This window comes from Marinitenerispora sediminis (genome assembly GCF_003336425.1).
Lineage (GTDB): Bacteria > Actinomycetota > Actinomycetes > Streptosporangiales > Streptosporangiaceae > Marinitenerispora > Marinitenerispora sediminis.
In genome coordinates this window covers 1-48,300 of the sequence record NZ_QEIO01000030.1, presented here as the reverse complement: position 1 = coordinate 48,300, position 48,300 = coordinate 1, and the positions used below count along the sequence as shown (strand labels likewise).

General features: G+C 74.0%; 44 protein-coding genes. 28 read left to right on the top strand and 16 right to left on the bottom strand.

The window, feature by feature from the left end:
- From DEF28_RS08430 to DEF28_RS08420, 3 genes are all read left to right on the top strand, one after another.
- The coding region (locus DEF28_RS08430; RefSeq protein WP_114396574.1) for an aldehyde dehydrogenase family protein at window positions 1-727 on the top strand (727 nt) is incomplete at its 5' end.
- 70 nt (window positions 728-797) lie between these two features.
- Window positions 798-1,724 (top strand): proline dehydrogenase family protein, encoded by a 927-nt coding sequence (locus DEF28_RS08425; protein ID WP_114396573.1) that lies wholly within the window; start codon window positions 798-800, stop codon window positions 1,722-1,724.
- Between the two features lie 183 nt (window positions 1,725-1,907).
- A complete protein-coding gene (locus DEF28_RS08420; protein ID WP_114396572.1) occupies window positions 1,908-2,813 on the top strand; it encodes a Bax inhibitor-1/YccA family protein in 906 nt (301 codons plus the stop codon).
- A 186-nt stretch (window positions 2,814-2,999) separates the two neighbouring features.
- Here the strand turns inward: DEF28_RS08420 and DEF28_RS08415 are convergent, their stop codons facing one another.
- The 3 genes from DEF28_RS08415 to DEF28_RS08405 form a co-directional block, all read right to left on the bottom strand.
- Entirely contained in the window at window positions 3,000-3,245 is a 246-nt protein-coding gene (locus DEF28_RS08415) for a DUF4287 domain-containing protein (protein WP_114396571.1), read from the bottom strand.
- A gap of 338 nt (window positions 3,246-3,583) precedes the next feature.
- Window positions 3,584-4,807: an acetyl-CoA C-acetyltransferase gene (locus DEF28_RS08410; RefSeq protein WP_114396570.1), complete on the bottom strand. Its 1,224-nt coding sequence runs from the start codon at window positions 4,805-4,807 to the stop codon at window positions 3,584-3,586.
- Window positions 4,808-4,880: 73 nt separating this feature from the next.
- The gene (locus DEF28_RS08405) at window positions 4,881-5,945 is read right to left on the bottom strand and encodes an SGNH/GDSL hydrolase family protein (RefSeq protein WP_181874217.1); all 1,065 of its coding nucleotides are present in this window, start codon (window positions 5,943-5,945) and stop codon (window positions 4,881-4,883) included.
- Window positions 5,946-6,195: 250 nt separating this feature from the next.
- Between DEF28_RS08405 and DEF28_RS08400 the strand changes: the two genes are divergently transcribed.
- The 3 genes from DEF28_RS08400 to DEF28_RS08390 all read left to right on the top strand — a co-directional run bounded on the left by DEF28_RS08400 (window position 6,196) and on the right by DEF28_RS08390 (window position 9,588).
- The gene (locus DEF28_RS08400; protein ID WP_114396568.1) at window positions 6,196-7,563 is read left to right on the top strand and encodes a cystathionine beta-synthase; all 1,368 of its coding nucleotides are present in this window, start codon (window positions 6,196-6,198) and stop codon (window positions 7,561-7,563) included.
- Between the two features lie 144 nt (window positions 7,564-7,707).
- Complete coding sequence (locus DEF28_RS08395) at window positions 7,708-8,385, top strand: acyltransferase (RefSeq protein ID WP_114396567.1); 678 nt, start codon at window positions 7,708-7,710, stop codon at window positions 8,383-8,385.
- Between the two features lie 57 nt (window positions 8,386-8,442).
- Complete coding sequence (locus DEF28_RS08390) at window positions 8,443-9,588, top strand: cystathionine gamma-synthase (protein WP_114396566.1); 1,146 nt, start codon at window positions 8,443-8,445, stop codon at window positions 9,586-9,588.
- A gap of 247 nt (window positions 9,589-9,835) precedes the next feature.
- On the opposite strand, the gene DEF28_RS08385 is transcribed toward DEF28_RS08390, so the two are convergent.
- The 3 genes from DEF28_RS08385 to DEF28_RS08375 form a co-directional block, all read right to left on the bottom strand.
- Window positions 9,836-10,168 carry a glyoxalase superfamily protein gene (locus DEF28_RS08385; RefSeq protein WP_114396565.1) on the bottom strand — a complete coding sequence of 111 codons (333 nt, stop codon included), beginning with the start codon at window positions 10,166-10,168 and terminating at the stop codon, window positions 9,836-9,838.
- A 65-nt stretch (window positions 10,169-10,233) separates the two neighbouring features.
- Complete coding sequence (locus DEF28_RS08380) at window positions 10,234-12,180, bottom strand: vWA domain-containing protein (protein ID WP_114396564.1); 1,947 nt, start codon at window positions 12,178-12,180, stop codon at window positions 10,234-10,236.
- A 54-nt stretch (window positions 12,181-12,234) separates the two neighbouring features.
- The gene (locus tag DEF28_RS08375; RefSeq protein WP_233515172.1) at window positions 12,235-13,665 is read right to left on the bottom strand and encodes an ATP-binding protein; all 1,431 of its coding nucleotides are present in this window, start codon (window positions 13,663-13,665) and stop codon (window positions 12,235-12,237) included.
- Window positions 13,666-13,886: 221 nt separating this feature from the next.
- Between DEF28_RS08375 and DEF28_RS08370 the strand changes: the two genes are divergently transcribed.
- Window positions 13,887-15,047 carry an FIST signal transduction protein gene (locus DEF28_RS08370; RefSeq protein WP_114396563.1) on the top strand — a complete coding sequence of 387 codons (1,161 nt, stop codon included), beginning with the start codon at window positions 13,887-13,889 and terminating at the stop codon, window positions 15,045-15,047.
- A 591-nt stretch (window positions 15,048-15,638) separates the two neighbouring features.
- A complete protein-coding gene (locus tag DEF28_RS08365; protein WP_181874675.1) occupies window positions 15,639-17,000 on the top strand; it encodes a hypothetical protein in 1,362 nt (453 codons plus the stop codon).
- Here DEF28_RS08365 and DEF28_RS08360 read toward each other — a convergent pair.
- From DEF28_RS08360 to DEF28_RS08350, 3 genes are all read right to left on the bottom strand, one after another.
- The gene (locus tag DEF28_RS08360; RefSeq protein ID WP_114396562.1) at window positions 16,987-17,553 is read right to left on the bottom strand and encodes an RDD family protein; all 567 of its coding nucleotides are present in this window, start codon (window positions 17,551-17,553) and stop codon (window positions 16,987-16,989) included. The two genes, DEF28_RS08365 and DEF28_RS08360, sit on opposite strands and share 14 nt — an antisense overlap.
- A gap of 173 nt (window positions 17,554-17,726) precedes the next feature.
- Window positions 17,727-18,227 (bottom strand): transcription elongation factor GreA, encoded by a 501-nt coding sequence (gene greA / locus DEF28_RS08355; RefSeq protein WP_114396561.1) that lies wholly within the window; start codon window positions 18,225-18,227, stop codon window positions 17,727-17,729.
- Window positions 18,228-18,448: 221 nt separating this feature from the next.
- On the bottom strand, window positions 18,449-18,877 hold the full coding sequence (locus tag DEF28_RS08350; protein WP_114396560.1) for a DUF4307 domain-containing protein: 429 nt from the start codon (window positions 18,875-18,877) through the stop codon (window positions 18,449-18,451).
- A gap of 160 nt (window positions 18,878-19,037) precedes the next feature.
- Between DEF28_RS08350 and mca the strand changes: the two genes are divergently transcribed.
- The 8 genes from mca (at window position 19,038) to DEF28_RS08310 (ending at window position 28,225) form a co-directional block, all read left to right on the top strand.
- Entirely contained in the window at window positions 19,038-19,916 is an 879-nt protein-coding gene (gene mca, locus DEF28_RS08345; RefSeq protein ID WP_181874215.1) for a mycothiol conjugate amidase Mca, read from the top strand.
- Between the two features lie 4 nt (window positions 19,917-19,920).
- Window positions 19,921-20,199, top strand: coding sequence for a hypothetical protein (locus tag DEF28_RS08340; protein WP_114396559.1), 279 nt, complete (start codon window positions 19,921-19,923; stop codon window positions 20,197-20,199).
- Window positions 20,200-20,264: 65 nt separating this feature from the next.
- Entirely contained in the window at window positions 20,265-22,301 is a 2,037-nt protein-coding gene (locus DEF28_RS08335) for a thioredoxin domain-containing protein (protein WP_114396558.1), read from the top strand.
- Window positions 22,302-22,460: 159 nt separating this feature from the next.
- Window positions 22,461-23,009, top strand: a complete 549-nt coding sequence (locus tag DEF28_RS08330; RefSeq protein ID WP_114396580.1) for an RNA polymerase sigma factor — start codon at window positions 22,461-22,463, stop codon at window positions 23,007-23,009.
- 53 nt (window positions 23,010-23,062) lie between these two features.
- Entirely contained in the window at window positions 23,063-23,824 is a 762-nt protein-coding gene (locus DEF28_RS08325; protein ID WP_114396557.1) for an isoprenyl transferase, read from the top strand.
- Between the two features lie 360 nt (window positions 23,825-24,184).
- Entirely contained in the window at window positions 24,185-25,450 is a 1,266-nt protein-coding gene (locus tag DEF28_RS08320; protein ID WP_114396579.1) for a PhoH family protein, read from the top strand.
- Window positions 25,451-25,627: 177 nt separating this feature from the next.
- Window positions 25,628-27,181, top strand: coding sequence for an alkaline phosphatase D family protein (locus DEF28_RS08315; RefSeq protein WP_114396556.1), 1,554 nt, complete (start codon window positions 25,628-25,630; stop codon window positions 27,179-27,181).
- Window positions 27,182-27,562: 381 nt separating this feature from the next.
- The gene (locus DEF28_RS08310) at window positions 27,563-28,225 is read left to right on the top strand and encodes an aggregation-promoting factor C-terminal-like domain-containing protein (protein WP_114396555.1); all 663 of its coding nucleotides are present in this window, start codon (window positions 27,563-27,565) and stop codon (window positions 28,223-28,225) included.
- A 94-nt stretch (window positions 28,226-28,319) separates the two neighbouring features.
- Here the strand turns inward: DEF28_RS08310 and DEF28_RS08305 are convergent, their stop codons facing one another.
- Both DEF28_RS08305 and DEF28_RS08300 read right to left on the bottom strand, forming a co-directional pair.
- The gene (locus tag DEF28_RS08305) at window positions 28,320-29,714 is read right to left on the bottom strand and encodes a class II fumarate hydratase (protein WP_114396554.1); all 1,395 of its coding nucleotides are present in this window, start codon (window positions 29,712-29,714) and stop codon (window positions 28,320-28,322) included.
- A 93-nt stretch (window positions 29,715-29,807) separates the two neighbouring features.
- Window positions 29,808-30,410 carry a DUF1707 SHOCT-like domain-containing protein gene (locus DEF28_RS08300; protein ID WP_233515171.1) on the bottom strand — a complete coding sequence of 201 codons (603 nt, stop codon included), beginning with the start codon at window positions 30,408-30,410 and terminating at the stop codon, window positions 29,808-29,810.
- 131 nt (window positions 30,411-30,541) lie between these two features.
- Between DEF28_RS08300 and DEF28_RS08295 the strand changes: the two genes are divergently transcribed.
- Both DEF28_RS08295 and DEF28_RS08290 read left to right on the top strand, forming a co-directional pair.
- Window positions 30,542-31,462 carry an ABC transporter ATP-binding protein gene (locus tag DEF28_RS08295; RefSeq protein ID WP_233515170.1) on the top strand — a complete coding sequence of 307 codons (921 nt, stop codon included), beginning with the start codon at window positions 30,542-30,544 and terminating at the stop codon, window positions 31,460-31,462.
- Window positions 31,459-32,274, top strand: a complete 816-nt coding sequence (locus DEF28_RS08290) for an ABC transporter permease (RefSeq protein WP_114396552.1) — start codon at window positions 31,459-31,461, stop codon at window positions 32,272-32,274. The genes DEF28_RS08295 and DEF28_RS08290 overlap by 4 nt, the downstream gene beginning before the upstream one ends.
- Before the next feature lie 72 nt (window positions 32,275-32,346).
- Here the strand turns inward: DEF28_RS08290 and glpX are convergent, their stop codons facing one another.
- Window positions 32,347-33,372 carry a class II fructose-bisphosphatase gene (gene glpX / locus DEF28_RS08285; protein WP_114396577.1) on the bottom strand — a complete coding sequence of 342 codons (1,026 nt, stop codon included), beginning with the start codon at window positions 33,370-33,372 and terminating at the stop codon, window positions 32,347-32,349.
- A gap of 185 nt (window positions 33,373-33,557) precedes the next feature.
- Here glpX and DEF28_RS08280 point away from each other — a divergent pair, with 185 nt between their 5' ends.
- From DEF28_RS08280 to DEF28_RS08270, 3 genes are all read left to right on the top strand, one after another.
- Window positions 33,558-34,223 (top strand): TetR/AcrR family transcriptional regulator, encoded by a 666-nt coding sequence (locus DEF28_RS08280; protein WP_114396551.1) that lies wholly within the window; start codon window positions 33,558-33,560, stop codon window positions 34,221-34,223.
- A gap of 36 nt (window positions 34,224-34,259) precedes the next feature.
- The gene (locus DEF28_RS08275) at window positions 34,260-34,817 is read left to right on the top strand and encodes a DUF4245 domain-containing protein (RefSeq protein WP_114396550.1); all 558 of its coding nucleotides are present in this window, start codon (window positions 34,260-34,262) and stop codon (window positions 34,815-34,817) included.
- A 140-nt stretch (window positions 34,818-34,957) separates the two neighbouring features.
- Entirely contained in the window at window positions 34,958-35,332 is a 375-nt protein-coding gene (locus DEF28_RS08270) for a hypothetical protein (protein WP_233515169.1), read from the top strand.
- Between the two features lie 96 nt (window positions 35,333-35,428).
- Here DEF28_RS08270 and DEF28_RS08265 read toward each other — a convergent pair whose 3' ends face one another.
- Window positions 35,429-36,400 (bottom strand): 4-hydroxy-3-methylbut-2-enyl diphosphate reductase, encoded by a 972-nt coding sequence (locus DEF28_RS08265; protein ID WP_114396549.1) that lies wholly within the window; start codon window positions 36,398-36,400, stop codon window positions 35,429-35,431.
- 372 nt (window positions 36,401-36,772) lie between these two features.
- On the opposite strand from DEF28_RS08265, the gene DEF28_RS08260 reads away from it, so the two are divergent.
- From DEF28_RS08260 to DEF28_RS08250, 3 genes are all read left to right on the top strand, one after another.
- Window positions 36,773-37,513 (top strand): hypothetical protein, encoded by a 741-nt coding sequence (locus DEF28_RS08260; RefSeq protein ID WP_114396548.1) that lies wholly within the window; start codon window positions 36,773-36,775, stop codon window positions 37,511-37,513.
- An 81-nt stretch (window positions 37,514-37,594) separates the two neighbouring features.
- Window positions 37,595-38,914, top strand: a complete 1,320-nt coding sequence (gene xseA, locus DEF28_RS08255; RefSeq protein ID WP_114396547.1) for an exodeoxyribonuclease VII large subunit — start codon at window positions 37,595-37,597, stop codon at window positions 38,912-38,914.
- Window positions 38,911-39,180 carry an exodeoxyribonuclease VII small subunit gene (locus tag DEF28_RS08250; protein ID WP_114396546.1) on the top strand — a complete coding sequence of 90 codons (270 nt, stop codon included), beginning with the start codon at window positions 38,911-38,913 and terminating at the stop codon, window positions 39,178-39,180. The genes xseA and DEF28_RS08250 overlap by 4 nt, the downstream gene beginning before the upstream one ends.
- A 601-nt stretch (window positions 39,181-39,781) precedes the next feature.
- Here DEF28_RS08250 and DEF28_RS08245 read toward each other — a convergent pair.
- The 3 genes from DEF28_RS08245 to DEF28_RS08235 form a co-directional block, all read right to left on the bottom strand.
- Window positions 39,782-40,369, bottom strand: coding sequence for a DUF6542 domain-containing protein (locus tag DEF28_RS08245; protein ID WP_233515168.1), 588 nt, complete (start codon window positions 40,367-40,369; stop codon window positions 39,782-39,784).
- Window positions 40,366-41,754 (bottom strand): DNA recombination protein RmuC, encoded by a 1,389-nt coding sequence (locus DEF28_RS08240; protein ID WP_114396545.1) that lies wholly within the window; start codon window positions 41,752-41,754, stop codon window positions 40,366-40,368. The genes DEF28_RS08245 and DEF28_RS08240 overlap by 4 nt, the downstream gene beginning before the upstream one ends.
- Before the next feature lie 161 nt (window positions 41,755-41,915).
- Window positions 41,916-42,875 carry an FkbM family methyltransferase gene (locus DEF28_RS08235; RefSeq protein ID WP_114396544.1) on the bottom strand — a complete coding sequence of 320 codons (960 nt, stop codon included), beginning with the start codon at window positions 42,873-42,875 and terminating at the stop codon, window positions 41,916-41,918.
- 515 nt (window positions 42,876-43,390) lie between these two features.
- Between DEF28_RS08235 and ychF the strand changes: the two genes are divergently transcribed.
- The 4 genes from ychF to DEF28_RS08215 form a co-directional block, all read left to right on the top strand.
- Entirely contained in the window at window positions 43,391-44,485 is a 1,095-nt protein-coding gene (ychF, locus tag DEF28_RS08230; RefSeq protein ID WP_114396543.1) for a redox-regulated ATPase YchF, read from the top strand.
- A gap of 350 nt (window positions 44,486-44,835) precedes the next feature.
- A complete protein-coding gene (locus tag DEF28_RS08225) occupies window positions 44,836-45,816 on the top strand; it encodes a conjugal transfer protein (RefSeq protein WP_114396542.1) in 981 nt (326 codons plus the stop codon).
- Between the two features lie 111 nt (window positions 45,817-45,927).
- On the top strand, window positions 45,928-46,233 hold the full coding sequence (locus DEF28_RS08220) for a hypothetical protein (protein WP_114396541.1): 306 nt from the start codon (window positions 45,928-45,930) through the stop codon (window positions 46,231-46,233).
- Between the two features lie 13 nt (window positions 46,234-46,246).
- Window positions 46,247-48,300: TcpE family conjugal transfer membrane protein (locus tag DEF28_RS08215; protein WP_267900207.1), on the top strand; the 2,054-nt coding region annotated here is incomplete at its 3' end.

Sequence of the window (48,300 nt, the reverse complement as noted above, 5' to 3'; positions counted from 1 at the left end):
GGTGGCGCACGCGTCGGCTGATCCGGATGTGCTGCGGACGGCGTTGGTGCGGGGGGCGTTCGAGTACCAGGGGCAGAAGTGCTCCGCGGCGTCCCGCGCGTTCGTCGCCCGCTCGGTGTGGGAGCGGATGCGCGACGACTTCGTCGGCGAGGTCGAGGCGCTCACCGTCGGCGACGTGACGGACTTCGGCAACTTCATGGGGGCGCTGATCGACCGCCGGTCCTTCGACCGGGTCTCCGGCGTGCTGGAGCGCGCCCGCGCGGACTCCGGTCTGCGCGTCCTGGCCGGCGGCACCGCCGACGACACCGAGGGCTACTTCGTCCGCCCCACCGTGCTGGAGGGCGACGACCCGGGCCACGACGTGTTCCGCACCGAGTACTTCGGCCCGGTCCTCGCCGTGCACGTCTACGACGACGCCGACTACGAACGCGTCCTCGGCGCCGTGGACGCCGGATCGGCCTACGCCCTCACGGGTGCGGTGATCGCCCGGGACCGCGCCGCCATCGCGGCGGCCACCCGGGCGCTGCGCTTCGCCGCTGGGAACTTCTACGTCAACGACAAGCCCACGGGATCCGTCGTCGGGCAGCAGCCCTTCGGCGGCGCCCGCGCCTCCGGCACCAACGACAAGGCCGGCTCCGCGCAGAACCTGGCGCGGTGGGCCAGCCCGCGCGTCATCAAGGAGACCTTCGTGCCACCGACCGCCTCCGGCCACCCGCACCAGGGCTGAGCCCTCCGTCCCGTGGCCGCGGGCCCGCCGGCCCGCGGCCGTCCGCCCGGCCGAACCCGCGAGGTCCACCATGCTCCGTACCCCACTCCTCATCGCGGCCCGTTCCCCCCGCTGCCGCGCCCTCGTCGAGCACTCCCCGCTCACCCGGGGACTGGTCACCCGGTTCGTCGCCGGGGAGACCCTGGAAGAGGCGCTGCCCGTCGTCGCGGAGCTGACCCGCGACCGCCTGGTCACGCTCGACCACCTCGGCGAGGACGTCACCGACACCGCCCAGGCCGAGGCGACGGTGGCCGCCTACACCCGGCTGCTCGCCGAACTGGACCGGGCCGGCCTCGCCGGCCGGGCCGAGGTGTCGGTGAAGCTTTCCGCGGTCGGGCAGGCGCTGCCCGCGGACGGCGAGAAGATCGCGCTGCACAACGCCCGGCGGATCTGCGAGGCGGCGGCGCGGGCCGGCACCACCGTCACCCTGGACATGGAGGACCACACGACGACCGACTCCACGCTCGGTATCCTGCGCGACCTGCGGGTCGACTTCCCGTGGGTGGGCGCGGTGCTGCAGTCCTACCTGCACCGCACCGAGGCCGACTGCCGCGACCTGGCCGGGCCCGGCTCACGGGTCCGGCTCTGCAAGGGCGCCTACGACGAGCCCGCCTCGGTCGCCTACCGCGACAGGGCCGAGGTGGACCGCAGCTACGTCCGGTGCATGCGCATCCTGATGGCGGGCGAGGGGTACCCCATGATCGCGTCGCACGACCCGCGCATGGTCGCCATCGCCGGCGGCCTCGCCGTGCGCCACGGCCGCTCCGCCGCCGAGTACGAGCACCAGATGCTGTTCGGGATCCGCGAGGCCGAGCAGCGCCGGATCGCCGCGGCCGGCGGGCGCATGCGGGTGTACGTGCCCTTCGGCACCGAGTGGTACGGCTACTTCATGCGCCGGCTGGCCGAGCGGCCGGCCAACCTGGCGTTCTTCCTGCGCTCGCTCGCCGGGCGCCGCTGAGCGCCCGACCGGCCCGGGAGCGGGGCGCGGGGGCGCGCCCGGCCCGCTAGCCCACCGGCCCCGTCCCGCGGGCGGGAACGCCCGGGAAGATTCCGTCCTGTGACAAACCAACGGGAACCGCGGCCGGGGTCCGTACGTTACGTTGAGCGCAGGACATCCACGCCCTGAAAGGCTTGCACAACCATGCGGATACGAGGTTCCAACCCCGTTCTGAAGCGGGTCATGTCATCCGGGCAGGGGGGAGCGGGCGCCCCGCCGTACCAGCAGCCCTATGGCCAGGGCCCGTACCAGCAGCCGTACGGCCAGCCGGGCTACGCGCAGGGCTACCCCGGCTACCCGCAGCAGGGGTACCAGCAGTACCCGCAGCAGCCGTACGGGTACGGCCAGCCGGTCCCGCCGACCTCGGCGGACGCGCGGCCCATGACCATCGACGACGTCGTCATCCGCACCGGGCTGGTGCTCGCCGTCGTGGCCGCGGCAGCGGTGGTGTCGTTCTTCATCCCCAACCCGGTCCTGATCTTCGGCGGCATGATCGTCGCCCTGGTCCTGGGCCTCGTCATCTCGTTCAAGCAGTCCACCAACCCCGCGCTGATCTTCAGCTACGCGGTGGCGGAGGGGCTGTTCCTCGGCGGCATCAGCCGGATCTTCGAGATGTCGGCCGGTGTCGCCACCGGCGGTCTGGTGACGCAGGCGATCTTCGGCACGATCTTCGCCTTCGGCGCCATGCTCGCGCTGTACGCGTTCCGCATCGTGCGGGTCACCAACACCTTCGTCAAGGTGGTCTCCGCGGCGCTGATCGCGGCCGTCGTCCTGCTGCTGGCCAACCTCGTCATCGGCCTGTTCAACGGCGGTGTCGGCCTGGGCCTGCGTGAGGCCGGTCCGCTCGGCATCATCGTCTCGCTGGTGCTCATCCTCGTCGCCTGCGCCACGCTGGCCATCGAGTTCCGGGGCATCGAGGACGGCATCCAGGCCGGTCTGCCGCACCGGTTCGCCTGGCAGTGCGCGTTCGGCCTCACGGTCTCGCTGGTCTGGCTGTACATCGAGATCCTGCGCCTGCTGTGGATGATCCAGTCCATCTTCAGTGACTAGCGCGTCGCCGCTCGCGGCGGCGCGCCCACGACGAACGCCTCGTCCGGTCGGACGAGGCGTTCGTGTTTCGTCGGCGGCCCGGGCCGGTCGGAGCGGGCCGTGCGCCGCGCGCAAGCGCCCGCGGCGGGTGGTCGGGGCGGTTCCGCTGGTCGGGATCGTCGACGTGCGCCGCCGGAGCGGCGGGGTTCAGGAGCGCTGCGACGGGACGCCCGAGCGGTTGCGGCGCCGCCGATCGAACTCGTGCACGATGGCGCTGGCGTAACCGTGGCTCAGACCGTGCTCGTCCGCCAGCCAGTTCGACCGCTCGGAGCAGCGGGTCAGTGCGGGGCCCTTCTCCAGCGTGTCGAACCAGTCCTGGAGTTCGCGGCCGGTGACGGCGGGGATGCGGGCGAGGAGCAGTGCGTGTGTCTCCGGCGAGTGGGTAACCGACATGGGCACCTCCGAGAGTGACTTCACCTATCTGCGACACTGCAACACGATCTCGGTCAGGACAACCCCTCGGATTCACCTTTTACGTGGCTTTCGGTATATCGAATCTTTTCGGTCCCGTAACACGGCGTTCAGGATCGGGTGTCAGGCGTCAGGACGGTGGATCACCGGAGAAAGCTGGCATATCCCCAGGAACCTCGCCCTTCGGGTGCGGATGCCGGCACGGCCGGACCGCGCCGGCACCCCGGCACCCCGGTACCCCGGCAGCGCGACGGCCCGGGCACCCCGGCCGTTCCGGGGTGCCCGGGCCGCCATGGTCGTGCGACCGGTGCGGCCGGCGCTCAGCTCAGCCGCTCGAAGACCGCGGCCATGCCCTGCCCGCCGCCCACGCACATGGTCTCCAGGCCGAACGTGCCGTCGTGGAAGCTCAGCCCGTTCAGCAGCGTGGTGGTGATGCGCGCCCCGGTCATGCCGAACGGGTGGCCCACCGCGATGGCGCCCCCGTTGACGTTCAGCTGCCGGTCGATGTCGACGCCGATCTCGTCGGCCGACGGCAGGACCTGCGCCGCGAAGGCCTCGTTGATCTCCACCAGATCGATGTCGCGGATCGTCATGTTGGCCCGCTCCAGCGCCTGCCGGGACGCCTCCACCGGGCCGAGTCCCATGATCTCCGGCGAGAGCGCGCTCACCCCGGTGGAGACGATCCGCGCCAGCGGGGTGATGCCCAGGTCCGCGGCCCGGGTGTCGCTCATGACCACCACGGCGGCGGCGCCGTCGTTCAGCGGGCAGCAGTTGCCGGCCGTCACCGTGCCGTCCGGGCGGAACACCGGCTGGAGGGCGGCCACCTTCTCGTAGGAGGTGCCGCGGCGAGGGCCGTCGTCGGTGCTGACCACCGTGCCGTCCGGCAGCGTGACCGGGGTGATCTCGCGCTCCCAGAAGCCGTTGTCGAGGGCCTTCTCGGCGAGGTTCTGGGAGCGCACGCCGAACTCGTCCTGGCGCTGCCGGGACACGCCGCGGAGCTGCGCGACGTTCTCGGCGGTCTGGCCCATCGCGAGGTAGACGTCGGGGAGCTCGCCGTCCTCGCGCGGGTCGCGCCAGGGTGCCGCACCGCCCGAGGCCCGCCGCTCGGTGCGGGCCTGGGCCGCGGCGAACAGCGGGTTCTGCGTGTCGGGCAGCGAGTCGCTGTTGCCCTTGACGTAGCGGCTGACGGTCTCGACGCCGGCCGACACGAAGACGTCCCCCTCACCGGCCCGGATCGCGTGGAACGCCATCCGGGTGGTCTGCAGTGACGACGAGCAGTACCGGGTGACGGTGGCGCCCGGCACGGTGTCCAGGCCGAGCTGCACCGCGACCACCCGGGCGAGGTTGTACCCCTGCTCCCCGCCGGGCAGGCCGCAGCCCAGCAGCAGGTCGTCGATGTCGCGGGGGTCGAGCTGCGGAACCTTCGCGAGCGCGGCCGTGATGATCTGCGCGGCGAGGTCGTCGGGGCGGATGTCCTTGAGCGACCCCTTGAAGGCCCGCCCGATCGGTGAACGCGCGGTCGCGACGATGACGGCTTCAGGCATGCTCGCGGCCCTTCTCCTCGGTTCGACTGCTCTGTCGTGGTGCGGACCGGATGGTCGGTCTGCTACTCGCAAGTTAACCTGACGCGGCCCGCCGCTCCGCGACCGGGGCCGCGCCGCCGCCGTCCGGAGCGGTCTCCTGGGCGCCGGGCGGGCGCTCCTCCGCGGGTGGGCGCGGCCGGCCGCGCATCAGGGCCGCCCAGCGTCCGCGCGGACCGCGCTCGCGGCCGCCGACCCGGACGCCGCTGACCTCGGTCCCCGGCTGCTCCGCAGCCGCGACCGCGGCGCGGGCCACCGGCAGGACCCCCTCCCCGCGGTGTGCCCGCGGGTGGACGGGGCGGTCCGGCGGCAGGCCGAGCGCCGCGCACGCCGACGGCAGGACCGCGGCCGCCGCTTGCGCGTAGCCGTGCGCGGACGGATGGAACCGGTCCGGGCCGAACATCTCGTCGGGGTGGGTCTGGAACTCGTCCGCCAGCAGGTCGCTCAGCGAGACGGAGCGGCCTCCCTCCTCGACGACCGCGATGGTCTGCGCCGCCGCCAGCTGGCGTGAGGCGCGGCGGGCCACGTAGCGCAGGGGCGCCGCGATCGGGCGCACCGTCCCGAGGTCCGGGCAGGTGCCCACCACCACGGCGGTCCCCATACCGACCAGCTCGCGCACCGCGTACTGCAGGTGCCGGACGGACTCGGCCGGCCGCGCCCGCCGGATCACGTCGTTGGCACCGACGAAGACCACCGCGAGGTCCGGCGGTGCGTCGCGGAGCTGGTCGACCTGGCCGCCGAGGTCGCGGGAGGTGGCGCCGACCACCGCGACCGAGCGCACCCGCACCGGCCGCTGCGCCGCGGCCGCGATCCCGGTCGCCAGCAGCGCGGCCGGGGTCTGCGCGGCGTCGGCCACCGCGAACCCGGCGGCCGTGGAGTCGCCCAGCATCGCGAACGCGACGGGGTCGGTACTGTCCTTCCCGGCGTGGCCGTACAGCCCGTCCACCGGGGGAGCGGCCCACGGGGTCACGCCGACGGCGCGGTGCGCGAGGCGGGCCTGGAGGTAGAGCAGGCCCACCGTGCTGGCCCCCAGTACCGTCAACCCGCCGCCGCCGAACGCCGTCGCGGTGGCGATCCGCCGAGCCTGAGCGGCGCGCAGCACCATGGTTCCGCCTCCCCACGCCGGGGTGCCGATCCCGCAGTCGGGCTACCAACCAGTAATTTTACGGCACCGGGCTGGGAACCGCTGGTGGCAACCGGATCGCGGTCAGCCGCGGCCGGCGGCGTGATCAGGCTAGAGTTCGGGGAAACGGCCTGATCGGCCGGTGCGGACGGGCGCGTCCCGACCGCGTGGCGGAAGGGGGCGGCCGGGGGATCCACGGCCGCCGACGGAATCTAAGGGGGCACCGCTGATGCGGGTGTACGACTCGCTGATCGATCTGGTCGGGAATACCCCGCTGGTGCGGATGAGGCGGCTCACGGCCGGCCTGGCGCCGACCGTGCTGGCCAAGGTGGAGTACTTCAACCCGGGCGGCTCGGTCAAGGACCGCATCGCCCTGCGCATGGTCGAGGACGCGGAGAAGAGCGGAGCCCTCCGGCCGGGCGGCACCATCGTCGAGCCGACCTCGGGCAACACCGGCGTGGGCCTCGCCATCGTGGCGGCCGAGAAGGGGTACCGCTGCGTGTTCGTCTGCCCGGACAAGGTCGGCCCGGACAAACTCGCCGTGCTGCGCGCGTACGGGGCCGAGGTGGTGGTGTGCCCGACCACCGTCGCGCCCGACCACCCCGACTCCTACTACTCGGTGTCGGACCGGCTGGCGCGTACCCTGCCGGGCGCGTGGAAGCCCGACCAGTACAGCAACGCGAACAACCCGGAGTCGCACTACCACAGCACCGGGCCGGAGATCTGGGAGCAGACCGAGGGCCGGATCACGCACTTCGTCGCCGGCATCGGTACCGGCGGCACCATCACCGGGACCGGGCGCTACCTCAAGGAGGTGTCCGGCGGCGCGGTGCGGATCATCGGCGCCGACCCGGAGGGGTCGGTGTACTCCGGCGGCACCGGGCGCCCCTACCTGGTCGAGGGCGTGGGCGAGGACATCTGGCCGCAGACCTACGACCCCGCCATCTGCGACGAGGTCATCGCCGTCAGCGACAAGGACTCCTTCCTCATGACCCGGCGGCTGGCCAAGGAGGAGTCGCTGCTGGTCGGCGGCTCCTGCGGGCTGGCGACGGTCGCCGCGCTGCGGGTCGCCGAGACCGCCGACCCCGACGCCGTCATCGTCGTGCTGCTGCCCGACGGCGGGCGCGGGTACCTCACGAAGATCTTCAACGACGAGTGGATGGCCGACTACGGCTTCCTGTCCGCCGAGACGGAGGAGGCCACCGCGGGCGACGTCCTCGCCGGCAAGGGCGAGTCGCTGCCGGAGTTCGTGCACACGCACCCGCACGAGACCGTCGGCACGGCCGTCGCCATCATGCGGGAGTACGGGGTGTCCCAGCTGCCGGTGATGAAGGAGGAGCCGCCGGTCATGGCCGCCGAGCTCGTCGGGTCGATCGCCGAGCGGGACCTGCTGGACGCGCTGTTCAACGGCCGCGCCCAGCTCGGTGACGCCGTCGACGCGCACATGGGCCGGCCGCTGCCGATGGTGGGCTACCGCGAGCCCGTGAGCCGCTGCGTGGACCTGCTGGAGCACAGCGGCGCGGTCGTGGTGCTGCTGGACGGGAAGCCGGCCGGGGTGCTGACCCGGCAGGACGTGCTGGCCTACCTGGCGCGCTGACCCGCGGGCGGGCCGCCGGCCGGGCGCCGGTCCGCGGCCCGCACCCGCCTGCCCCGCGGTGTACCCACACCCGCCTGCCCTGCCCCTCCACCGTGCTCGTAGGGTGGGTCCTCGACGTTACCTGTCGGTAGGTGTGGAGGGCGCGTGGCACGGCTGCTGTCCTGGGTGGTGCGCGCGGCCTGGGCCTGGAGCCGCCAGCACGCCGACATCCGCGCGGGCACCCGGGCGGCCCGCAGGTTCGCCGCGTTCGGGCCCGGCACCTCCATCGCCTTCCCTCCGGCCACCATATTCGGTGAGCCGTGGATCGAACTGGGCGCGCACACGCTGCTCGGCGCGGACATCACCCTGAGCGCCGGCTTCGTGCCCGGGCTCGACCTGGGGCCGCGGCCGCTGCTGCGCATCGGGGACGGCTGCGCCATCGGCCGCGGGTCGCACGTCGTCGCGCACGCCTCCATCGAGGTGGGCGACTTCGTCTACACCGGCCCGCACGTCTACATCACCGACCAGAACCACTCCTACCGCGACACCGAGACCCCGGTCGGCCTGCAGTGGCCGGCCGACGACCCGGTGCGGATCGGACCGGGTACCTGGATCGGCGCGAACGCGGTGATCCTGCCCGGGGTCCGGCTCGGCCGCAACTGCGTGGTGGCCGCCGGCTCCGTGGTCAGACCCGGGGAGTACCCCGACCACAGCGTCATCGCCGGAGTGCCCGGCCGGGTGGTGCGCCGCTACGATCCGGAGGCCGGCTGGATGCCGCCGCTGCGCGGTCCGGGGCCGGCCGGCCGGCCGGCCGACGACGCCGCCGACCCGGCCGGCGCGTGACCGCCCCGGGGCGCGGCTGCGACGACCCGCCGGGGCGCCGCCACTAGTCTGGGGCGCATGACGTTCGAGGGTTTTGAGACCCTGGCCATCCACGCCGGCCAGGAAGCCGACGCCGAGACCGGCGCGGTCGTGGTTCCGATCTACCAGACGAGCACCTACCGCCAGGACGGGGTCGGCGGCCTGCGCGGCGGCTACGAGTACAGCCGGTCCGCCAACCCCACCCGCAGCGCCCTGGAGGAGTGCGTCGCGGCGCTGGAGTCGGGTGCGCGCGGCCTGGCCTTCGCCTCCGGCATGGCCGCCGAGGACACCCTGCTGCGCACGATCGCCAAGCCCGGCGACCACGTGATCATCCCCGGCGACGCCTACGGCGGCACCTACCGGCTGTTCGCCAAGGTGCTGGAGCGCTGGGGGGTCAGCTGGGACGCCGTCGGACTGTCCGACACCGCGGCGGTGCGCGCCGCCGTGCGGCCCGAGACGGTCGCGATCTGGGTGGAGACGCCTACCAACCCGCTGCTCAACATCGCCGACATCGCCGCGCTCGCCGACGTCGCCCACGACGCGGGCGCCCTGCTCGTCGTGGACAACACCTTCGCCTCGCCCTACCTCCAGCAGCCGATCGCCCTCGGCGCCGATGTGGTCGTGCACTCCACCACCAAGTACCTGGGCGGGCACTCCGACGTGGTCGGCGGCGCGCTCGTCGCGGCCGACCCGGAACTCGCCGAGCGGCTGGTGTTCCACCAGAACGCCATGGGAGCGGTGGCCGGACCGTTCGACGCCTGGCTCACGCTGCGCGGCATCAAGACCCTGGCGGTGCGGATGGACCGGCACTGCGCCAACGCCGAGCGCGTGGTGGACGAGCTGACCCGGCACCCCGCCGTCACCCAGGTGTACTACCCCGGCCTGCCGGACCACCCGGGCTACAAGGTCGCCGTGGAGCAGATGCGCGCCTTCGGCGGCATGGTGTCCTTCCGGGTGCGCGGCGGCGAGGAGCAGGCGCTGCGGGTGTGCGACCGCGCCCGGGTGTTCACGCTCGGCGAGTCCCTCGGCGGCGTCGAGTCGCTGATCGAGCACCCGGCCCGGATGACGCACGCCTCGACCGCCGGCTCGCCGCTGGAGGTGCCGAGCGACCTCATCCGGCTGTCGGTGGGCATCGAGTCCGCCGAGGACCTCGTGGCCGACCTGCTGCAGGCCCTCGATGACTGACGCGGCGGGGGCCGGGCCCGTCCCGCCACGGCGGGGACCGCCCGGGTCGGCCTCGCGCGCCGTCCGCGGTAGCCGGGAGAGCCACCGGAGGCGCGGTCCCCGCCGCGGGCTCCGGCGTGGGAGCCCGCAGGCAGCGGCCAACCCGAAGGCCCGGGTACCCCGCACGGCCGCCGCGCGACCCCGGGGCACACCGGTGCGACCGGCCGGCGCCGCTCCGGGGCGCCCACCTCGGCGCTCCGCTGCCGGGTCAGTCCGCCGGCGTGCCGACCCGCAGCCGGTTGCCGTCGGGGTCGCGGAGCTCCACCTCCCGGGCCCACGGGGCGTCGGCGACCGGCACCCCGAACGCGGCGGCGACCGCGTCGACGTCGCGCACCCGCAGGTACACGAGGGTGTCGGGGCGGGCGTCGCCGGTGTGCTCGGACAGGAACAGCCGCACTGGGCCGCGCGCGACCGACACGAAAGCGGGGAGCCCCGGCTCGAACCGGTGCTCCCACTCCGGGACGAATCCGAGGCGGGCGTACCAGCGGACGGCCGCCGCGGCGTCGCCCACCCGCAGGATGGGGATGGCTTCCTCTCGCATGGCCCCCATCCTGCCGACCGCCGCCGACACCCGGCCGCCGCGGCGGCGCCGGCGCGGCGGCCCGGTCAGCCGACCCGCCGCCGGCGGAACAGGAAGTCCTGGACGACGTAGGAGCCCAGCCGCTGGGCGTTCGGCCGGACCACCCGGCCGCCGTTGCGGCGGGCGACCTCCTCGACGAACGCCTCCAGGCGCGGGTCGTCGGCGAGCAGGAAGACGTTGAGCGACGCGCCGCGGCTGGTCATCCGGTCGACCTCGGCGAGGGTCAGCGCGGTGGTCTCCGCGGTCGGCGGCCAGGCGAACTGGGCCGATCCGTCGCGGGTCAGGTGCGCGGTGGGCTCACCGTCGGTGACGATCAGCACGATGGGTTCGAAATCGGAGTGCCGGTCCAGGTGCCGGCCGGCCAGGACCAGGGCGTGCTGGAGGTTGGTGCCCTGGACCGGCTCCCACTCCAGTTCGGCCAGCCCGGCGGCCGGCAGCTCCCGCGCGTAGTCGCTGAACCCGATGACCTGCACCGCGTCCTGGGGAAAGCGGGTGCTCACCAGTGCGTGCAGCGCCATGGCGGTCTGCTTGGCGGTGCCCCAGAGGTCGCGCAGCGCCATGGAGTAGGAGAGGTCGACCAGCAGGCACACGGCGGCGGCGTCGCGGCGTTCGGTCTCGGCGACCTCGAAGTCGTCGGGGCGCAGCCGCAGGCGGCCGTCGGAGGAACGCCCCCGTGCCGCGGCGTTGCTCAGGGTCCGGACGACGTCGATGGGCTGCTCGTCGCCGAACCGCCACGGCCGGGTGGCGCCGGTGGGCTCGCCGGCCTGGCCGACCCCCTCGGCCGCGTGCTGGCCGAGCCGGCCGCCGGCGGAGTCGGCGAACACCTCCCGCAGCGCGGTCTCACCCAGCCGGCGGACCGCCTTGGGGGTGAGCTCCAGCCGGTTGCGGGTCCCGGTCAGGTAGCCCTGCTCCCGCAGCTCGCGCTCCAGGGCGCGCAGCCGTGCCAGGTCGTCGACGGCGGAGCGGCCGAGCGCGCGGCGGACCGCCTCCTCGTCGATGTCCTCCAGCCCGGCGCCCGCGTAGCGCTGACTCAGCGCGGAGTCGAGGTCGGCGAGGTCGGCGAGCTCCTCCAGGGCGGTGGTGGCGTCACCCACGCCGAGCCCCTCGGAGCCCTCCAGCCGGTCGGCGTCGGACCAGGCGAGGTCCGCCCGGCGGGAGCGCAGCGCGCCGGAGAGCCGCTCCATGGCCTCGCTGAGCCCGGACTCGGCGGCGGCCTGGGCCATGAGGTCGCCGAGCTCTGCCCGCTGCTCGGGGGTGAGGGAGTTCAGCAGCCGCTGGGCGGCGGCCGAGCGGCGGGCCAGGATGTCGACCAGTTCGGCCAGGTCGCGCGGGTTCTCCGGGAAGAACTCGCCGTACTCGGCCATGAACCGGTCGAAATCCGCCTGGGTGTGCTCGCCCCGGTCGTCGGCAGCGAGCATCTCGTTCAGCGCCTCGACCATGGCGCGCACCCGGGCCATGGCCGCCGGATCCGCGTCGCGCAGCGCCTGCTTCATCCCGCGGAACTGGGCGTCCAGCACCTCACCGCGCAGCAGGTCGCGCAGCTCCTGGAAGGTCTGGCGCGCGGCGTCCGAGCGCCACTGGTAGTCGGCGAGCCGGCGAACCGCCGCCGCGGTGTCGGCGGGCAGGGCGTCGAGCTCGGACTCCCGCAGCCGGGCGTCGTCGGAGGGGTCGGGGAAGAGCGCGGCGCGCTCCTGCCCGACCGCGCGGTCCAGCAGCGCCCGCGCCTCCTGGAGGGTGCCGTCGAGGCGCCCCCGGCCACGCAGCCGGTCCCGGCGCTCGCGGACCTGCCGCAGCAGGTCGTCGAGACCGGAGACGCCCTGCGTTCCGCGCCGCAGCAGGTCGCGCAGCGCCCGCAGCGGCTTGGCGCCGGCCAGCACCGAGCGGCCCAGCTCGTCGAGGGCGGCACGGACGTCGTAGGGCGGCGCCAGCGGGTCGGGGCCCTCCTGGTACTCGCCGTAGCGGAAGCCGCTCATCGCGGATGCCTCCTTGCGTTCGGACACCGCCGTGGCCGTCCCGTCCCGGCGGGTTCAGGTGCGGTAGACGGTGCGGTCGTCGACGGTGTCCTTGGAGAGCCGCCGGTTGAGGTACAGCCCTTCGAGCGCGAACTCCAGCGCCGAGGCGGCGTAGCCGGCGGTCTCGCCGGGGTCGTCGTCCTCCGGGGCGACGCGGGCGACGAGTTCGGCGAGGCCGGGCACCGGACCCACCCGGCGGAGCAGGTCGGCGCCGCTGACCAGCTCGCCGGACTCCACCGTGGCGCCCTCGGCGAACCGGTCGATGAGCGGGCCGAGGTCGACGCCGCCCAGGGTGTGCCGGAAGGTCTCGGCCGTGGCACGGCGCAGCAGGTGGCCGAGGATCTCGACCTCGCGGCCCTCCTCGCCCACCTCGAACTCGACCTTGCCGCGCAGCGTCTCGACGATCGGTGCGAGGTCGCACACCCGCGCCACCGGGCGCTCCTCGGCCACCAGCGCGGCCCGGCGCGCCGCGGAGGCGGCGGCGGTCTCGATGGCGGCGAGCGCGAAGCGGGCCGAGACCCCCGAGCGGTCGTCGACCGAGGAGGAGGCGCGGACCAGGCGGGTGAACCGCGCGACGACCTCGACCAGGTAGCGGGGGACGGCGGGGCCGCCGTCCAGCCGCGCCTCCTGGGCGATCAGCGCGATCTCGGCGTCGAGCTCCAGGGGGTAGTGGGTGCGGATCTCGGCCCCGAAGCGGTCCTTGAGCGGAGTGATGATGCGGCCGCGGTTGGTGTAGTCCTCGGGGTTGGCGCTGGCGACCAGCAGTACGTCGAGCGGGAGCCGCAGCGCGTACCCCCGGATCTGGACGTCGCGCTCCTCCAGGACGTTGAGCAGCGCCACCTGGATGCGGGCGGCGAGGTCCGGGAGCTCATTGAGGCAGAAGACGCCGCGGTTGGCCCGCGGGACCAGCCCGTAGTGGACGGTCTCCGGGTCGCCCAGGCTGCGCCCCTCGGCCAGCCGGACGGGGTCGACGTCGCCGATGAGGTCGCCGACGCTGGTGTCGGGGGTGGCGAGCTTCTCGCCGTAGCGCTCGTCGCGGTGCCGCCAGGCGACCGGGAGGTCGGGGCCCGCCTCGGCGGCGAGGCGGCGGCAGCGCGCGCACACCGGCGCGTAGGGGTGGTCGTTGATCGGGCAGCCCTCGATGACCGGGCTCCACTCGTCGAGCAGCCCGACGACGGTGCGGATCAGCCGGGTCTTGCCCTGCCCGCGCTCGCCCAGCAGCACGACGTCGTGGCCGGCCAGCAGGGCGCGTTCGAGATGGGGCAGCACCGTGGAATCGAAGCCGACGATGCCGGGGAACCGCTGCTCCCCGGTGCGCATGCGGGCCAGCAGGTTCGCGCGGACCTCGGCCTTGGTCGAGCGGTGGACGTGGCCGGAGGCCCGCAGCGCCGAGAGGCTCGCGGGACGGCCGCCGGAATCGGTCGGGTGTGCGGAGTCGGCAGACACGGGAACGAGTCTATGCACCGGGTGCCCGCCCGCCAGTGGCCCGGATCACGCCTGTGGACGAAAGGGCCGGCCGGCCGGGGGCCTGCTCGGCTGGCGCACGGACGGCCGCGCGGCGGGGAACGGAGGAGGGACACCCCGGGATCAGGCAGGTTTAGTTCGGGTGGTGGGGAGTATGGTCCGGGTAGACGGGAGCGGATCGGCTGGTGTGGAGGAGGCGGCGAGTGGCCAGGTTCGGCGACGCTCTGGCGACGGGCGCTGACCTCGTGAGCGCGGCCGAGCGGGCGACGCTGCGCGCGCTGGAGCCGCTCGGCGGCCCGGCCGACCTGGTGTGCGTCTTCGTCTCGGGCAGCGATCCCGAGGAGGTCGCCCTGGCGGGGGAGCGCGCCATGGCGCTGGCCGGCGACGCCGTCACGATCGGGTGCAGCTGCACCGGCGTCATCGGCGGTGGGCGCGGCGTCGAGGGCCGGGGCGCCGTCAGCGTGTGGGCGGCCGTGCTGCCCGATGTCCGGATCACGCCCTTCGAGCTGGACGCCGTCCCCGAGGACGACCACCTCGCCGTCATCGGCATGACCGAACCGGAGCCGGACGACCGGGTCGCGCTGCTGTTCGCCAACCCCTACGACTTCCCGGCGCACTCGTTCGTCCGGCGCTCCGCCGCCGCGCTCGGCGGGCTGCCCATCGTCGGCGGGCTCGCCGACGGCGCGCGGGGGCAGGAGTCGGTGCGGCTGTTCGCCGATGGGCGGACGGCGTCCGGCGGCGCGGTCGGGCTGCTGCTCGCCGGCCCGGGCGTGGCGGGCACGGTGGTGAGCCAGGGCTGCCGGCCCATCGGCCCGTCCATGACCGTCACCAAGGTCGAGGGGCAGGAGCTGCTCGAACTCGCCGGGACTCCGGCCTACCAGAAGCTGGAGCAGATCCTGCACGCGCTCACCCCCACCGAGCAGGAGCTGCTCGCCGAGGGGCTGCACATCGGGGTCGCCATGGACGAGTACGCCGACCGCTACGAGCGCGGCGACTTCCTGATCCGCGGTCTCGCCAGCGCCGATCCGGACCGCGGCTCGCTGACGATCGGCGACGTGGTGGAGGTCGGGCAGACGGTGCGGTTCCAGGTCCGCGACACCGAGACCGCCGACGCCGACCTGCTGGAGCGGCTGCGCGCGTTCGGCGAGGAGACCGGTGGCGGCACCGCCGGCGCACTGCTGTTCTCGTGCAACGGCCGGGGCGCCGCGATGTTCCCAACGGCCGACCACGACGTCCGGTCGGTGCGGGAGGCGCTCGGGATCGAGGCCGTCACCGGGTTCTTCGCCGCCGGCGAGATCGGTCCGGTGGCCGGCCGCAACCACGTGCACGGCTTCACGGCCTGCCTGCTCGCCTTCGCGGGCTGACCGGCCCCCGGCCGCCCCGATCCGGCCGCCGGTCCCGGCGGCGGCGTGTCCGCCGCGGCGCTCGCGGAAGGGGAGGGGACAGCAGCGCCGGCGGCCCGTCCGGAGTGGGCGGTGTGCCGGACGCCCGGGACGGTGGCCGCGGTCGGCGGGCCGCGTGATGCGGTCGATCAGCCCGGCATCCGGAGCGGCGGCCAGGCCGCGGCCGTGCGGGACCGCCGGCCGGAGGACGCCCCCAGGCGGCCACCGCGGTTCCCCTGGCGCTCCGGGTGACCACCGCGGTTCCCCTGGCGCCCCTCCCGTACCGCCGGCGACCCGCCCGCGCGGCCGCTCCTGTCGGACGCCGCGCCGCCGAGCAGGGCGATCCGCCGTGTACCGGCGAATCGCGCCGCCTGCTGAGGCGCCCCCGGGGCCGGGAGCCGCGCCCTCGGCCCCGCACCGTGACGCGCGGGTGCGCGGGAATGACCAGGACGATGCGGCCCAACCCGGCATAGCCCTCATTCGGGGCGTGTCCGGCGCGTCGGCTTTGTTACTCCATGTCACTACGTGCTTACTATCTGTGCTGAATGTGTGCCATAGGGGGTTTCCACAGTGTTGCAGTCACCATCACACGTCTGGATGCGGCTCGGCGCCGCCGCCGCGCTCGGGGCGCTCGTACTGGCGACCATGCCGTCCGGCCGGGAGGCCGCTGCGGCCGGTGGGCCGGCACGCGGTGCGGGGTGGATCCACGAGGACCTCGCGGCGGCCCAGCGCAGCAACGTGCTGCTCGACGGAGGCGGACTCCGGGCCGCCGCCGCGGCGCGGCAGCCGATGGCGGCCTCGGCGCGCGGCGCCCGCGGCTCGACCCCCGGCGGGATCGCGCTCTTCCCCGCGCACGGGCTGGGACGGTCCGCCGGAGCCGTCCAGGTGGCGGTGGACGGCACGGCCCGCCGCGCCGACGTGGTCGTGGAGGCGCGCGGGCAGCGCGCCGACGGCGTGTGGACCGAGTGGCGCGAGGCCGCGGACGCCACCGCCGCCGGCGGCGACCTGATCGAGCTGCCCGACACGGTGTCCCGGATCCAGCTGCGGGTCGGCTTCACCCCGCAGGCCGCCGACGGCCGGGCGGGGATCAGCGGTGTGCGCTTCCGGCCGGTGGACGGCGCGGCCGAGCGGCGCGCCCGGCCCCGCGAGCCCTATTCGGCCCGCCTGTACGCGACCCGCATCGGCCTGGTCGGCAACCGGACCGCCAACGGGCACGTCATCCGCTCCGCCGACCACTTCGTGGCGCTGCCGTCCCGGCGCGGGCTGGCCGCCAAGGGCGGCGGCGACTACACCGTGCGGGTGTGCGCGGAGCGGCGCTGCGCGTACGTGCCCGTCTGGGACGTCGGGCCGTGGAATATCAAGGACGACCACTGGAACCCCGGCCGCGAGATGTGGACGGACCTCCCGCACGGCAAGCCCCAGGCGCAGGCCGCCCACGAGGACGGCTACAACCGCGGCGTCGACGGATTCGGGCGTCGGGTACGCAACCCGGCCGGGATCGACCTGGCCGACGGCACGTTCCGCGAGGCACTGCGGCTGCCCGGCAACGCCTGGGTGGACGTCGACTACCTGTGGACGGCCGGCTACACGCACCCGGCGGAGGTGGGCACTCGCAGCAAGCGCCACCCGCTGATCGTCCGCTCGGGGCCGGCCACCACGTTCGAGCACGTCGGGCTGGCCGCGCACGCCGCCATGGTGGACGTCGCCTGCCGGGCCGCCGGCCAGCTGGTGGACGGCCCGTTCGGGCGGACCGACCAGTGGCTGCGCATCGGCCCCCGCAACTTCGTCCCCGCCGCCTACGCCAGCGGCGGCGACACGGCACCGCGGTGCTCGAAGCGGCGGGCGCAGGCGCATCCGGAGGCGCCGGTGGGCCTGGGGGCAGCACCGGCGGACGCGGCGCTGGTGGAGGCGGTGCCGGGCCTCAGCCCCGAATGACGAGGGTGCCGCTCGCGCGGTCGTGCAGCGCCTGGCCGCGATCGGGGTCGAACGCGAGCCACATCATGCAGGCGAGCGCGAACAGGTGTCCCAGGCACGTGAGCGACTGCGGCAGGCCGAACAGGGCCGCCCGGCCGATCGCCTGGCCCTGGGTGAGGCGCCCGCCGTCGGCCCGGCGCACGACCTTGATCGACACCAACCGCTTGCCCGGCGTGCGGCCGGTGCCCACGTGGAACAGCCAGTCGTAGAAGAACAGCACGCCTCCCCAGCCGAACAGGAAGAGGAAGGCCCACAGGTCGTAGAAGCCGTCGGTGAAGTTGCGCTCGGCCGCCTCCGGGTTCGCCATGCTGAGGAAGATGATCACCACGACGAAGAACAGGAAGGCGAGGAAGGCCACCAGCACGTAGTCGATGGCCCGCGCCGCCAGCCGTCGGCCGAAGCCGGCGAACCGCGGCCCCGGCGCCGGTACGGGATGGCCGGCCTGCTGCCAGGCGGGCGGCGAGTGCTGGGGCGGGCCGTACGGCGGCTGGTGGGGCCAGGGAGGGGTACTCACCCCAGCATTATGACGGGATGGCGGGACGAGGCCGACTGTTCCGGCGAAGCGGACGTGAACCGCCGCCGTCCGGCTGCCGTCGGCCCGCACGAGCGCGACACCCGCCGGACGCCGGCCGCGCAACGCGGAAGGGGTGGCTCGTGGCCACCCCTTCCGCGTCGACGCTTCGGGGGCTACGCCGCCCCGTAGGGGACGGCGTCGATGATCTCGACCGTGAGGCTCCGGCCGTTCGGCAGGGTGTAGGTCGCCGTGTCGCCGGCCTTCTTGCCGTTGATGGCGCTGCCCAGCGGGGACTTGGGCGAGTAGACGTCGATCGGGGCGCCGCTCTCCTCGCGGGAGGCCAGGAGGAAGGTCACCTCGTCGTCGTCGCCCTCGAACTTGACCGTCACCGTCATCCCGGGGCCGACGACGCCCTCGCTGCGCGGGGCCTCGCCCACCCGGGCGTTGTTCAGGATCTGCTGGAGCTGGACGATGCGGGCCTCGATCTTGCCCTGCTCCTCCTTGGCGGCGTGGTAGCCGCCGTTCTCCTTCAGGTCGCCCTCTTCCCGAGCGGCTTCGATCCGGTCGGCGATCTCGATGCGACCAGGCCCCGACAGGTGCTCCAGCTCCGCTGTGAGCCGGTTGTACGCCTCCTGGGTGAGCCAGGTGACGTTGTCATCGCGGGTCTCGGTCACGGGAACTCCCTTGGTGCGTCGAGGAGCTGCGTCACCTTCTGGACGCAGCTGAACTTACGAGATTAGCACCGAGCCGTTCCGGCAGGTCGGGCCGCGAGACCGGGCCCGCGGGGGTCCGCACGCGCCCGCCGTGGCGGCGGAGACTGCGGGGGCGGAACCGGATCGCGGCGGCCGTGCCGGGGTGCCGCGGCCGGTGCGTCAGGTGGAGGAGGGACGGGGGTCTACTGCGCGGGATCGTTCTGTGACCCTTGTTCCCTGCAGGAGGTCACTTCTACCGTCGATGCCTCACGAACCGTCTCGATCCGCGCGTGGACGTCCTGGACCCCGGCCTCGACCGGCACCTCCGTCTGCCCCACCTGGACATGGCGCGCGTCACTCGCGCTGACCAGGCACAGCGCCGGGTCCCGGGTGTTCACCTGGAAGCTGATCGTCGCCTCGGAGTCGGAGAGCACCCGCCAGGCCACCACCTGGTAGCTGGTCGAGCCGAGGCCGCCGTTGTAGCTCACGAGCGCGATGCCCCAGCCGACGGTGAACACGGCGGCCACCACGATGCCCATGAGGAAGAACACGGGGCGGTTCCCGAGGCGTCGCCGGCGGCCGGCGGCCGCCGGGGCGGCGTCGGACGGCACGTCACTGGGCTTCGAGGGCATACGGGAATCTCCGAACGTGAAAGCGCTGTTGTCTAAGATAGCTCTGTCCTGAGAGGCTCCCGCTCCACCCCCACGCCCTGTCCCGTCCGGGGTGTGTCACGGCCATCGGCGCCAGAGCGGTCGTCGTCTGCTTTTCGCCACTACGAAGAGGACTTGCCAGTTGTCCGAGCGCCTGCGCCTGATGGCCGTTCACGCCCACCCTGACGACGAGTCCAGCAAGGGCGCCGCCACGATGGTGCGCTACGTCCACGAGGACGCCGAAGTGCTGGTCGTCACACTGACCGGCGGTGAGCGCGGCTCCATCCTCAACCCCGCGATGGACCGGCCCGAAATCCGCGAGAACATCGGCGAGGTACGCCGCAAGGAGATGGCCGCCGCCCGCGAGATCCTCGGCGTCCACCAGGAGTTCGCCGGATTCGTCGACTCCGGACTGCCCGAGGGCGACCCGCTGCCCCCGCTGCCCGAGGGCTGCTTCGCGCTGCAGCCCCTGGAGGTGGCCAGCGAGCCCCTCGTCCGCTCGATGCGCTCCTTCCGCCCGCACGTCGTCATCACCTACGACGAGCAGGGCGGCTACCCCCACCCCGACCACATCATGTGCCACAAGGTCTCGGTCGAGGCGTTCGACGCGGCCGGCGACCCCGACCGCTACCCCGGCACCGGCGACCCGTGGCAGCCGCTCAAGCTCTACTACCACGTCTCCTTCTCCATGGAGCGCTTCGAGCGCATCACCGCCCTGCTCGACGAGCGCGGGCTCGCCAACCCCTACGCCGAGTGGATGGAGCGCATGAAGGAGCGCGACTACCCGCAGTGGGAGATCACCACGCGGGTCGTCTGCGACGAGTACTTCGAGACGCGCGACCGCGCGCTGATCGCGCACGCCACCCAGATCGACCCCAACGGCGTGTGGTTCGCGGTCCCCATGGACATCCAGCGCGAGGCGTGGCCCACCGAGGACTACCACCTCGCGCGGTCCCTGGTCGACACCGAACTCCCCGAGGACGACCTCTTCGCGGGTGTCCGCGAGTCAGTGAGAACATGACACTATGACCGCCGCAGTCGCCCTACTCGCCGCTGACGCCCAGATCGCCCGCGACACCGTCACACCCGGGGTGCTGGGCTTCCTCGCCTGCGCCTTCGTCGGCTTCTCGCTGTACTTCCTCATGAAGAACATGCGCAAGCAGATGGCGCGGATCGACTTCGACGAGGGCCCGGCCGAGGCCCGCGCCGAGCGGCCCGCAGCGGAGGCGTCCGCAGCGGGCTCCGCCGCCCCGGAGGCCGAGTCCCGGCCCTCCTCCGACGGGGGTGACCGGGGAGCGGCCTGACTCCGCCCACCGCCCCGGACCTGCGTACCGTGTGATAACGAGCGGGTCTGGGGCAGAGTGGTGGCATGCCGAACGGTCTGGCCGACGCCACCAGCCCCTACCTGCTCCAGCACGCGGACAACCCCGTCGACTGGCGGCCATGGGGGGACGACGCCTTCGCCGAGGCCCGCCGCCGCGACGTCCCGGTGCTGCTCTCCGTCGGCTACGCCGCCTGCCACTGGTGCCACGTCATGGCGCACGAGTCGTTCGAGGACCCGCACACGGCGGAGCTGATGAACGACGGGTTCGTCAACGTCAAGGTGGACCGCGAGGAGCGCCCCGACGTCGACGCCGTCTACATGGAGGCGACCCAGGCCATGACCGGCCAGGGCGGCTGGCCCATGACGGTGTTCCTCACCCCCGACGGCGCGCCCTTCTACTGCGGCACCTACTTCCCCCGCGAGCACTTCCAGCGGCTGCTCGCCGGTATCGGGCAGGCGTGGCGCGAGGACCGCGCCGCCGTCCTCGGCCAGGGGCAGCGGGTCGTCGACGCGCTCAGCGCGCCGCGGCCGCTGGGCGGGACCGCGGCGCCCGGGGCCGACGAGCTCGCCGCGGCGGTGCGCGGGCTCGCGGCCGACTACGACGAGGTCCGCGGCGGCTTCGGCGGCGCGCCGAAGTTCCCGCCGTCCATGCTCCTGGAGTTCCTGCTCCGGCACCACGCGCGCACCTCGGCGGGAGCGGCCGGCCCGGGGAGCACCGGCGCGGCCGCCCTGCGGATGGCGCGGCACACCGCCGAGGCCATGGCGCGCGGCGGCATGTACGACCAGATCGGCGGCGGATTCGCCCGCTACTCGGTCGACGCCCACTGGACGGTGCCGCACTTCGAGAAGATGCTCTATGACAACGCGCTGCTGCTGCGCGCCTACACCCACCTGTGGCGGGCGACCGGCGACCGGATGGCGCGGCGCGTCGCCCTCGACACGGCCGACTGGCTGGTGGCCGACCTGCGCACGCCGGAAGGCGGGTTCGCCTCCGCCCTGGACGCCGACAGCGAGGGGGAGGAGGGGCGCTACTACGTCTGGACCCCCGCCCAGCTCCGCGAGGCGCTGGGGGAGGAGGACGGCGCCTGGGCCGCGCGGCTGTTCGGCGTGACCGAGGAGGGCACGTTCGAGCACGGCAGCTCCGTCCTGCGGCTGCTCGGCGATCCGGACGGCGGCGGCCCGGACGCGGTGGACCCCGAGCGCTACACGTGCGTGCGGACCGCCCTGCTGCGCGCCCGCGCCGACCGGGTCCCGCCGGCGCGCGACGACAAGGTCGTGGCCGCGTGGAACGGGCTGGCGATCGCCGGGCTCGCCGAGGCCGGCGCGCTGCTCGACCGGCCCGACCTGGTGCACCGGGCGCGGGAGGCCGCCCGGCTGCTCGTCGACCTGCACCTGAGCGGGGACCGCCTGGTGCGGACCTCCCGCCACGGAACGGCGGGTACCAGCGCCGGCGTGCTGGAGGACTACGGCGACGTCGCGGAGGGGCTGCTCACCCTGCACGCCGTGACCGGCGAGGCCGAGTGGGTCGCGGTGGCCGGCCGGCTGCTCGACGCCGTTCTGCGGCACTTCGGGGACGGGCACGGCGGCCTCTACGACACCGCCGATGACGCCGAGACCCTGTTCAACCGGCCGCAGGACCCCACCGACAACGCCACCCCCTCGGGCCGCTCCGCCGCCGCGGGGGCGCTGCTCTCCTACGCCGCGCTCACCGGATCGCCGCGGCACCGCGCGGCGGCCGAGGCGGCCCTGGGCCCGGTGGTGCTGCTCGCTGCCAAGGTGCCGCGGTTCGCGGGCTGGGGGCTGGCGGTGGCCGAGGCGGCGCTGGCCGGCCCCCTGGAGATCGCCGTCGTGGGGGCCGAGGACGACCCGGCGGCCGAGGCGCTGCACCGGGCGGCGCTGCTGGCCGCCGCCCCCGGCACGGTGGTCAGCCGCGGCGACGGGACGCACGACGGCGGGATCGGCCTGCTGCGGGACCGGCCGCTGGTGGACGGAGGGCCGGCCGGCTACGTGTGCCGGGGGTTCACCTGCCGGCTGCCGGTGACCACACCGGAGGGGCTGCGCGAGCAGATCGCGGCCGGATGACGGCCGGGCCCTTCGGGGAAAAAGCGGGAAGTGAACCTCTTGGTGGGGGTTGCGCGTGTATAACCCGGATGACCCGACACCTTGAGGGAGTTCCCAGTCGTGCTGAACACCGACGGCCGCGGCGAGCGCGTGCGCCAGCCCCTGTCATCCGACCGACCCCTGACCGCCGGCCCCCTCGGCGACCTCGCCGGGCGGGCGCGCGACGGCGACCGGGCGGCGCTCGCGGCGCTCACCAGGCGGATCCAGCCCGAAGTGCTGCGCCGCTGCTCCCGGTTCCTGCCCTACCCGCGGGACGCCGAGGAGGCGTGCCGGCGGGCGCTGGACTCGGTGGCGCGCGGGATCGCCGACTACAGCGGCGATTCGCTCTTCACCACGTGGCTGTATACGGTGGTGTCGAACTCGGCACGGCAGACCTACCGATCGCTGAAGAGCCGGTCGGCTGAGCTGCCCGCCGAGGCCGAACGCATCCCACAGCAGCGCGATCCCCGCACCACAAGCGTCATCGCCGGCTCGCGCGTCGACCTGCTGGAAGCCCTCGACCAGCTCGAACGCGACCGTCCCCACCTGGTGGTCCCCCTGGTCCTCAGAGACCTCTGCCAGATGGAGTTCGGCGAGATCGCGGCGGAGCTCCACCTCGATCCTGGGACAGTGCGGTCCCGCATCCACGAGGGCCGGAAGCACGTGCGCAGGTCGCTGGCTGTGGCATAGCGCAGGAGCCCCGCCCGGGCTCGAAGAGTCGAAGCGGCGAAAGGTAACGTCCCATGGGGCTGCGAGACCCCCTTTACTGGCTGTACGAGCGGCGGCTGGAGCGCAAACTCGGCAGCTACGAGATCCCGCGCCACGTCGGGGTCATCCTGGACGGCAACCGCCGATGGGCGAAGACCAGCGGGCTGGCCAACGTCAACCGCGGCCACCAGGCCGGCGCGGAGAAGATCTTCGAGCTGCTGAACTGGTGCAACGAGGTCGGCGTGCAGGTGGTCACGCTGTGGCTGCTGTCCACCGACAACCTCGCCCGGCCCAAGGCGGAGCTCGACCCGCTGCTGCGGATCATCGAGGAGACCGTCATGCGGCTGCGCCGCGAGGGCTGGCGCGTCAACCCCATGGGCGCCCTCGACCTGCTGCCCGACGCCACCGCCCGCGTCATGAAGGAGGCCGGGACCGCCACCGCGGACAACCCCGGCCTGATCGTGAACGTCGCGGTCGGCTACGGGGGGCGGCGCGAGATCGCCGACGCGGTGCGCTCGCTCCTCCTCGCCGAGGCGGCGAAGGGTACCTCCATCTCCGAACTGGCCGAGCGCCTCGACCTGGAGCACATCTCCGAGCACCTCTACACCCGCGGGCAGCCCGACCCGGACCTGCTCATCCGGACCTCCGGCGAGCAGCGCCTCTCCGGCTTCCTGCTCTGGCAGAGCGCGCACTCGGAGTTCTACTTCTGCGAGGTGTTCTGGCCGGCGTTCCGGAAGGTGGACTTCCTGCGCGCCCTGCGCTCCTACGGCGTCCGCAACCGGCGGTACGGATCGTGACCGCGGCACCGCCGCACCGCGCTGTCGATCACGGAACGTGATCATGTAACGCCGTGTTCACAAGGTGTGCCACCTGGGGGTCTTGCTCATTTGCGTGAGCCGGGTACCGTCGATACCGGTGGATGGTGCGCATCCGTCCACCCGGGAGGCCCCGACTCGTTGACGGTCCTGGTCATTCAGGAGCTCATCATGAGGAGGGCCGGTCCCGGCCCTCGTGGGGCTGGTCCCGGTCCTTGGATTCCCGTGAGTCTAGGGCGCCCTTGGCGTCCAGGGGGAGAACGAGTGGCTAGTTCCTCGACCCACCGCCGCGACCTGCCGACCTCCGCCGCTTCCGCCGATCCGAACGACCGGCGGACCTACGTGCTCGACACCAGTGTCCTCCTCGCCGACCCGATGTCGATCACGCGCTTCGCCGAGCACGAGATCGTCCTGCCGATCGTGGTCGTCACGGAGCTGGAGAGCAAGCGGCACCACCCCGAACTCGGCTACTTCGCCCGGGAGGCCCTGCGCAGGCTGGACGACCTCCGGGTCTCGTTCGGCGGCCTGGATGCCCCGGTCCCGGTCAACGACGAGGGCGGCACGCTGCGGGTGGAGCTCAACCACAGCGATCCGGAGGTGCTGCCGGCGGGGTTCCGGCTCGGCGACAACGACACGCGGATCCTGACGGTGGCGCGCCACCTGGCGCTGGAGGGCGACGACGTCGTCCTGGTCAGCAAGGACCTCCCCCTGCGGATCAAGGCGTCGTCGATCGGGCTGGCCGCCGACGAGTACCGGGCGGAACTCGCCATCGAGCACGGCTGGACCGGTATGGCCGAGCTGGAGGTCCCCGCGCACGAGGTGCAGGCGCTCTTCGACGGCGGGACCGCGGACATCGAGGCGGCCCGCGACCTGCCCTGCCACACCGGCCTCGTGCTGGTGTCGGAGCGCGGCAAGGCGCTCGGCCGGGTGCTCCCCGACAAGTCGGTCAAGGTGGTGCGCGGCGACCGCGAGGTCTTCGGCCTGCACGGCCGCAGCGCCGAGCAGCGCATCGCGCTGGACCTCCTCACCGACCCCGACGTCGGCATCGTCTCCCTGGGCGGCCGGGCCGGCACCGGCAAGTCCGCGCTCGCGCTGTGCGCGGGCCTGGAGGCGGTCCTGGAGCGGCGCCAGCACCGCAAGGTGGTGGTGTTCCGCCCGCTGTACGCGGTGGGCGGCCAGGACCTCGGCTACCTGCCCGGCAGCGAGTACGAGAAGATGTCGCCCTGGTCGCAGGCCGTGCACGACACGCTCTCGGCGCTGACCACCCAGGACGTCATTGACGAGGTGGTCGACCGCGGGATGCTGGAGGTCCTGCCGCTCACCCACATCCGCGGCCGTTCGCTGCACGACTCGTTCGTGATCGTCGACGAGGCCCAGTCGCTGGAGCGCGGCGTGCTGCTCACCGTGCTCTCGCGGCTCGGGGAGAACTCCCGCGTGGTGCTCACCCACGACGTCGCCCAGCGCGACAACCTGCGGGTGGGCCGCTACGACGGCGTGGTCGCGGTGATCGAGAAGCTGAAGGGGCACCCGCTCTTCTCCCACATCACGCTGACCCGCTCCGAGCGCTCGCCCATCGCCGCACTCGTGACGGAGATGCTGGAGGCCTGACCGGACCCCGCACGTGGGCCCCGCCGCCAGGCGGGGCCCACGCCCGTGCCCGGCCGGGCGAGGCCCGCAGGCGGAGTTCACCCGCGGTTCGGGCCGAGTTGGGACCGGGGACGCGGCTGCTCGATAGAACCGGCTACGCCCCCGCCCGCAGCCGTTCCCCCGTAGCGAGGAGTCCCCGTGACCGACACAGCCGACCCGGCCGTCCCCAGACCCACCCGGCGGACCCTGCTGCGTGCCGGAGCCGTGGGGCTCGGCGCGGCGGCCGTCACCGGGTTCGCCGGCGCTCCGGCGCTGGCCCGCGGCGGCGACCGCCCGCTCCTGACGCACGGCATCCAGCTGGGCGATCCGCGCACCGACGGCGCCGTCGTCTGGACACGCGCCGACCGCGCCGCCCGCATGCTGGTCGAGGTGTCGAGCCGGCCCGACTTCAAGCGGTCCCGCACGATCCGCGGACCGGAGCTGACCCCGGCGACCGACGGCACCGGCAAGGTGCGCATCACCGGGCTGCGCCCCGGGCAGGAGGTGTACCTGCGGGTGCGCGCCGAGTCCGACCGGGTGGCGAGCGAGGCGGCCGAGGGGCGGTTCCGGACCACCGGCCGCGGCGAGGACCCGGTCCGGTTCGTGTGGTCCGGCGACGTCGCCGGCCAGGGCTGGGGGATCAACCCGGAGTTCGGCGGCATGCGGATCTTCGCGGCCATGGCCGAACGCGATCCCGACTTCTTCCTGCACAGCGGGGACTCCGTCTACGCCGACGGCCCGCTGGCGGAGTCGGTCACCCTGCCCGACGGCCGGGTCTGGCGCAACATCGTCACCGAGGAGAAGTCCAAGGTGGCGGAGACGCTGGCGGAGTTCCGCGGGCAGTACGCCTACAACCTGACCGACGACGTCCTGCGGGCGTTCTCCGCGCACGTTCCGCAGATCGTGCAGTGGGACGACCACGAGGTGACCAACAACTGGTACCCCGGCGAGACGCTGCCGGAGGGCCCCTACACCGAGCGCGACGTCGACGTGCTGACCCGCCGGGCGCAGCGGGCGTTCCACGAGTGGCAGCCGATCCTGCCGAAGGAGACGGTCGACGGCAAGATCTACCGGCGGATCCCCTGCGGTCCCGACCTGGACGTGTTCGTCATCGACATGCGCACCTACCGGGACGCGAACTCGGCCGGTACGGCGCCCTACGAGCGGATCCTCGGCGCCACCCAGGCGCGCTGGCTGGTGGAGGGCATCGCGAAGTCGAAGGCCACCTGGAAGGTCGTGGCCTCCGACATGCCGATCGGCGTGATCGTGCCGGACGGCAGCGCCATCGAGGCCGTGGCCAACGGCCGTCCGGGGGTGCCGGCCGGGCGCGAGGCCGAGATCCAGTGGGTGCTGCACTCCCTGCACCGCCGGGGCGTCACCGACGTGGTGTGGCTGACGGCGGACGTGCACTACACGGCCGCGCACCACTACTCGCCGGACCGCGCGAGCAGCCAGGAGTTCCAGCCGTTCTGGGAGTTCGTCTCCGGCCCGCTGCACGCCGGCGCGTTCGGCCCCAACCAGCTGGATCCGACGTTCGGTCCGGAGGCGGTGTTCGTCAACGCACCGCCGCGCGCGAACACCTCGCCGCTGGAGGGCTTCCAGCACTTCGGGGAGGTGGAGATCGATCCGGAGAGCAAGCGGTTCACCGTCGACCTCCGCGACATCGACGGCCGGTCGCTGTGGCGGACCTCGCTGACTCCGACCGGCCGCTGACCGCCGCGCGGCACTCCGCCGGGTGGTGTCGATTTGTCGACATCGCCCGGCGGCTCGTTCCGGCCCGCTGAGCCGGAAATGGCATTCGTCGTGGTCAGCGGTATTTCGGGGTTTTTACGGTCCGTGATGTGATTTACGACATATTCTAATTTGTGTTACGGGCCCGTGATCTTGCGGCAGGGTGGGTGCCGATCTGAAAGACCCCCATCGCGCGGCGGCCCGTGATCGACGGCCCCCACAGCCGCGCGTGCGGATCTCCCGCGACGCCGGCGGCCAGCGACCGCCTACCCGACCCGCCCGTCGCGTTCCAGACTTCTGCGAGACCGGGGGTGCGGTCCACCGCGCGCATCGCTGGGCGCGCGACTGGCGGAAGGGCGTTTCTTGCTACTCAACCGGATTTCCCTGCGGGTCGCCACGGCGGTCGGCTCGGCCGCGCTCGTCGCCGGCGCGACGTTCGCGGTCTCCGCGTTCGCCGACGACACCGGGGAGCCCGACGGCGCACCGGCGGCGGCGGAGCCGGCACCGGCCCAGGAGGAACGGGAGGAGCCGTTCTTCCCCGAGGCCGAGGAGGTCTCCGCGGAGGAGCGCGAGTCCCAGCTCGCACAGGCCCAGGACCTGCGGGACGCGGCGCTCGGCGCGGCCTTCGCGCAGGGCTCGGGGTCGGTGCGGGAGGAGGAGAAGGAGGAGGAGCCCGAGGAGCCGGCCGACGACGGCGGGTCCGGCTCCGACCCCGCGCCCTCCGGCGACCCCAAGGACATCGCCCGCTCCATGCTCGCCGACTACGGCTGGGGCGAGGACCAGTTCAGCGGCTGCCTGGAGCCGCTGTGGGAGAAGGAGAGCAACTGGAACCCGAGCGCCCAGAACCCCAGCTCCGGCGCCTACGGCATCCCGCAGGCGCTGCCGGGGGACAAGATGGCCACCGCGGGCTCGGACTGGCAGACCAACCCGGCCACCCAGATCGCGTGGGGGCTCGGCTACATCGAGGACCGCTACGGCTCGCCCTGCGAGGCGTGGGCGCACTCCCAGGCCAACGGCTGGTACTGACCCGGCCGGGGCTGTGAACGCGCGGCGGCCGGCGTCCCACCGGGGACGCCGGCCGCCGGCGTAGGGGGCGCGGGCACCGCGCGGGCGCCCGCGGTTACTTCTGCTGCGAGTTCGTCATCGACAGCACGTCGAGGGCGTCGTCCAGCTGCGCCTCGGTGAGCTTGCCGTCGGCGACGTAGCCCCGCTCGATGACGACCTCCCGGATCGTCCTGCGCTCCGCCAGCGCCTGCTTGGCGACCTTCGCGGCCTCCTCGTAGCCGATGTAGCGGTTCAGCGGCGTCACGATGGACGGCGAGGACTCCGCGTACTCCCGGCAGCGCTCCACGTTGGCCTCGATGCCCGAGACGCACCGGTCGGCGAACACCCGCGAGACGTTGGCGAGCAGCCGGACGGACTCCAGCACGTTGCGGGCGATCAGCGGCAGCTGCACGTTCAGCTCGAAGTTCCCCGACGCCCCGCCGAAGGCCACCGCGGCGTCGTTGCCGACCACCTGCGAGGCCACCTGGAGCACCGCCTCGCACAGCACCGGGTTGACCTTGCCCGGCATGATCGAGGAGCCCGGCTGCAGGTCCGGCAGCAGGATCTCGGTGAGACCCGTGCGCGGCCCGGAGCCCATCCAGCGGATGTCGTTGGCGATCTTGACGTAGCCGACCGCGATGGTGCGCAGCTGGCCGGACAGCTCGACCAGCCCGTCCCGCGCGCCCTGCGCCTCGAAGTGGTCGCGGGCCTCGGTCAGCGGCAGGCCGGTGGCCCGCGCGATCTCGGCGATCACCCGCGGGGCGAAGCCCTCCGGGGTGTTGATGCCGGTACCCACCGCCGTGCCGCCCAGCGGCAGCTCGGCCACCCGCGGCAGGCTGGCGCGCAGCCGCTCCACCCCGTAGCGCACCTGCGCGGCGTAGCCCGCGAACTCCTGCCCCAGGGTCACCGGGGTGGCGTCCATCAGGTGGGTGCGCCCGCTCTTGACGACGGTGGCGAACTCCTCGGCCTTGGCCTCCAGCGCGCCGGCCAGGTGCTCCAGGGCCGGGATCAGGTCGTTGAGCACCGCCGCCGTGGCGGCGATGTGGATCGACGACGGGAACACGTCGTTGGAGGACTGCGAGGCGTTCACGTGGTCGTTGGGGTGCACCGGCCGGCCCAGCAGGTCCGACGCCAGGGTGGCCACGACCTCGTTGGTGTTCATGTTGCTCGACGTGCCGGACCCGGTCTGGAACACGTCGATCGGGAAGTGGTCGTTCCACTTGCCGGCGGCGACCTCCAGGGCCGCCTCGCGAACCGCCTCGGCGAGGTCGCCCTCAAGCACACCCAGTTCGGCGTTGACCTTCGCCGCCGCGGCCTTGATGTGGCCGAGCGCGGCGATGTGCGCGTGCTCCAGGCCCTGGCCCGAGATCGGGAAGTTCTGCACCGCGCGCTGGGTCTGCGCCCGCCACTTCGCCTCGACGGGGACCTTGACCTCGCCCATCGAGTCGTGCTCGACGCGGAATTCACTCATTGCTGAAAGACACCTCCAGGGAAACTCCGTCCAAGACTGCCAGATGGCGGCCGTCCGGTAGCGGGCACCCCGACCTGCCGCGCCGGCGGGTCGTCAGCGCTCTCCGACTTCCCGCCGGCCCCGGCCGCGGCGCGGCCACGGAAGCCGGCGGCGCGGCGAGCTCACCCGCACGGAACCGAAGATCGAGAACCCCTCGACCTCCAGTACGGGGGCGTCCGGCACCCGGGACGGGCGGGTGGAGGTGAACCGGACACCGAGGAACGACCGGCCGCGCATCCGCACCTCCACGCCGTCGGGCACCCGGATCTCGACGCGGCCGAGCAGCGCCGAGGCGTCCAGCCGCACGCGGTCGCGCACCAGCAGCGCGTCCGTGAGGTCGATCCGCGCGGTACCGAGCAGCGCGAACGCCGCCTGCCGCCGCGGCACCACCCACCGGCCGGACCGCGCCTCGGTGCGCAGCAGCGCCAGGACCGGAGCAAAGGTCAGCTGGATCGGCTGGCGGTCCGCGGGCAGCAGGTCGGCCGTGACCGGCGGGAGGTCCCCGAGGAAGCGCGCCGCGTGCACCTGGTCGGAGCGTTCGGCGAACTCGTCGAGGTCGATGCGGCCGTCCTCGACCGCCGCGCGCAGCACGGCGAGGACCCGCTCGCGGTCCTGGTCCGATGCCCGCAGCCGGGCCGGCGGCACACCCTCGCTCACGTCGGCCACGTTAGCCGAGCACGGTCGGCCCCGCCGCTCCCGCTACCGGAGATCGCAAACCGCTGGCGGCGGCGCCGCCGTGGCCGTACCGTGAGGCCATGTCCTCCTCGCGGCTGGAAGAGTCCACTGACATGCCCCGAAGTGACACTTCACCCGCGATCTCGCTGCGCGGCGTCGTGAAGCGCTACGGACCGCTGACCGCGGTCGACGGCCTGGACCTGGAGGTCCCCGCGGGCATCGTCCTCGGGCTGCTCGGGCCGAACGGCGCCGGCAAGTCCACCACCATGCGGATGCTTACCGCGCAGAGCCGCGCCGACGCCGGGGAGATCTCCGTCCTCGGCTACCGCATCCCGCGCGAGTCCAAGCGCGCCCGCGCGGCCATGGGGGTCGTCCCGCAGCACGACAACCTCGACGAGGAGCTGACCGTCGGTGAGAACCTGGCGGTCTTCGCCCACCTGTACCGGGTGCCGCGCGCCGAGCGGCCGGCGGCGGTGCGGCGGGCGCTGGACATCGCCCACCTCGCCGACCGGCGGGACACCCGCACCGACCGGCTGTCCGGCGGGATGCGCCGGCGGCTGCTCATCGCCCGGGGGCTGGTGCACCGGCCGCGGCTGGTGCTGCTCGACGAGCCCACCGTCGGCCTCGACCCGCAGATCCGGCAGGAGCTGTGGGGGCTCATCAGCAGCCTGCGGGAGCAGGGGGTGACGGTGCTCATGTCCACCCACTACATCGAGGAGGCCGAGCGGCTCTCCGACGAGGTGGCGGTCATGGCGAAGGGGCGGGTGGTCACCCGCGGCCGGCCGGCCGATCTGGTCGCCGACTACGCCGGCGCGTCGGTGGAGGAGTTCCCGATCCGCGCGGCGGGCGCCGCGGCCACGGTCGAGGCGGTGCGCTCGGCCGGCTTCGCGTCCCGGCGCACCGGCGCCACCCTGTCGGTGCTGCGCGCCGAGAACCTGCCCGCCTCGCTGCGCGACCGGCTCGGCGAGGGCCGCCGGCGGGCCGCGACGCTGGAGGACGTGTTCGTGACTCTCACGGGGGAGCGGGTGGAATGACCGGGGGAACCGTGCGACGGAGCGGAAGCACCGCCCGCGACGAGCCGGGCCGGTTCGAGTTCGCCCCGGTCGCCGGAGTGCTCGTGCGGGAGTGGGCGCTGTTCCGGCGCAACTGGGGGCCCACGACGTTCGCGGCCGTGGTCGAGCCGATCGTCTACCTGCTGGCGTTCGGCTTCGGGCTCGGCTCCCTCGTCGGCGCGATCGGGGGCTACGACTACATCGAGTTCGTCGGCACCGGCATCGTCGGGATGTCCGTGCTGTTCAGCTCGATGTTCCCCGGCCTGATCGACACCTACGTGCGGCGGGTCTTCCGGCACGGCTACGAGGGCATGCTCGCCGCCCCCGTCGACGTCCGCGAACTGGTCACCGCCGAGGCCACCTGGATCGCCCTCAAGGCCGGGACCTACGCGTGCGCGCCGCTGATCGTCGCGATGGGCTTCGGCCTGCAGCCGCGGCCCGCCATGCTGCTCGTCCCGCTCGTCACGCTGGTCAGCGCGTTCGGCTTCGCGCTGCTCGGGATCTGGCTGTCCGCGGTGGTGCCGTCCATGAAGACCATGGACTACATCATCTCGGGGCTCATCACCCCGCTGTTCCTCGTCGCCGGGACGTTCTTCCCGCTGGACGCGCTGCCGTCCTGGGCGCAGTCGCTCGCGGCGGTGAATCCGCTCTACCACTGCGTGGAGCTGGTCCGCAGCGCGGCGTTCGGGCTGCGGCCGGCGGCCGACCTCGGGCATCTGGCCGCGCTGCTGGCGTTCGCCGCGGCGGCCTGGTGCCTGGCGGTCTTCCAGATGCGCCGCAGGCTGATCGACTGACGGCGCGGAGGGCGGCCGCCCCGGCCGCCCCGCAGGCCGCCGCGGCACCCGATGCGGCGCCGGGCGCACCGGTCAGGTCGCCGCCTCGAAGTCGATCCCGCTGTAGGTGGCCAGCTTGCTCAGCCGGTGCTCGCTGCGGACCTTGCGGATCGTGCCGCTGCGGCCGCGCATCACGAGCGAGTCCGTGATCGCGCCGCCCGACTCGTAGCGGACCCCGCCCACCAGCTCGCCGTCGGTGATGCCGGTGGCCGCGAAGAACACGTCCTCCGAGGAGACCAGGTCGTCGGTGGTGAGTACCCGGGACAGGTCGTGCCCGGCCGCCTCGGCCTTGGCGCGCTCGGCGTCGTCGCGCGGCCACAGCCGGCCCTGGATCACACCGCCGAGACACTTCAGCGCGCAGGCCGCGATGATGCCCTCGGGCGTGCCGCCGATGCCGAGCAGCAGGTCCACGCCGGTGCCGGCCCGGGCCGCCATGATGGCGCCCGCGACGTCGCCGTCGGTGATGAACTTGATCCGCGCCCCGGTCGCGCGGACCTCCCGCACGATGTCGGCGTGCCGCGGCCGGTCCAGGATCACCACCGTGACGTCCTGCGGGCTCCCGCCCTTCGCCGCCGCGACCGCGCGGACGTTGTCGGCGACCGGCGCCGTGATGTCCACCGCGCCCGCGGCGGCCGGGCCGGTGACGAGCTTCTCCATGTAGAACACCGCCGACGGGTCGAACATCGACCCCGCCGGGCTGACCGCGATCACCGACACGGCGTTGCTCATGCCCATCGCGGTCAACCGGGTGCCGTCGATCGGGTCGACCGCCACGTCGCACTCCGGCCCGGCGCCGTCGCCGACCCGCTCGCCGTTGAACAGCATCGGGGCGTTGTCCTTCTCGCCCTCGCCGATCACGACCGTGCCGGCCATCGAGACCGTGTTGATCAAGTGCCGCATCCCGCGGACGGCGGCGCCGTCGGCGCCGTTCTTGTCGCCGCGGCCGACCCAGCGCGCGGCGGCCAGCGCGGCGGCCTCGGTCACGCGGACGAGCTCCAGCGCGAGATTGCGGTCCGGAGCGTCGGCGGGAGTCGGCACGGGGGCGGTGGGAGTGGTCATCATCAGCCTTTCGAACGACGGCTCAGGTGCTCTCGCCTGGTGGGGCACGGGCGCGACTCGTCCCCGCCCGGCCGCCGGCGGCGGCTGCGTCCAGGTTAGCCACCTGGCGTAACCTCGACCGGAGGCGGGCCGGGCCGCGCGGCGGGACGGCGGGCGCGGGTCTCGGGGTGCGCGGAGGTGCGGCGGTGGACAACGCGGAGCGGACGGTGCGGGTGTCGCACCGGGGTACGGCGACCCGCAACGCGCTGCTGGACGCGGCGGCGCGGGTGTTTTGCACCGTCGGGTTCGCGCGGGCCGGGGTCAGCGAGGTGGTCGCCGAGGCGGGCGCCAGCGTCGGCAGCCTCTACCACCACTTCACCGGCAAGGCCGACCTGTTCAGGGCCCTCTACACCGAGTTCCAGCAGCGCCAGCAGCAGCGCACCCACGACGCGGCCGCCCGGGCCCGCGCCGCGGGTGAGACCGATCCCACACGGCTCATGCACGCCGCCGCGCGCGCCTACCTGGAGGGCTGCATCGAGGAGCGGGAGACCGCCTGGCTGTTCTTCAGCGGCGACAGCCCGCCCGGGTTCGACGCCGCCGTCCGCGACGAACTGCGCGCGTGGACGGACCGCAACGTGGCGCTGTTCCGCAAGGCCGAGGAGCCCGTCGAGGAGGCGCTGCTCATGGTGGTCAGCGGCGCGATGCTGCTCGCGGTCGGCGAGGTGGTCCGCCGCGAGGACCGCGCCGCCGCGCGGCGGCTCGCCGACGACGTGATCGAGGTCCTCGCCGGCCTGGAGCCGCTGCGCAAGCCACCCCGGTCGGCGGGCGCGCCGGGCCTGCGGCAAGCTGGAGGCGATGAGCAGACCGATTGACGAGCACGCCGCCCCCTCGACCACGGGCGGCGCCGCATGAGCAGGTACAACCGCGCCGACGCCACGTTCGGGGGGTACGCCGCCGCCCTGGGGGTGGTCGTGCTGATCGTCCTGGCCATGGCCCTGGTGGTCGCGGGACGCAGCCGCGAGCACATCCCGAGTATCGACTACACCGCCGACCTCGTCGCCCTCCAGGACGTCGCGCCGTACGGCACCTACGCCCCGGAGGAGCTGCCCGAGGGATGGGTGCCCACCAGTACCCGCCTGGACACCGGCGGCGCGCTGCCCGGCGAGGAGCCCGCCGGGCCGGTCTCCTGGACCCTCGGCTTCGCGACCCCCGAGGACCGGCACGCCGAGTTCGCCATCAGCGACGCCGACCCGGAGGCGTTCGTCGCGGCGGCCACCGAGAACGGCGCCGCCGACGGCACCGCCGAGGTGGGCGGCGGCACCTGGGACCGGTACTGGAACGAGGCCGAGAACCGGCGGGCCCTCGTCCGGCAGGAGGACGGCGCCACCGTCGTCGTCGCGGGCAGCGCCGAGTACGCCGAACTGGCGGTCCTCGCGGCGTCGCTGCGGCCTGGCGCGGGCGGCTGAGGGGGCCGCGGCCCCGGTCACGACACGTGCCGGCGCGATTTCGGAGCGATTTAACGTGCCCTTGAGGTTCGTTCCGGTACACCTGGGAGTCCACGACCCCAGGACGCGTACCGGGCGTCCCAGCACGGAGTTGATTCCAGGTGTTCAGCGAGATTGTCGATTGGTTCAAGAGCCTGTTCGGTGACGCCGCCGAGACCGCGGGTGGGGCCGTCGAGACGGCGGTCCAGGGCGCGGACGGCCTGACCGGAGGAGCGGCCGGCGACATCGCCCAGGTGGCGGGCGACCACTACGGCGAGCAGTTCCAGGACGCGACCGCCGGTGTGCAGGAGAGCGCCGCCGCGGCCACGGAGGCCTACGCCGACCCCGCGGGGGCCGTCCAGGAGCAGGTCGAGGGCGCGACGGCCGGCTGGGCCGAGACCGCCGGCGGGTACGCCGAGACGGCCGAGCAGGCCGTTCAGGACCCCGGGGGCACGGCCGCCGACGCGCTGCGGGACCGGCTGTCGGGGAACGGCTGACGGACGAGGCGAAGGCCCGCCGCCCATCGGGGCGGCGGGCCTTTCCGCGTCTCTGCGGCGCCGCGGTGCGGCCGAGCGGCCACGGCGCGGCGGGGGTCAGGAACCGACGGCCTCCGCGCGGAGGTCGCGGCGGAGCTCCTTCGGCAGGGAGAACGTCAGGCTCTCCTGGGCGGTCTCGACCTCCCGCACGGAGTCGTACCCGTACTCGGCGAGCCGGCGGAGCAGGTCCTGCACCAGGATGTCGGGCACGGACGCGCCGCTGGTGACGCCGACCGTCTCGACGCCCTCCAGCCAGGACTCCGCCATGAGGGAGGCGTTGTCGATCAGGTGGGCGGCGCCGGCGCCCGCCTCCAGGGCCACCTCCACCAGCCGCACCGAGTTGGAGGAGTTGTCGGAGCCGACGACGATCACGAGGTCGCACTCCGGAGCCATCTCCTTCACCGCGGCCTGGCGGTTGGAGGTGGCGTAGCAGATGTCGTCGCTCGGCGGGTCCAGCAGGTTCGGGAACCGCTTGCGCAGCGCGTCGACCGTCGCGTTGGTCTCGTCCACCGAGAGGGTGGTCTGCGACAGCCACGAGACGTTGTCGGGGTCGCGGACCTGCACCTTGTCGACCTCGTCCGGGCCGTCCACGACCTGGATGTGCTCGGGCGCCTCACCGCTGGTGCCCTCGACCTCCTCGTGGCCGGTGTGGCCGATGAGGATGATGTCGCGGTCCTCGGCGGCGAACCGCTTCGCCTCCTTGTGGACCTTGGTGACCAGCGGGCAGGTGGCGTCGATGGTCTTCAGCTGGCGCTGGGCCGCCTCCTCGTGCACCATCGGGGAGACGCCGTGCGCGGAGAAGACGACGATCGCGCCTTCGGGCACCTCGTCGGTCTCCTCGACGAAGATGGCACCGCGCTCCTCCAGCGTGCGGACGACGTGGGTGTTGTGCACGATCTGCTTGCGCACGTAGATCGGGGCACCGTACTGTTCCAGCGCCTTCTCGACCGTGACGACGGCGCGGTCGACCCCGGCGCAGTAGCCGCGAGGCTTGGCGAGCAGGACACGGCGGCGATTCGTCGCAGTCATGCCATCCATCGTAGGGCCTGTCCCGGCAGGAGCGGTTCGCGGCGTCTTGCCCCGACGCGCCCCGCGGGGCGCGGGCGCGGGACCGGCGGCGCGGCCGCCGTACAGACACGTCCGGGGGTGTGACAAGCGGCACCGCGGCGTGCTCGGGCGCACCTCGGTGCCGGACGCGCTCCGCCGCGCCTCCGAACTGCCGGGAACCGCGGTCCGCCGATCTCCGCGGGGGCGGGGAACTCCCCTATTCTGGGTGGTCTGCGAAACGAAACAGCGCCGTGCCAGCGGTTCGCACGTTCCGGGCTGCCGACCCCTCGCCCTCCCGAGGAGGCGCGCCGCACCACACCCCCCGACCGCCAGCAGCAGGAGTCCCCGATTCCCATGTCGAAACCGTCGATGTCCAGCAAGATCTCCGGAGCGGTCCGGCGCGTCTTCGCCAAGTTCGGCCGGCCCGCCGCCTCCAGCCGGCCCGCGGACCTGGCCGCCGCCGACGCCGACGTCAAGGGCGCCCCGGCCGCCAACGAGGCCGTGCCCGCCGACGCCTCCGCCGCGGTCGCCGAGGAGTTCAGCACCGAGGCCGCCAACACCAGCGAGCCCACCGTCACCCAGGAGCCTGTCGGCGACACGCCCCGGCCGCTCGCCGGAACCCAGCCGTCCGGAGCCGCGGAGCCCGCCGCCCGGAACGAGAGCGCCCCTGCTCCGACTCCGGCGGCGGCGCCCGCGGCCCCCGAGCGCCCGGAGGCCGAGGAGGAGTCGCTGGTGAAGCCGGAGGAGAAGGCCGAGATCGCGGCGGAGCTGGACAGCGCCAACGCCGAGACCGTCGCGGCCGACAGCTCCGTCTTCGCCGACGCGGTCGCCGCGGCGAAGGCCGCCAAGGAGGTGAAGGCGGACGCCCAGGCGGCCGGCGCTCCCGAGAGCGGACCGGCCGAGGCGGCCGACCTGCCGGTGCCCAACTACGACGAGCTGACGCTGCCCTCCGTCCGGGCCCGGCTGCGCAAGCTCACCATCGAGCAGGTGCGCACGCTGCGCGGTTACGAGACGGCGCACGCCAACCGTCCCGAGTTCGTCCGGATGTATGACAACCGGATCGCGAAGCTGGAGTCGGAGGCGGCCGGCGAGTAGCGCGGCCGCGCCGGCGGGCGGCCCCGGCCGGTCGGCGGGGTGGCCCGGGCATGTCGGCGCCCTCCTCTAGGCTCGACAGGTATGGGGATGCAGAGTTCCGCCGAGGCACCGCAGCCGGTCCGCGTCGTCCTCCAGGCGGTGGGCGGCTGGATCGGGCGGCTCGGCCGGATCTGGGTCGAGGGCCAGATCGCGGAGCTGAACCGCCGCGGCGGCACGGCGTTCATGACGCTGCGCGACACCGTCGCCAACGTCTCGGTGCGCGTGGTCTGCCCGGTGCGGGTGCTGGAGGCGGCCGCCCCCGCGCCGCAGGCCGGTGCGCGGGTGGTGATCCACGCCAAACCCGACTTCTACGTCGCCCGGGGCACCTTCTCGCTGGTGGCGCTGGAGGTCCGGCACGTGGGGCTCGGCGAGCTGCTCGCCCGGCTGGAGCAACTGCGCGGCACACTCGCCGCCGAGGGCCTCTTCGCCGACTCCCGCAAGCGGCGGCTGCCGTTCCTGCCGGGCGCGGTGGGGCTCATCTGCGGGCGCGGCTCGGCCGCCGAGCGCGACGTCCTGGAGAACAGCCGGCGGCGCTGGCCGGCGGTGCGCTTCGAGGTCCGCGAGGTGGCGGTGCAGGGCGACCGCGCCGTCGGCGAGGTCATGAACGCGCTCAAGGAACTCGACGGGCGTCCGGAGATCGACGTCGTCATCATCGCCCGCGGCGGTGGATCGCTGGAGGACCTGCTGCCCTTCTCCGACGAGGCGCTCGTCCGCGCGGTCGCGGCCGCCCGGACGCCCGTCGTGAGCGCGATCGGCCACGAGCAGGACAACCCGCTGCTCGACCTGGTCGCCGACGTGCGGGCCTCGACGCCCACCGACGCGGCCAAGCGGGTGGTGCCCGACGTCGGGGAGCAGCTCGACCTCGTCCGCCAACTGCGCGACCGCGGGCGGCGGGTGCTGCTCGGCGGTATCGCGCGCGAGGAGGCCTGGCTCGCGGGCATGCGCTCCCGGCCGGCCCTGGCCAGCCCGCTGCGCGAGATCGACCGCCTCACCGAGCAGGTCACCGGCCTGCGCGACCGCGCGCGGCGCTGCGTCGCCACCGCGGTCGCCCGCGCCGAGGACGACCTCACCCACACCCGGGCCCGGCTGCTCGCGCTCTCCCCGGCCACCACTCTGGCCCGCGGCTACGCCGTCGTGCAGCGCGGTGACGGCACGGTGGTGCGCTCCGCCGAGCAGGTCACCCCCGGAGAGACGCTGCGGGTGCGCTTCGCGGAGGACGGCATCACCGCGACCGCCGGCGAGCGGATCGACACGGAACCGCCGGAGCGGCCGGGAACGCCCGAAGGCTCTGAGCGGGCGGAAACGCATGAGGCGTCCGCGCGGCTGGACACGCACGAGGAAACGCACGAGGGGGACGCATGACCGCGACGAACGACACTGGCGGATCCACGCCGGCCGAGCCGGAACTCGGCTACGAGGAGGCCCGCGAGCAGCTCAACGCGGTGGTCCGCCAGCTGGAGTCCGGCGGCCTGACGCTCAAGGACTCGCTCGCCCTGTGGGAACGCGGCGAACGGCTGGCCCGCGTCTGCGAGGAGTGGCTGGAGGGCGCCCGCGCCAAACTGGCCGTCGCGCTGGCGGAGAAGGAGCCGGAGGGCAGCGGCACGGCCGACACCGAGGCCCCGTTCTGACCGCCGCCCGCACGTAGCGGGAGGCGTCCGGGCGCGCCGCGCCAGGACGCCCCGTGGGACGCGCGCCGGCGGGGCAGTTCGCGCGGAGCCGGTACGGCAGCCCGTCGGGCCATCCCCGGCGTGCGCGGGGAGCGGACTCGTTGACGTGGGACGCTACCGGCCCTGCCGCCTCCGCTTCGGCCGCCTGACGAATTTCCCCGAACCGCACGGAGGCCGCACACGCGGGACCAAGCGGCCGCCCACGTGCGAGGGGAGCGCTCGTACGCGTCCTCGCCACCCTGGTGGCCCTGGACCCTGCACACGCGGGGAGTGCGTCGCCGGACCATGGACGCCCGACCTGCGGAAGGGAGACCCCTACGCGCATGTCCCGCCGTGGTCGCCCGGCGCGGCCCCGACCTGGCTGGCCGTCCGGGCCGGGGCGGTCTCCGGTGCGGGTCAGGCTCCGGGCGCGGCTATGACGCGGGGGTCCGCGGCGGGCGGCGGCCGCGGGTCGGGCGGACCAGGCGGTCGCCGGCGGTGAGGGCACGCGAGAACGGCGCCGCGGACACCCGGTCGTGCCGCGGTGTGCGTCCGGGGTGTCCCTGTCCGGCCGTGGCCGGTCTCACCGGGTCGGGGCGTCCGGTCGGCCCTTCGGGGGGCCGCCCCGGCGGCTGGGGCGGCGTGCGGGGCGGCCGCTCAGTTCGTCGCCGAGTTCCCGGATGTTCGCGGGCAGGCCGCGGCAGGCGGCGACGACCAGGACGACGGCGGTGCCGAGGAACAGCGACGGCGCGATGTCGGCGAGCCGGGTCCCCAGGCCGATGAGCACGGCGCGGGCGAAGCCGTCGCTGCCCAGGGTGAGGACGACCTCCGCCGCCAGCACGCCCGTGAAGTAGCCGAGCGGCGGGCTCACCGCGAGCGGGAGCAGGTCGCTGCGCCGCACCAGGAACGCGGCCAGGACGCACACGGCGACGAACGCGGCGCCGGAGGCGGCCGGAACCCCGGCGAGCTGCTCCGCCAGCGCGGCACCGAAGGTGGCCAGCACCATCGCGAGGACCGCACCGCGCGCGGTCAGCCGGATCCGGCGGGCCGCGGCCGGCGGCGCGGACCGCCCCGCGGCGCGTCGGCGTGGCGGGCGCCGAGGGGGATGCGGGGCCGGGGCGCCGTCCACGTCGCGGGTCGCCATCACCGTGTGCTCCTTCAGCTGCCTCACCGCGTCCAGTGTGTCACTCCGGGGGTGAAATCCGGATCCTCTCGCGGCGCCGTGTCGGATGCCGCGCCGGGGTCGGCGTCGACGGCGGCCCCGTACAGGCGGACGCGGAGGTCGGCGTCCCGGGTCTGCGCCTCCGCCCCGTCGGCGTCCCCGCCCCGTGCCCCGGCGGCCGCCGCGAGCTCCGGGGAGGCGAGCGGGCGGGTCTGCTCGCTCACCCCGCCCGGTGCGTCGAGCTCGTCCTCCACCAGGCCGAGTTCGGTGAACCTGCGGGCCGTCACCAGGACCCGGCTCTCCAGGGACCCGACCGTCTGGTTGTACGCGGTCACCGTGCGCGAGAGCGCCCGGCCCAGGCCGTCCACGTGGCCGCCCAGCGTGGCCAGCCGCGCGTGCAGCTGCTTGCCGAGTTCGAACACGGTCCGGGCGTTCGCGCTGAGCGCCTCCTGCTGCCAGGCGTACTGGGCCGTGCGCAGCAGGGAGATGAGGGTGGTGGGGGTGGCGATGTGCACGCGCCGGGCCATCGCGTACTCCAGCAGGGCGGGGTCGCGGTCCAGCGCCGGGGCCAGGAACGCCTCGCCCGGGATGAACAGCACGACGAACTCCGGGGCGGGGCTGAACGCCGCCCAGTAGGACTTCCCCGCCAGCTGGTCGACGTGGGTGCGCAGCTGCCGCGCGTGCGCGTCGAGCCGACCGGAACGGACGTCGGAATCGTCGCTCTCCACGGCCTCCAGGTAGGCGGAGAGGGAGACCTTGGAGTCCACCACGATGCTCTTGCCGCCGGCGAGGCGCACCACCATGTCCGGGCGCCGGAGGCCGTCGGGCGTCTCGGCGCTCGCCTGCTCCTCGAAGTCGCAGTAGGCGGCCATCCCCGCGAGTTCCGCGACCCGGCGCAGCTGCAGCTCGCCCCACCGGCCGCGCGCTTCGGGGCGGCGCAGCGCGGTGACGAGGGCCTGGGTCTGGTCGCGCAGCCGCTCCGATCCCTCGCGGACGTACTCCACCTGCTTGGCGAGTTCGGCGTGCGCGGCACGGCGGCCCGCGTCCACCTCGCGGAGCTGGGCCTCGACCCGCGCCAGGGTCTCCTTGAGCGGTGCCACCAGGTGCTCGACCGCCTGGCGGCGCTGGTCGAGTTCGTGCCCGGCCGCCTGGTTGGCCGCGCGCAGCCGGCCCTCGGCGAGTTCGAGGAACCGCTGGTTGGTGGCGTCGAGCGCCTGCGCCGAGAGCGCGCGGAAGCGTTCGGCGAGCTGCTCCTCGATGTAGGCCGCGCGCTCCTCGGCCGCCCGCGCGTCGGCACGCGACTCCGCTTCCCGGCCCCGGGCCAGCATCCAGCCGAGGAGCGTGCCGAGCGCGATTCCCACCAGCAGTACGAGAACCAGGTTGAGGCCGTCCATAGCGGCCCATGCTCTCAACCCGGCGGCCGAGCCGGGAACCGCCACGCGCGGCGGCCGGGATCTCGTGCGGTCCGCCGCCGCCGGCCGCGCGGCGGTCCGGCCGGGTCCGCGCGGGGGCGGTCGGCCGGAGCGCGCGTGCGGACGCCGGGCGGCGCGGCCGGTCAGGTGCGCGGCAGGCAGGCGTCGATCGCGCTGCGCCACAGGCCCGCGGCGCGCCAGAAGCCGGGAGGCGGGGTCTCGGGAGCGAACATCCACATCCGGTCCCGGGAACCCGAGCCGCGGCCGGTGATCACGGGGCGCGGCGGGTGGGGAGGCGGGCCGGACAGGTGGTACCAGCCGTAGTCGAGCGGTTCGAGCAGCGCCATCAGCCGCTCCTCCACACCGCGGTCCGGCAGTACCTCGCAGAACACCCACGGCCGGAACCGGCGCAGCACCTCCAGCCCGCCGGCGATCACGTCGGGTTCGGTGGTCTCGGTGTCGATCTTGATGACGGCGGGCACGATCCCCGCCCGTTCGCGCCAGCGCGCGAGGGTGTCCAGCCGGACCGGTATCCGGCCCACCTCCCGCCGGAACCCGGCGGCCAGCGAGTTGGAGGCGTCGGTCGTCGCGGACAGCCGCAGCGACGCGGTGCCGCTGTGGTTGCTCAGGGCCAGCTCCTCGACGTGCACACCGAGCCCGTTGCCGGCCGCGATGGCGCGCGCGGCCGCCGCCACGTCGGGGGTCGGCTCGAAGGCGTACACCTCGCGGTAGGTACGGGCCGCGGCGAGGGCCGCGTAGACCCCGATGTTGGCGCCGATGTCGAGCACCGCACCGGGGCGGCTGTGCTCAAGGGCGGCGAGGAAGCAGGCGAGCGTCTCGGGTTCGTAGCCGGCCAGGCCGCGCTCGGCCAGGCGCTTGGCCACCCAGAAGTCGCCGGGCGCGCGGACCTCCAGCGACTCGGGGCCGACCAGCGGACCGGAGTCGCGGACCGGCAGCGCGAGGTCGAACCGCCGGACATTCGGCGGTAGCCGGTCCGGGTCGATGCCGCCCAGCCGTTCCGGTAGGTGGACGCGGATGCGTCGTGCCGCGCGGCGGACGGCCGGATGGCGCCGGACGAACGCGCGGACCTGATCAGGTACCACTGAAAGCCCCCCAAGTGGCAGACACGGACTCCGTGTGCCCGGCGGCCGGACCGTACGCGGCGGGCCGGCGTCCGGCCGCCGCGACCGGCATCGCCGGCGCGGTCGGCGGGACCGCGGCTGGCGGCGCGGTGGGCACGGCGTACACGGCAAGAGCGGTCAACACGGCAAGCACCGCCGAGGAGTAGAAACGGAGCGCGTCCGGGTCGCCCCCCGACCGGACACGTACGGAACCCGGGCCGTTCCGCGGTGTAACGACGGTACCGTCGTACTGCGGCGCTGCGCGGGCCATTTCATCCAAAGATCACCCGCGTGTCACCGAATCGTCCGCCCGTGCGGGGCCCGTGATCGCTGCCCGCGGCGGCCGGTCGCCCGCCGGCGCGGGGCTCCTCCGCGGGCTCGGGCGGAGCTCTGCCGTCCGTTCGCGCGGAGCTCTGCCATCCGTTCGCACGGAGCTTTCCACCCCCGCACGTCGTCGGCACCGACGCACCTCCCGCTCCGCCCTAGACTCGGAGTCCGTGAGTCTGTCTATCGGGATCGTCGGCCTGCCGAACGTCGGCAAGTCCACACTGTTCAACGCGCTGACCAAGAACGACGCTCTGGCCGCGAACTACCCGTTCGCCACCATCGAGCCCAACATCGGAGTCGTGGGGGTGCCCGACCCGCGCCTCACCGCGCTGGCGGAGATCTTCGGCTCGGCCAAGGTCATCCCGGCCACGGTGAGCTTCGTCGACATCGCCGGCATCGTCCGCGGCGCCTCCAAGGGGGAGGGGCTGGGCAACCAGTTCCTCGCCAACATCCGCGAGTCCGACGCCATCTGCCAGGTCATTCGGGCGTTCGACGACCCGGACGTCACCCACGTCGACGGCGAGATCGACGCGTCGCGCGACATCGAGACGATCAACACCGAGTTGATCCTCGCCGACCTGCAGACGCTGGAGAAGGCGCTGCCCCGGCTCCGCAAGGAGGCGAAGACCAACGCCAAGGACAAGGACCGGCAGCGGCTCCTCGCCGCGGCGGAGGCGGCGCAGGAGGTCCTGAACGAGGGGCACGCGCTGTCCACGGGCGGACCGGCGGCCGGGATCGAACTCGCGGACCTCCGCGAGCTGAACCTGCTCACCGTCAAGCCGTTCATCTACGTCTTCAACCTCGACTCCGACGAACTGGCCGACGCGGAGCTGCGCAAGAGGCTCTCGGGTCTCGTCGCCCCCGCGGAGGCGATCTTCCTCGACGCCAAGATCGAGGCGGAGCTCGCCGAACTGGACGACGCCGAGGCGGCCGAGCTGCTCGAATCCATGGGCCAGAGCGAGTCGGGCCTCACTCAGCTGGCCCGTGTTGGGTTCGCCACACTTGGGCTGCAGACCTACCTTACGGCCGGTCCGAAAGAGGCGCGTGCCTGGACCATTAAGAAGGGGGCCACGGCTCCGGAGGCCGCCGGCGTCATCCACACGGATTTCCAGCGCGGGTTCATCAAGGCCGAGGTCGTCTCGTTCGATGACCTGGTGGAAGCCGGGAACACGCAGGCCGCGAAGGCCGCCGGCAAGGTTCGGATGGAAGGCAAGGACTACGTGATGCACGACGGTGACGTCGTGGAGTTCCGCTTCAACGTGTAGGTGACTCTTTCGTCACCCGCGCGCGCCGGGCGGACCAGCGCCTCCGAGCCACAGTTGGCTAACTGATCAGCGAATTCTTTCTTTCCGGACACCCCGCAAAACCGGCTTTGACCTTGCCTTATTGTCCCGCTTCGTGGTCCGATGCGCCCGGACGCGGCATTGTGGCAGTCCCGGACAGGCCGGTGGAAAACGGGCCGGAGGAAAACACGATCGCGTAATAGCCATGGAGATCCCGGGTCATGCCGCACCATAGAGGATGGGGTAGACAGGCCGCGGGAAACAGCGCCTGCGCGGCCGGGAACGCACAATCTGTGCGCCCCTGGGCAGGCTCGGGTGTGGATGGAGGCGTGATGGCTCGCAAGTCGACCGCGGGGCGCGGCGCTGCCATGGTGGAGGACGCCGCCGTCCCGCCGGCTGACGGGTGGCAGGACGAACCCGTCGCACGTGGCCGGCGGCCGCGGCGCCCCCGATCCGGCGCCGGCGGGCGCTGGTGGGTGTGGGTGGGACGGGCCTTCCTGTGGGCCTTCATCCTCGTCGTGCTCTTCAACGGGGTCTGGCAGCCGATCCGCTCCGGGCTGGCCCAGCCCGAGAGCACCGAACCCGAGCCGACCGACACCGTCGACTTCCCGCACACCGCCGCGGCGGCGTTCGCCGTCCGGTTCGCCGAGCTCTACCTCAACGCCGCGCCGGGCGGCGCCAACGAGCGCGCCGACGCGCTGGCGGCCTTCCTCCCCGAGGGAAGGGCATCGTCGCTCAACCTCTCCGGTGGTGAGCTGACCGGCGAGAACATCGAGGTCCTCGCGGTGGACGCCCGCGACGACAACAACGCCGTCGTGAGGCTCAGCGCCGACCTCAACGGCAGCCCGGTGAGCCTGGACGTGCCCGTCTACGCCGAGGACGGCGGCAGCGCCCTCGTCGTCTCGGGGCAGCCGGCCCTGCTGGCCGCCCCGGGGAGGGCGCAGCTGCCCGACGAGCCGGGCGTCGAGAGCGACACGGACGCCCGTGACGAGCTCGAACCCATCCTGGAGGGCTTCTTCGAGGCCTACGCGCAGACGCCTGAGCACCTCTCCCGCTACCTGGAGCCCGATGCCGAGGTCGCCGCGCTACCCGCCGACACCGTGGAGTTCGCCGACCTGCGCGACCTCACCGTCCCCGCGGCCACGGGAGCCGGCTCGGGCGACGCACGGCAGGTCCGCGCAACTGTGGTGTGGCGGCTGGCCGGCGAGGGCGGCTCCGGCGAACTCGCCCAGAGCTACCAGCTGACCGTCGTCAGGGAGGGCGAGAACTGGTATGTGCGCGACCTCCAGGGCGCCCCGAACTCGTTCGGCTGACCACGGCCGAACGTCCGTAAGCGTGACGACCGGTGCCGAACCGGCCCGGGCACCAGTAAGGAGACGTGAAGGACCATGCTGAGATGTGAGCCACGGGGGGGCGGCCGCTAGATGCTCCCCCTGTTTTCCAGTGTCACGCATGCCGCGACCGATACCTTGGTCCCCGTCGTGCTGGCCGCGACGGCGGACGGCCCGGACACCTCAGGGCTGGCCGACTGGTTGCGCGGATTCTTCGGGCCCCTGTTCCTCGTGATCGTCTCGATTGTCGCGATCTTCTTCCTGTTCACCCGGGAGATCACGCGGTTCGCGCAGTTCATCATCCTGGCGATCTTCATCGGAATCGTGTTCTACGTACCGGGGATCATCGAGGTCATCGCGGTGGCCATCGCGCGGGCCATGGGTGTGACGACCGAGTAGGAGGGCCGGGGACGTGGACCTGCCCACGTACACCAACATCTGGCGCATCGAAAAGCGGCTGTACAAGCTCTACGACTTCCGGCTGCCCACGCCGCTTCCGCTCGTCACGTTCGGTGTCTGGTTGGGCGTCACGCTGGTGTGGACGCTGCTGATGAGCCTCATCGGCGTGCCGTTCCACACTCCGTGGCACGTGGTCTGGATCGTCCCCCCGTTCGTCATCGCCTTCTTCATGACCCGGCCGGTCATCGAGGGCAAGCGCCTCACCGAGCTGCTGCTCTCCCAGGCGCGCTACCTCGCCGAGGCGCGGGTGTACACCCGGCTGGCGCCCCAGTACGAGCCCGCCGAGATCACCGTGACGGCGCGCGTCTGGCACCGCGATCCGGCAGCCGGACCGCTGCCCGAGGTGAACCGCAAGGCGGCCCGCCGGGCAGCGCGCCACGCGACGGCGGCCCAGGCCGACCAGGCGTCCTCCGAACCGCTGCCGCTGCTCGCGGCGCGTCCGGAGGGCGCGGCCGAACCGGTTGCCCCCGCACCCGCCCGCTCCGAGCCGGCCGCGGCGGACCCCGCGCCTCCCGCGGAGCGCGCGACCCCGCCGGTCGGCGCCCCCGCCGAGGCCCCCGCGCGGCGTTCCGTGGGGCTGCGCGTCCTCAACTACTTCGGCTTCGCGCTGCCCCGGCCGGAGGCCGCGGACACCGCGGAGCGGGCACGGCCCGCGGCCGACCGCGGCGGACTCGCCACCGTGCGGCGCCGCGAGGAGGCGCCGAGCGTGCTGCCCACCGCCGCGGCCGCCGCCGAGCCCGCCGTACCCGCCGACCCGGCCGAGGTACCCGCAGCCGAGGCGGGCGGCGCCGAGGGGCGCAGCGGTGAGCGCAATCCCTGGCTGGCCGCACCGCGCACCCCGCCGGGCGAGGCCCCGTGGCCGATCGCGGCGGACAGCCTCGGCACCGGCCGGGAGTCCGCGGCGGACGATCGCGCCGCGGCGCGGCGCCGCGCCGAGGAGATCATGGCCGCGCCGGTGCCCGGGGCCGGGCAGCCGGAGGCCGACGAGGCGGCCGAGCGGCCGGCGGCTGCGGAGCACAGCGGGTACGACGCCGGCGGGGAGCGCGGCCACGCGGGGCCGGGGGCCGAGCACGCGGCCGCCTCCGACGGCGTCGCCACTCCCGAAGAGCACGCCGCCGAGAGCCGGCGCGCCGAGGCGCCCGAAGACGAGCCCGCCTCCGAGCACGATCCGTGGCACGGCCGCGAGGCGCAGCGGCGGCTGCGGGGACGCGCGCAGGGCGCTGCGGTCGCCCGCAGGCTGGAGCAGGAGCGGGCGGCCGCCGTCGAGCGGCCCGCTCCGGAGCGGGCCTGCGGACTCGGCGCGCCCGCGGCCCCCGGCGAGGACCGTGACCAGCGGCCGCGGACAGAGCGCCCCCGCCCGCACGCCGCGCCGTGGGAACTGCCCGCGGTCGGCGGGGGGCTCCCGGCGCCCGGCCGTGCGGACTCCGCCGCGGCCGCCGCGCCCCTCGACGCCGCGCCGCCCCTCCCGGAGCTGGAGGCCGCGCCCGAGCACGGTGCGCGGTCCGCCGTCGCCGGCCGCTCCGGCGGCGACGTGGACCCCGCCCCGCTGCCGCCGGGAGCCGCCGCTCCCGCGGAGTTCCCCGAACCGGCCGGCGTCGGGGCGGACGGCACCCCCCGTACGGCTCCCGCACGGCCGGAGGCGGCTCCCGACGAGACCGGAGCCGCTTTTTCGTACGACCGGCAGGACGCCGCCGGCACGGACTCCGCGAGTGGCGCCGCGGACGCCGAGGAGGCGGTGCCGGCCGGCCCGGCGCGGCGGGAGGCGCGGCCGGAGGCCGACGCGCAGCGGGGGGCCGAAGCCGACGGCCGCACCGACGCGCCCGGCCCGGAGACCGCGCCCGCCTCGGAGACCGCGCCTGCCCCGGAGACCGCGCCCGGCCCGTCCGCTCCGCCGGCCCCCGAACCCGACCGCGCCGACGCCGCCGAGCGCGCCGCCGAACCGCGCGCTGGCGCGGAGCCGTCCCCGCCGGCCGAGCGCGCCCCGGCGGTCGGCGGACCGGCTCACCC

What these genes read in the sequence shown, in the direction of transcription:
- DEF28_RS08425 (WP_114396573.1), top strand. Translation starts at nt 798, where the DNA reads ATGCTCCGTACCCCACTCCTCATCGCGGCCCGTTCCCCCCGCTGCCGC.
- DEF28_RS08420 (WP_114396572.1), top strand. Translation starts at nt 1,908, where the DNA reads ATGCGGATACGAGGTTCCAACCCCGTTCTGAAGCGGGTCATGTCATCC.
- DEF28_RS08415 (WP_114396571.1), bottom strand. Translation starts at nt 3,245, where the DNA reads ATGTCGGTTACCCACTCGCCGGAGACACACGCACTGCTCCTCGCCCGC.
- DEF28_RS08410 (WP_114396570.1), bottom strand. Translation starts at nt 4,807, where the DNA reads ATGCCTGAAGCCGTCATCGTCGCGACCGCGCGTTCACCGATCGGGCGG.
- DEF28_RS08400 (WP_114396568.1), top strand. Translation starts at nt 6,196, where the DNA reads ATGCGGGTGTACGACTCGCTGATCGATCTGGTCGGGAATACCCCGCTG.
- DEF28_RS08390 (WP_114396566.1), top strand. Translation starts at nt 8,443, where the DNA reads ATGACGTTCGAGGGTTTTGAGACCCTGGCCATCCACGCCGGCCAGGAA.
- DEF28_RS08385 (WP_114396565.1), bottom strand. Translation starts at nt 10,168, where the DNA reads ATGCGAGAGGAAGCCATCCCCATCCTGCGGGTGGGCGACGCCGCGGCG.
- DEF28_RS08380 (WP_114396564.1), bottom strand. Translation starts at nt 12,180, where the DNA reads ATGAGCGGCTTCCGCTACGGCGAGTACCAGGAGGGCCCCGACCCGCTG.
- DEF28_RS08350 (WP_114396560.1), bottom strand. Translation starts at nt 18,877, where the DNA reads ATGCCCTCGAAGCCCAGTGACGTGCCGTCCGACGCCGCCCCGGCGGCC.
- DEF28_RS08340 (WP_114396559.1), top strand. Translation starts at nt 19,921, where the DNA reads ATGACCGCCGCAGTCGCCCTACTCGCCGCTGACGCCCAGATCGCCCGC.
- DEF28_RS08335 (WP_114396558.1), top strand. Translation starts at nt 20,265, where the DNA reads ATGCCGAACGGTCTGGCCGACGCCACCAGCCCCTACCTGCTCCAGCAC.
- DEF28_RS08325 (WP_114396557.1), top strand. Translation starts at nt 23,063, where the DNA reads ATGGGGCTGCGAGACCCCCTTTACTGGCTGTACGAGCGGCGGCTGGAG.
- DEF28_RS08305 (WP_114396554.1), bottom strand. Translation starts at nt 29,714, where the DNA reads ATGAGTGAATTCCGCGTCGAGCACGACTCGATGGGCGAGGTCAAGGTC.
- DEF28_RS08295 (WP_233515170.1), top strand. Translation starts at nt 30,542, where the DNA reads ATGCCCCGAAGTGACACTTCACCCGCGATCTCGCTGCGCGGCGTCGTG.
- DEF28_RS08290 (WP_114396552.1), top strand. Translation starts at nt 31,459, where the DNA reads ATGACCGGGGGAACCGTGCGACGGAGCGGAAGCACCGCCCGCGACGAG.
- glpX (WP_114396577.1), bottom strand. Translation starts at nt 33,372, where the DNA reads ATGACCACTCCCACCGCCCCCGTGCCGACTCCCGCCGACGCTCCGGAC.
- DEF28_RS08275 (WP_114396550.1), top strand. Translation starts at nt 34,260, where the DNA reads ATGAGCAGGTACAACCGCGCCGACGCCACGTTCGGGGGGTACGCCGCC.
- DEF28_RS08265 (WP_114396549.1), bottom strand. Translation starts at nt 36,400, where the DNA reads ATGACTGCGACGAATCGCCGCCGTGTCCTGCTCGCCAAGCCTCGCGGC.
- DEF28_RS08260 (WP_114396548.1), top strand. Translation starts at nt 36,773, where the DNA reads ATGTCGAAACCGTCGATGTCCAGCAAGATCTCCGGAGCGGTCCGGCGC.
- xseA (WP_114396547.1), top strand. Translation starts at nt 37,595, where the DNA reads ATGGGGATGCAGAGTTCCGCCGAGGCACCGCAGCCGGTCCGCGTCGTC.
- DEF28_RS08250 (WP_114396546.1), top strand. Translation starts at nt 38,911, where the DNA reads ATGACCGCGACGAACGACACTGGCGGATCCACGCCGGCCGAGCCGGAA.
- DEF28_RS08240 (WP_114396545.1), bottom strand. Translation starts at nt 41,754, where the DNA reads ATGGACGGCCTCAACCTGGTTCTCGTACTGCTGGTGGGAATCGCGCTC.
- DEF28_RS08225 (WP_114396542.1), top strand. Translation starts at nt 44,836, where the DNA reads ATGGCTCGCAAGTCGACCGCGGGGCGCGGCGCTGCCATGGTGGAGGAC.
- DEF28_RS08220 (WP_114396541.1), top strand. Translation starts at nt 45,928, where the DNA reads ATGCTCCCCCTGTTTTCCAGTGTCACGCATGCCGCGACCGATACCTTG.